This is a genomic window from Pseudochrobactrum sp. XF203 (genome assembly GCF_020341615.1).
Taxonomy (GTDB): Bacteria; Pseudomonadota; Alphaproteobacteria; order Rhizobiales; family Rhizobiaceae; genus Pseudochrobactrum; species Pseudochrobactrum saccharolyticum.
Genome location: NZ_CP084392.1, coordinates 1211102 through 1267950 on the forward strand (window position 1 = coordinate 1211102; position 56849 = coordinate 1267950).

The window sequence follows — 56849 nt, forward strand, 5'->3', positions numbered from 1 at the left end:
ATACATATTGACCATACGATGCGACCAGTCGAGCAGTTGCGGGGCATTATCTGTTGGTACACCCAGCATTTCGGCAATCACAACAACCGGAATAGGGGTGGCGAAAGCCGGCATCAGGTCGACATGACCCTGATGCTCAAAGCCGTCAATCAGCTCATTGGCGAGCTTTTCAATACGCGGGCGCAGGCGCTCGACCTGACGGGAGACAAAAGCGCGATTAACAAGAGTGCGCAGGCGGGTATGTACCGGCGGCTCAATCTCGAGCATGGAGTGACGCTCAACACCGTCGAAATCTTTGAGATGTTCGCGATTGATTGCATTGGCACGATAACCGCCCGGCTCTTCACGCCCAAAACGGCGGTCGCGGAACAGCTTGTTGATATCGTCATAGCCGGCAAAGCACCAGAAACCGTAATCTTCCCAGAAAAATACCCGCGCATTGTGATGCAACCATGCGTAAGCCGCATAGGGATTCTGTACAAATTCCGGTTGATGCGGATCAATACGCACATGACGGGTAGCAGGATCAAAATGGAGATAATCGGGTTTTACAGGGGCGCTCGGGAAATGACTCATCAGGCTTTCATCGCATTGGCATTAAAAGAGAATTTGCTATGCGACTATAAAGGCAGATGGCGAGAAAATGCAGCGTGACAAAGCGCGGCATGGGGGCGGATTTGATTAAATACGCTATTCGTTAAGGTTGTGGTGTTGCAGGTAAAATTTTTGCAGCAGTATCAAATAATGTATATAGTTCAGAACCCAAAAAATAAAGTGAGCCAACAATCGCCAAGGCTACAAAACAGGCAATAAGACTATATTCAACTGCAGATGCGCCATTTTGTGATTTCCAGAATTTTTGTTTTTGCATAGTTTTCACCTGATACGATGGTTAATCGAATAGGCCACTAGAGAAATCCGCCCGGCTGTTGCCGGACGGTTTCGAAACTTTAAACTTAATAAGCTAGCCACTTATTGTTAGTTGCTAGCAGGAGGGGTAGTTGCAGTTTGAAGAGCACTACCAACGGTATTGAATGTTGCCTGGATACGAGTGCCGAGGAAGGTTACAGCACCGATAATTACAACAGCGATCAGAGCGGCAATCAGGCCGTATTCGATTGCAGTTGCACCGTCTTCATTTTTGCGGAAGCGCTTAAAAATTGCTTTCATTGCCTTAACTCCAGATAGTTCTTTTCGTTATGGTCTTGCTGACCTGTTACGACTTATAGCCCGAAGAGTGTTTTTCAAGACTTAAATTACATAGTAAATGAAGTTTAAGCATTGAACTTGCTTAATGAATTATTTTTATTGTGCCTGTCGTGAATTGTTTTTTATATTCATAAATTAAAATGTGATTGTGTTTTCAATACCTTAAATGATGTTTTCAAAAAGAAATGCCCCTGAGACGTTGCTTGGTCTCAGGGGCATAAATATTCGGATCATCGGAAAGCAGACGGAATATCAATGAAAAACCGTTTATTTCCTGACGGAAGAATTAAAAATCCCAGTCATCATCTTCTGTAGCAACGGCTTTACCGATCACATAGCTGGAGCCGGAACCGGAGAAGAAGTCGTGATTCTCATCAGCATTCGGTGAAAGCGATGACAGGATCGCCGGATTAACATTGGTCACAGTGCTCGGGAACAGTGGCTCATAGCCGAGATTCATCAGCGCTTTATTCGCATTATAGTGCAGGAATTTTTTGACATCTTCGGTCAGACCGGTGCCGTCATAAAGCGCTTCTGTATATTTGGTTTCAACTTCATAGAGATCGAGCAGCATCGCGAAGGCGAAATCTTTCAGCTCTTCCTTGCGGGCTTCGCTCTCTTTTTCCAGAGCCACTTGATATTTGTAGCCGATATAGTAACCGTGCACGGCCTCGTCACGGATAATCAGGCGGATAAGATCGGCAGTATTGGTCAGCTTGGCGCGGCTCGACCAGTACATTGGCAGATAGAAGCCGGAATAGAACAGGAAGCTTTCCAGATATACGCTGGCAATTTTGCGCTTCATCGGATCATCAGATTTATATTCATTGATGATCAGAGCCGCTTTGCGCTGCAGATGCGGGTTTTCCTCACTCCAGCGATAGGCATCATCCACATCCGGTGTCGAGCACAGAGTGGAGAAGATCGAGGAATAGGAGCGGGCATGAACCGCTTCCATGAAGCTGATATTCGACAATACAGCTTCTTCATGCGGGGTCACAGCATCCGGCATCAGGCTGATTGAGCCGATAGTGTTCTGGATAGTGTCCAGCAGGGTCAGGCCGGTGAAAACACGGATGGTCAGTGTTTTCTCTGCCGGTGTCAGCGTGCCCCAGGACGGAATATCATTGGACAACGGAACTTTTTCCGGCAGCCAGAAATTACCGGTCAGACGGTTCCATACTTCGAGATCTTTATCATCCTCAATACGGTTCCAGTTAACAGCCTTGGTGGCGCAGACGAGTTTAGGTTGGGCGTTCATAACGTGCTCTGATCTGTTCGGATGAACCGTCTGCACTGCGGCAGACGGTTTTATATAAAAGGATAGGGTTTACAGGGTGCAGGAAACGCAGCCTTCTACCTGTGTGCCTTCCAGAGCCATCTGGCGCAGGCGGATATAGTAGATTGTCTTGATTCCCTTGCGCCATGCATAGATCTGCGCCTTGTTGATATCGCGTGTTGTTGCGGTATCGCGGAAGAACAGCGTGAGCGACAGGCCCTGATCCACATGCTGCGTTGCCGCTGCATAAGTGTCGATGATTTTTTCCGCGCCGATCTCATAGGCATCCTGATAATAATCGAGATTGTCATTGCTCATGAACGGGGCAGGGTAATAAACGCGGCCGATCTTGCCTTCCTTGCGGATTTCAATTTTGGACGCAATTGGATGAATTGAAGAGGTCGAATTGTTGATGTAGGAAATCGAACCTGTCGGCGGAACAGCCTGAAGGTTACGGTTATACATACCATGCGCCATAACTGATTTGCGCAGTTCTTCCCAGTCCGCCTGTGTCGGGATCGTAACACCTGCTGTTTCAAACAGTTCACGAACGCGGGCAGTTTCCGGTTCCCAGACCTTGTCAGTATATTTGTCGAAGAATGTGCCGTCGGCATATTTTGAATCTTCAAAGCCGACAAAGCTCGACTTGCGATCCATCGCAATGCGGTTGGACGCTTTAATCGCGTGATAGGTCACGGTGTAGAAATAGATATTGGTGAAATCCACACCTTCTTCAGAACCGTAGAAAATGCGTTCACGCGCCAGATAGCCGTGCAGATTCATCTGACCCAGACCAATCGCGTGTGATTCATCATTGCCGCGGGCAATCGATGGCACGGAATTGATCTTGCTCATATCCGACACCGCGGTCAGCGCACGGATCGATGTTTCAACAGTCTTGCCGAAATCCGGTGAGTCCATGGTCATCGCAATATTGAGCGAGCCGAGGTTACAGGAAATATCCTTGCCGATATGTTCGTAATTCAGATCATCTTTATAGGTGCTGGCTTCGCTGACCTGAAGAATTTCCGAGCAGAGATTGCTCATGGTGATGCGGCCGGCAATCGGATTGGCTGCATTCACGGTGTCTTCGAACATGATATACGGATAGCCGGATTCAAACTGAATTTCCGCCAGTGTCTGGAAGAAGGCGCGTGCCTTGATCTTCTGCTTGCGGATACGGCCGTCATCAACCATTTCGCGATATTTGTCGCTCACGGAAATTTCCGTGAAAGGTACACCGTAAACGCGTTCCACATCATATGGCGAGAACAGATACATATCCTCGTCGTTCTTCGCCAGTTCAAAGGTGATATCCGGAATCACAACACCGAGCGACAGGGTTTTAATGCGGATTTTTTCATCTGCATTTTCGCGCTTGGTGTCGAGGAAGCGCATAATGTCCGGATGGTGGGCATTCAGATAAACCGCACCGGCACCCTGACGCGCACCGAGCTGGTTCGCATAGGAGAATGCATCTTCGAGCAGTTTCATGATCGGAATAATACCGGAAGACTGATTCTCGATCATTTTGATCGGCGCGCCATGCTCACGGATATTGGTGAGCGAGAAGGCCACACCACCGCCGCGCTTGGAAAGCTGCAGCGCGGAATTGATCGAACGGCCGATCGATTCCATATTGTCTTCCATGCGCAGCAGGAAGCAGGAAACCAGCTCGCCGCGCTGTTTTTTACCGGCATTGAGGAAGGTCGGTGTCGCTGGCTGGAAACGGCCGGACAGCACTTCTTCCATAATGGAGATCGCCAGAGCCTCGTCACCGTCGGCAAGCGCCAATGCAACCATGCAAACGCGGTCTTCATAACGTTCCAGATAGCGCAGCCCGTCAAAAGTCTTCAGCGTATAGCTGGTGTAATATTTGAACGCGCCGAGGAAGGTCGGGAAGCGGAACTTCTTTTTATAAGCGAGATTGAAGAGATTCTGAACGAATTCAAAAGAATACAGATCCAGAACTTCTTTTTCGTAATAATTCTGAGTCACCAGATAATCGAGCTTCTCTTCCAGATTATGGAAGAAAACCGTGTTCTGGTTCACATGCTGGAGAAAATACTGGCGAACGGCCTTGCGATCCATATCAAACTGGATCTCACCATTCGGACCGAACAGGTTCAGCATGGCATTCAGCGCATGATAGTCCATTGCCGGAGTGTCCTTTTTAGAACTCCCGTTGTTTGAACTGTTGGTGTTGTTCTTTTCTGTCCGTTCAAGCTCAAGAGTCGCCACAGTTTTTCCAATTCATTTTTCGGCCAATATGTGTCGGCCAATTTATTTGTCGGTATGTGCAAAACAAAGACCGGCTTCGCTTTCACATCTGTTCACAATACTGATCCGGATTTCGTTTGAGAAAGCGGACAGCAATTTAATTTCGTTGTTGAACCCTGTATGGGCTCAGAAGTCAGGCAGCGAGGTCTGCCTGCCAGAATTTTCGCAGACCATTCCGCACATTGATAACATCATCATCCGTTCCGGCCAGTTCATAGCGATACAGAAACGGCACCTGACATTTCTCGGATATGACATTGCCGGCAAGACAATAGGTTGAACCGAAGTTACGGTTGCCGCCTGCAATCACACCGCGAATGAAGGAACGGTTGGAACTGTCATTCAGAAAACGGATTACAGGCTTGGGAACAGCACCGCGTCCGTCCCCGCCGGCATAGGTTGCGACAACCAGCACAAAAGGTTGTGTCACCTGTAAAAGATCGGCCTTCATGCTGCACGGAATACGCAGAGCAGGCAGTCCGGTTTTTGTGACAAAGCGATGCGTATTTTGCGTGCCGCTTGAAAAATAGACGAGCATGCTCATAGCCACTTCCTCATGTTAAATCTCCAGTGAGACACTGAAGTCAAACAAAGACCCTCTATATATAGTGGCACCAGTCCGGCTTTGCAGCCAATGCTGTGCATTATACAGGAAGAGGGCATAGCTTTTGTGATTTGCCTGAAAGGCCGTTTCTGGTTCCGGCTTCTGCCCGTCTTGCAAAGTGAAAGACGGGCAGAGAATTACGGCCAGATTGAACAGTCAGGCGGATTGTCCGGATATGACAGTCAAACCGGAACGCTCAGGCCATTATAATTAAGCCAGCGCGCTGATCATGTCAGGGCGGAAGCCTGCCCAATGTGTGTCACCGGCAACAACAACCGGAACCTGCATATAACCGAGACGTTTAACTGTGTCGTAGCCTTCTGCATCTGCAGAAATATCAATGATGTTGAAATCGATTCCCTGACGTTCCAGAGCGCGATAGGTGGCGGTGCACTGAACGCAGGCTGGCTTGCTGTAAACAGTAATGGACATCGGATTCCTCGTTTCTTGATCGCCCTGATATTTTTCAGAGACTGATATGCGTTATATGCCTGTTGATTATTCCGGAGAGAATAGTCAGCGGACATTGTAGCGGGGGCTACAGTTTCCCTTGGCAGGGCCTCATTGGTCTGCACCTTGCGGTGCCTTCTTGTATCTGCACCTGACGGTGCTCTTCTCTTTTTGCACCTTGCGGTGCGGGATTCTTCGTTCTCCGGAGCGTTGTGCCCTCAAAGAACTTCTTGTTTACGCTTCCCTGTATTCCTCACCGGTATGGTTCATCCAGAGACGCACCGGCGGTGATAAATCCGAGCATTGTGGTTCCGCCGCTTTTGGAACGAGAGGGCGGAGGCCTTTCAGGTGCAAAGCGCACCTTTAAATCTGCTGCACAAACTGCGGCTATTCCGCAAAACGCATGCTGAACTTGCTTAAACTGATAAGAACGGAACGGACGGCGGGAGAGGCTGGAAGGAACAGCTCACAGAGGAGCCGGATGCGTCATCAGAGATGGTCGTATAAAGCCATCGGGCGAAGATTCGCTCTGACCGCTGACAAATCTGCTGAAACAGGTTTCTGAACGACAGATGCAGACATCTGTTTGTTTTCCGATTCCTGAAAAGCAGCTCTGACCTTGCGCATAACCTGATTCCTGTTGCCTTGCTGAACTGTGATCTGTGTGCCTGCGATACTGAAAACAACACCGGCGCAACGGATCACATTTCTTCCGTCTTCAACATTCCCGGAGCCTGTTGATAACAACAAGTCCCGATTCTCCGCCGGAAAGGAGTTGCCTCCTGAGAACCGGCAAAAATTTCGACGCAACTATCCCGGATCGCATTGCGTATCGCCGGTTTCATTGTGCCTGATAAAGCCGTTTTGAGCGTGGTTACGAAGCTGCGGTTTGCAGAATCGAAGAACCGCTCAAGACACTATATATGGTATATGTTATGAATTTTTCGTCAATACCTATGGTGTCTCTCTGATAATTTTACCCGCTATACACAGGGCTGAATTAATATGTGGAGATGTGCCAAAAGGGCATCAGCAGGGTCGGCAGGCGCGCTGCCACCGCTCAGCTTGATTCTTAACCGCAGCATATAAGATATGAGCGGTTTTGGGGCGGAATCTTTGCTGTTTCCGGGCAGATTCTTTTCTTTACAAAAGCGGCCGGAGCGGGCAGGCGATTCTTAAATGAGGCGGAGAAGAAGTGCAGAAAGGAAGATGTGAGGATAGAGCATTTCACAGTCAAGTTGGATCAACTTGATACCCGTGATAATGCGATCAAATAAAGAATCTAGAACGAGCACTGTGATTCAATCTGGACTTAAACCGCTCTAGTCAGCCACGAGACTGCGATTCTGCATGAAACAATTTCCGCCGAAAATCAGCGTAAGGTACAAAATGTCGATTTGCAGTAGAGGGGAGAAATGGTGGGCGATGAGAGACTCGAACTCCCGACATCTTCGGTGTAAACGAAGCGCTCTACCAACTGAGCTAATCGCCCGCTCGCTAAAAGCGGTATGTGCTGACTTAAGTCTTCAATTATAAATATGAGCACGGCATACTTATAATTGTCATTCACTGATCTGATTTCTCAGAAATGAATGGTGGGCGATGAGAGACTCGAACTCCCGACATCTTCGGTGTAAACGAAGCGCTCTACCAACTGAGCTAATCGCCCGCTCGCTTTGAAGCGGCTGTGAGGCTCGTTTAAGGAATTCTTTGACTAAGCGCAAGAGCAAAAATCAAAAATAAAACAGAAATTTGAATTAATTTTTGTTTCTTCACATTCCTGATGCCATCCCGTCATGCGTTTCGGATGATTCTTTGAATTCAGATGCTTATAGGGAGTGAGTGGGTGCCTCTTTTTATCGCGTGCTGTGCATAAAATCGGTCATTTGTGGACTGCCTATATATATAAAGTGCTCTGTTCGGGCTTTGCGCATTTTTATCCTCTTTTCGGTGAAAAACTTTCAAAAGCTCGCTTGACAGTTCATAGTGAACACATTAGACAGCGCCCATACCGAACGGAAACGTCACGGTGCCTGAAGCGAATAGCTTAAGGCTTTCAGATAATCTCTGAAAATACTGCGCGGGTGTAGCTCAGTTGGTTAGAGTGCCGGCCTGTCACGCCGGAGGTCGCGGGTTCGAGCCCCGTCACTCGCGCCACTTTCTCTTCTTACAAAATACAGTTTATGAGAAAGTGGCGCACCCCGCCTGCTTTATATTTCCCTTTGATGTCCCGATTTAAGCATTTGTTTTTAAATGCAAATTTTCTTCATTTATTTGTAAAATTTGTAAGAAAACCCTTTGATTTTAAAAATGAATCAGGGTACATACCAAATCACTTCAGCACATGAAGTACTGCGCGGGTGTAGCTCAGTTGGTTAGAGTGCCGGCCTGTCACGCCGGAGGTCGCGGGTTCGAGCCCCGTCACTCGCGCCACTTTCTCTTCTTTAAAATATGGTTCAGAGAAAGTGGCGCACCCCGCCAATTATCCTTTTCTATGATCTCTATATTATAATGCTATATCCGCAGGGGCGGGGATTGCTGCCTGTTTTTCAATTTTGGCAACAGGGCTGCTGAAGTGGTTTCGTCGGTTTCCGTGGGATGGTGGCGAATGCGATCAGGCTGATGAGCAGGGAGCTGACAGCGACGATTTCGATAATTGTCGGTGTTCCGCTGCCGTCCAGCAGGATGTAAGCGAATATCCCGGTGGTTGCGGATAGGATGCGGCGGTCAGGGGGATTAATCCTGTAATGGCGCCAAGTGGTGTGTGCATTGGCATTTCCCATAAAAATAAATCAAAAAAATATCAGGTTTTAAAATACATTGATTCATCTGCAGGCTGATTGTGCATTTTGCATGATGTGTCGCATGAGGTGAGGGGCGACTCGCCTTGCGGCGTGAAACAGATTCTTTTTAGCCTGCAAATCAGAGCTGAATGATTTTTACGGAAATTTGTGTAATATAGTGATGTAATGACTGCTGGTGTCTGCGCAAAACGCGGGCGGCACGGAGTTGTTAACAGGATGGCTTTTATTAATCATATCCGTGTGAGCGCAGGGCAGTCATGTGCTTTAAAGGCTTGCGCAAACGGGTTGACTGCGGTAACCGTCCCCACACAAAGCACTGTATTCGCACGGCACGCCATTTGAAGCTGTTTGGGCGAGATTGATTGTAAGGTGCAATGTGTCACATGGCTGTAGCCGTCAAATGGCTTATGTAGTGCACAACTTTACATCTTGAAGCCGGAAATAGGGTAATGAACGAGCTTTTAAGTTCCTATCTGCCGATCGTCATTTTTATTGGCGTGGCAATGGTGATCGGAATTGCGTTGCTGGTAGCGCCGTTCCTGGTCGCGTACAGACAGCCGGATCCAGAAAAACTGTCCGCCTATGAGTGCGGATTTAACGCATTTGACGATGCGCGCATGAAATTCGACGTGCGTTTCTATCTGGTATCCATTCTTTTCATCATCTTCGACCTTGAAGTTGCATTCCTGTTCCCGTGGGCTGTGTCCTTCGGTGAAATTGGCATGTTCGGTTTCTGGTCCATGATGGTCTTCCTTGGTGTGCTCACCATCGGCTTCATTTATGAATGGAAGAAGGGAGCCCTCGAATGGGATTGACCTCTGGCCAAAACACTATGTCTTCTAATGCCAATATGGGTGGCGGGACGCTGATAGCTCCCCGCCCTAAGGGTATTATTGATCCGAATACCGGTAAGCTGATCGGTCAGGACGATGCGTTTTTCGGTGAGCTGAATAATGAACTGTCCGATAAGGGCTTCATTGTTACCTCTGCTGATGCATTGATTACATGGGCGCGCACCGGCTCGCTGATGTGGATGACTTTCGGTCTGGCCTGCTGTGCTGTGGAAATGATGCATATTTCCATGCCGCGCTATGATGCTGAGCGTTTCGGTATTGCGCCGCGTGCGTCTCCGCGTCAGTCCGACGTGATGATTGTTGCAGGTACGCTGACCAATAAAATGGCTCCTGCGCTGCGCAAGGTTTACGACCAGATGCCGGAGCCGCGCTATGTGATCTCCATGGGCTCCTGCGCGAATGGCGGCGGTTATTACCATTACTCCTATTCTGTTGTGCGTGGTTGTGACCGTGTTGTTCCGGTTGATATCTATGTGCCGGGCTGCCCTCCGACCGCTGAAGCGCTGCTCTACGGCATTCTGATGCTGCAGAAGAAGATTCGCCGCACCGGTACGATTGAGCGTTGATTGGGGGATATGATGATTCAAGAAGCTCTCAATGAACTCTCGGCCTATCTGTCCGAACGCCTCGAAGGCAAAATCGATGAAACATCACTGCGTTACGGTGAGCTGAGCATCACTGTGCCGGGCAGCCAGATTATTTCTGTGCTGACATTCCTGCGCGATGATGTGCAGTGCCAGTTCGTGAATTTCACCGATCTGAGCGGTGTGGACTATCCGGGCCGCGTCAATCGTTTTGATGTGGTCTATCAGCTGATGTCGCCGCGTCATAACCTGCGTATCCGCATTCGCGTCATCACCGATGAAGATACACCTGTGCCGTCAATCACCGGCGTTTATCCGGGTGCATTGTGGTATGAGCGTGAAGCTTACGACATGTACGGCATTCTGTTCTCCGGTCATCCGGATCTGCGCCGTCTGCTGACAGATTACGGTTTTGAAGGTCATCCGCTGCGTAAGGATTTCCCGCTGACCGGTTTTGTCGAAGTCCGTTATGATGATCAGGTCAAACGCGTTGTTTACGAGCCGGTTGAGCTGCGTCAGGAATTCCGTAATTTTGATTTCTTGTCCCCGTGGGAAGCAACAGATTATGTGCTTCCGGGTGATGAGAAAGCGAAGTCAAATTAATCTGTCACGTTAGCTGAAGGATTTAAAAATGTCTGATGGTGCTAAGTTGGAAGGTCGCTGCCTCTGTGGTTCAGTGCAGTTTTCGGCGAAGCCTGTAAATGACGAAATGGGCGCCTGCCACTGTTCAATGTGCCGCCGTTGGTCCGGCGGTGTGTTTCTCTGTGTGGATTGCGGAGACAGTCTTGAAATCACCAAAGGTGATGATCTCGGCTTTTACGGTTCATCCGCATGGGGTGAACGCGGTTTCTGCAAAGTCTGCGGCTCCACTCTGATGTGGCGCATGCAGGATGGTTCCCATAATGTTGTTTCCGTTCAGGCGTTTGAAGATCCTTCGCAATTCAGGTTTACAACAGAGATTTATATCGACTGTAAGCCTGATAGTTACGCTTTTGCCAATGATACGAGCAAAATGACGGAAGCAGAGTTTCTGGCAGCTTTTGCCTCTACACAGGATGCCGAGAATGGCTGAGACACAAGTAAGAAATTTTAATATCAACTTCGGCCCGCAGCATCCGGCGGCGCACGGCGTTCTGCGTCTGGTGCTTGAGCTCGATGGTGAAGTTGTGGCGCGTGTTGATCCGCATATCGGTCTGCTGCATCGCGGTACCGAAAAGCTGATGGAAGCCAAAACCTATCTGCAGGCTGTGCCTTATCTCGACCGCCTCGATTACGTGGCGCCGATGAATCAGGAACACGCTTATGCGCTGGCGGTTGAACGCCTGCTCGGTATTGATGTGCCGAAGCGCGGTCAGCTGATCCGTGTACTTTACTCGGAAATCGGCCGTATTCTCAATCACCTGCTGAACGTAACCACACAGGCTATGGACGTTGGTGCACTGACACCGCCGCTCTGGGGCTTTGAAGAGCGTGAAAAGCTGATGGTGTTCTATGAGCGCGCTTGCGGCGCCCGTATGCACGCAGCCTATTTCCGTCCGGGCGGTGTTCATCAGGATCTGCCTGAGCAGCTGGTTCAGGATATTGCTAACTGGATTGATCCGTTCTTCAAGACGCTGAATAATCTGGACAATCTGATTACCGGCAACCGTATTTTCAAACAGCGTAACGTTGATATCGGCGTTGTGTCGCTGGATGATGCATGGGCATGGGGTTTCTCCGGTGTCATGGTGCGCGGTTCGGGTGCAGCATGGGATCTGCGTAAATCGCAGCCTTATGAATGCTATAATGAAATGGAATTCGACATTCCGATCGGTAAGAACGGCGACTGCTATGACCGCTATCTGATCCGTATGGAAGAAATGCGCCAGTCCGCTTCCATCATGCGCCAGTGCTGTGAACTGCTGCTCGGTAAAGAGCGCGTCGGCCCTGTGTCGAACATGGACAATAAGATTGTTCCGCCGAAACGTGGCGAAATGAAACGCTCGATGGAAGCTCTCATCCATCATTTCAAGCTTTACACTGAAGGTTACCATGTGCCGGAAGGCGAGGTATATGCCGCAGTGGAAGCACCGAAGGGTGAATTCGGTGTTTATCTGGTGTCTGACGGCACTAATAAACCGTATCGTTGCAAATTGCGTGCACCGGGTTTTGCTCATCTTCAGGCCATGGATTTCCTGTGTCGCGGTCATATGCTGGCCGACGTCTCCGCGATCCTTGGCTCGCTCGATATTGTGTTTGGTGAGGTAGACCGCTGATGTCCGTCCGTCGTCTCGCAGATGATTCCGTTCAGCCGGCCAGTTTTTCGTTTAATGCGGAAAATCAGGCCTGGGCTGAAAAGACAATTAAGAAATTCCCTGAAGGTCGCCAGCAGTCTGCGGTTATTCCGCTGCTGATGCGTGCGCAGGAACAGGACGGCTGGGTTACCAAGGCGTCGATTGAGCATGTTGCAGCTATGCTGGAAATGCCGCTGATCCGCGTTCTGGAAGTGGCAACATTCTATACCCAGTTCCAGCTCAAGCCGGTTGGTACACGCGCCCATATTCAGGTTTGCGGCACAACACCATGCGCATTGCGCGGTGCTGAAGAGCTGATGAAAGTGTGCAAGCACAAAATTCATCATGATCCGCTGACACCAAATGCTTCGGGCACACTGTCTTGGGAAGAAGTTGAATGTCAGGGTGCTTGCGTCAATGCGCCGATGGTCATGATCTTCAAAGACGCTTATGAAGACCTGACACCTGAACGCCTTGAAGAAATCATTGATGCTTTTGAGGCAGGTAAAGGCGACACCATCAAGCCGGGTCCGCAGATCGACCGTGATTTCTCTGCGCCGATTGGTGGTTTGACATCTTTGACTGATGGCAATCCGAAAGCGGAGGGCTGATTGATGCTGGCTGATAAAGATCGCATCTTTACAAATATTTATGGCCTGAAAGACAAGTCGCTTAAAGGCGCTATGTCCCGTGGCCACTGGGACAATACCAAAGGTTTTGTCGAAAAAGGCCGTGACTGGATCATCAATGAGATGAAGGCTTCCGGCCTTCGCGGTCGTGGCGGCGCGGGCTTCCCGACCGGCATGAAATGGTCCTTCATGCCGAAGGAAAGCGACGGTCGTCCGCATTACCTCGTCGTCAATGCCGACGAATCGGAACCGGGCACCTGTAAAGACCGTGATATCATGCGCCATGATCCGCATACGCTGATCGAAGGCTGCGTGATTGCCGGTTGCGCAATGGGCGCACATACAGCTTACATCTATATCCGCGGTGAATTCATGCGTGAGCGTGAAGCCCTGCAGGCAGCAATTGATGAATGCTACGCAGCCGGTCTGCTTGGCAAAAACAACAAGTGCGGCTGGGATATGGACGTGTTCGTTTCCCATGGTGCGGGCGCGTATATCTGCGGTGAAGAAACTGCGCTGCTGGAAAGCCTTGAGGGCAAAAAAGGCCAGCCACGCCTTAAACCTCCGTTCCCTGCGAATATGGGTCTTTATGGCTGCCCGACCACTGTGAACAACGTGGAATCCATTGCAGTTGCTCCGACAATCTTACGTCGCGGCGGTGCATGGTTCTCTTCTATCGGCCGTCCGAACAATGTCGGTACCAAGCTGTTCCAGATTTCCGGTCATGTGAACACACCATGCACTGTTGAAGAAGCACTTGGTATTCCGTTCCGCGAACTGATTGAAAAACATGCCGGCGGTATCCGCGGCGGCTGGGACAATCTGCTTGCAGTTATTCCGGGTGGTGCATCCTGTCCTGTGGTTACCGCAGAAAACATGATGGACGCCATCATGGACTTCGACGGTATGCGCGATGTTAAGTCGTCTTTCGGTACCGGCGGTCTTATCGTTATGGATAAGTCAACCGACATCATCAAAGCGATTGCCCGTCTGTCGGCCTTCTTCAAGCACGAAAGCTGCGGCCAGTGCACGCCTTGCCGTGAAGGTACAGGCTGGATGTGGCGCGTGATGGAGCGCATGGTCACCGGTAACGCGCAGAAGCGCGAAATCGACATGCTGTTCGACGTGACCAAGCAGATTGAAGGTCATACGATTTGTGCGCTTGGTGATGCGGCTGCATGGCCAATTCAGGGTCTGATCCGCAATTTCCGTCCGGAAATTGAAAAGCGTATTGATGATTATACCCGCAATGCTGTTCAGAGCCGTAATATCCGGCTCGAAGCTGCGGAATAAGCTTCAGGGCAGGCCGGTTGCGGTCTGCCCGTTCAGTCATGAAGCGGCATTGCCGCAGAATTAATATGATGCGGCTGATGCCGCGGGTTTAAAAGAATGCGGCAAGTGCCGCAGGTTTGGACAAGCGATGGCAAAGATCAAAGTTGACGGTAACGAGATCGAAGTACCCGATCACTACACGCTTCTTCAGGCAGCCGAAGAGGCTGGCGCTACCGTGCCGCGTTTCTGTTTCCACGAACGCCTCTCCATTGCCGGCAATTGCCGCATGTGCCTGGTTGAAGTTAAAGGCGGACCGCCGAAGCCGGCTGCATCCTGCGCCATGGGCGTACGTGATCTGCGTCCGGGCCCGAACGGCGAAACACCTGAAATCTTCACCAACACACCTATGGTCAAAAAGGCCCGTGAAGGTGTGATGGAATTCCTGCTCATCAACCACCCGCTGGATTGCCCGATTTGTGATCAGGCCGGTGAGTGCGATCTGCAGGATCAGGCAATGGCTTTCGGTACCGATGGTTCGCGTTACCGCGAAAACAAACGTGCTGTTGAAAATAAATATATCGGCCCTCTGGTCAAAACGATCATGACACGCTGCATTCACTGCACGCGCTGCGTTCGTTTCACCACGGAAGTTGCCGGTATTTCCGAGCTCGGCCTCACAGGTCGCGGTGAGGATGCTGAAATCACCACCTATCTCGAACGCGCAATGACCTCTGAACTGCAGGGCAATGTGATTGATCTGTGCCCGGTCGGCGCGCTGACATCCAAGCCTTACGAGTTTCAGGCACGTCCTTGGGAGCTGAACAAGACCGAATCTATCGACGTGATGGATGCTCTTGGTTCAAATATCCGCGTTGATACCCGTGGTCGTGAAGTGATGCGTATTATGCCGCGTCTGAACGAACAGGTGAACGAAGAGTGGATTTCCGACAAGACCCGTTTCATCTGGGATGGTCTGCGCACCCAGCGCCTTGACCGCCCTTATGTTCGCGTTAATGGTCGTCTGCAGGCTGCAAGCTGGAGCGAGGCATTTGCTGCGGTTAAAGCTGCTGTTGCCAAGACTTCAGCTGCCAAAATCGGCGCAATTGCCGGTGATCTGGCCAATGTGGAAGAGCTCTACGCACTGAAGAGCCTGATGACCAAACTCGGTTCCGTCAATATTGACGCCCGTCAGGATGGTGTTGCGCTTGATCCTAAATTCGGCCGTGCTTCTTATATCTTCAATCCGACGATTGAAGGTATTGAACAGGCTGATGCGATTCTGATCGTGGGTTCCAACCCGCGTTTTGAAGCTTCGGTGCTCAATGCACGTATTCTGAAGCGTCAGCGTCAGGGTGGACTGCAGATTGGTCTGATCGGTGAACAGGCAGACCTGCGTTATGCTTACAACTATCTCGGCGCCGGTTCTGATACGCTGACTCAGGTAGCAAGCGGCAAAGACAAGTTCTTTGATGTTCTGAAAAATGCACAGCGCCCGCTGATCCTGATCGGTCAGGGTGCACTGACCGGTGAAAGCGGTGAGGCTGTACTGGCTCAGGCTGCTGCTTTGGCAAATGCCGTTGGCGCAGTGAGCGAAGAGTGGAACGGTTTTGCAGTTCTGCACACTGCTGCTGCCCGCGTCGGCGCACTTGATCTCGGTTTTGTGCCGGGTGAGGGCGGCGTTAAAGCTGCCGACATGGTCGGCCAGATGGATGTGCTGTTCCTTGCCGGTGCAGATGAACTTGATCTGTCCAACAAAGGTTCGAGCTTCGTTGTCTATATCGGCACGCATGGTGATGCCGGTGCCCACGCTGCTGATGTGATCCTGCCAGGTTCCACCTATACAGAAAAATCCGGTACCTATGTAAACACGGAAGGCCGCGTACAGCTGGCAAACCGTGCCGGTTTTGCTCCGGGTGAAGCCAAGGAAGACTGGGCAATCCTGCGTGCATTGTCAGATATTCTGGGCGCGAAACTGCCGTTTGACAGTCTGGCTCAGCTGCGTGCAGCGCTTTATGCGGACTATCCGCATATGGCTCAGATTGACGCAGTGGCTGCCGGTCAGGTTGCGGATATCGCAGCTCTCGGTGCAAAAGCAGCTGCAGTTAAAGGCGTTGCGTTTGCTTCGCCTGTCACAGATTTCTATCTGACAAACCCGATTGCCCGTGCTTCAGCTGTGATGGCTGAATGTTCCGCGCTGGCAAAGGGTGGCTTCCAGCAGGCAGCCGAATAAGCATTGATGCATACAGCTCCTTAAGCTTTCGGGTTTAAGGAGCTGATATTGCTAAATAATAAGGTTTACAGCTTGCCCTTGCGTGGGACTTAAAACCACGCAGTGCTGTAAGAGAGAGACGGGAAAATGGACGGTATTTTTGCAGCTTACGTCTTACCGGCGCTGATCATAGCGCTGAAGTCAGTCGTTCTGCTCGTCGTATTGCTGATTGTTGTAGCCTATCTGCTTTATGCGGATCGTAAGATCTGGGCTGCGGTACAGTTGCGTCGGGGACCAAACGTTGTCGGCCCTTGGGGACTGTTTCAGGCTTTTGCGGATCTTTTGAAATTCGTATTCAAAGAGCCGATCATCCCATCGGGTGCCAACAAAGCCGTGTTCCTGCTGGCGCCGTTTATTTCGGCACTGCTGGCACTGGCAACATGGGCAGTTATTCCGGTCAGTGAAGGCTGGGCAATTGCCAATATCAATGTCGGTATCCTTTACATTCTCGCTATATCTTCACTTGAAGTTTATGGCGTGATTATGGGCGGCTGGGCTTCAAACTCGAAATATCCGTTTCTCGGTGCACTGCGCTCCGCAGCGCAGATGGTTTCTTATGAAGTTTCGATCGGCTTTGTGATTGTAACAGTGTTGCTGGTTGCCGGTTCCCTGAACCTGACCGACATCGTGCTGTCTCAGTCCACAGGTCTTGGTACTTCGCTGGGGCTGCCGAACTCGTTCCTCGACTGGAACTGGCTCGTGCTGTTCCCGATGTTCGTGATCTTCTTCATCTCGGCACTGGCGGAAACCAACCGTCCTCCGTTCGATCTGGTTGAAGCGGAATCCGAACTTGTTGCCGGTCATATGATCGAATACTCGTCGACACCGTTCCTGCTGTTCTTCCTCGGTGAATATGTTGCCATCACTCTGATGTGCGCATTGATGACTATTCTGTTCCTTGGCGGCTGGCTGCCAATCGTGGATGTATGGTTCCTCGCATGGGTGCCGGGCATTGTCTGGTTCATGCTGAAGCTCTGCATGTGCTTCTTCATGTTTGCGATGGTGAAGGCATTCGTACCGCGTTACCGTTATGACCAGCTGATGCGTCTGGGCTGGAAAGTATTCCTGCCGATCTCGCTGTTCATGGTTGTGGCGACCGCTGCATTCCTCAAATTTACCGGCCTCGTAGGTTAAGGAGACATCACATGGCTTCTATCGCTCAAGCCGCTAAATCACTGCTTCTGAAAGAATTCGTCGGAGCATTCTTTCTCTCCATGCGTCAGTTCTTTGCGCCTAAGGCAACATTGAACTACCCGCATGAAAAAGGTCCTGTTTCACCGCGCTTCCGCGGTGAACATGCCCTGCGCCGTTATCCGAATGGTGAAGAACGCTGCATTGCCTGTAAGCTTTGCGAAGCGATCTGCCCGGCACAGGCAATTACAATTGAAGCCGGTCCGCGCCGCAATGACGGAACCCGCCGCACCGTGCGTTATGACATTGATATGGTCAAATGCATCTATTGCGGTTTCTGTCAGGAAGCCTGTCCGGTTGATGCGATTGTTGAAGGGCCGAATTTCGAATTCGCCACGGAAACCCGCGAAGAGCTTTACTATGATAAAGAAAAGCTGCTCGCCAATGGTGATCGTTGGGAACGTGAAATTGCGCGCAATATCGCGATGGACTCACCTTATCGCTAAGATGGGCTAAGCCCATCGGATCGCTAAGATGAGTTCCTCTGTCCGGAAAGGGCAGGGCTGAAGCGCATCCCGAAAAGTGCGAAGCGGTTTTCGGATAAGATGCGCATCGGAAAACAAAAAGATAGAGCATTTCCGGTTTAAATTGAACCGCAGGAAATGCTCTGAATATTTAAGTTGGTGCAATAGCCGGAGCTTTTGGTGCTCATGGCTGTTGTGCTTGAAGTTTTGCCTCATGTCGCGGTTTTTGGCTGTGGGATATGAGGTGGTAGGACAGGCAAGTTGCCTTGCCAAGTTAAAGGATATTGGGGAACCCCATGCTGACAGGTATAGCGGCGGCGTTTTTCTATTTATTCGCCTTCATCATGATTGCGAGTGCGCTGATGGTTATCACCGCACGCAATCCCGTTCACTCGGTCTTGTTTCTGATTTTGGCTTTCTTCAATGCAGCGGCTTTGTTCCTGCTGACGGGCGCTGAATTCCTGGCAATGATCCTTGTGGTTGTTTATGTCGGTGCTGTGGCGGTTCTCTTCCTCTTCGTCGTCATGATGCTGGATGTGGATTTTGCTGAGCTCAAACAAGGCGCGCTTAAACATGCGCCGGTTGGTGCTCTGGTCGGTGTGGTTCTGCTGGCAGAATTGATTTTGGCATTCTCCGCCTCGATCTTCTCGCCGAAAATTGCAGCAAATGCCGCTTATCCGATCCCTGATGTGGCGACACGCCAGAATACACAGGCGCTTGGCGACATTCTCTATACGGATTTCGTTTTCTACTTCCAGATTGCCGGCCTGATCCTGCTGGTGGCGATGATCGGCGCGATTGTGCTGACCCTGCGTCATAAAGAAGGCGTCAAACGTCAGTCGATCCCTGCGCAGGTTGCCCGTACACCGGAAACTGCGATCGAGATCAAAAAAGTCGAAACAGGCAAGGGTATTTAACAGGAGCCTCATGATGGTAGTCGGTATCGAACATTATCTGACCGTGTCGGCGATCCTGTTTACGCTTGGCGTTTTCGGGGTTTTCCTCAACCGTAAGAATGTGATCGTCATTTTGATGTCGGTCGAACTTATTCTTCTCTCGGTCAATCTGAACTTCATTGCGTTTTCCGCAACGCTCGGCGATCTGGTCGGGCAGGTTTTCGCACTCTTCGTCCTGACTGTTGCAGCTGCTGAAGCGGCAATCGGTCTTGCTATTCTTGTCGTGTTCTTCCGTAACCGTGGTTCTATCGCGGTGGAAGATGTCAATGTCATGAAAGGTTGACGGGCAGATGCTCTACTACGCGATCGTCTTCCTTCCGCTGCTGGGCTTTCTTATTGCCGGACTTTTCGGCAATAAGATCGGAGCCAAAGCCAGCGAATATATCACTTCCGGCTTCCTCGTGATTGCGGCTGCGCTGTCATGGGTTGCGTTCTTTACTGTTGCAATGGGCTCCTCCGAGCCTGTCCGTGTGCCGGTTCTGCACTGGCTGACTTCCGGTACCCTGTCTTTTGACTGGGCGATCCGTGTGGATACACTGACCGCGATTATGCTTGTTGTTATCAACAGCGTGTCGGCGCTCGTACACATCTACTCGATCGGCTATATGCATCACGATCCGCATCGTCCGCGTTTCTTTGCTTACCTGTCGCTGTTTACCTTTGCGATGCTGATGCTGGTAACCTCTGACAATCTGGTTCAGATGTTCTTCGGCTGGGAAGGCGTGGGTCTTGCGTCCTACTTGCTGATCGGCTTCTGGTATAAGAAACCTTCGGCCAATGCGGCTGCGATGAAAGCTTTCGTGGTCAACCGCGTTGGTGACTTCGGCTTCCTGCTTGGTATTTTCGGTATCTTCGTTCTGTTTGGTGCCGTGGATTATGCCACGATCTTCTCGACAGCCCAGAATTATGCTGCCGGTGAAAATGCATCGCAGGTTGTGCTGAGCTTCCTCGGTTTTGAACTCGACAAACAAGGCGCTCTGACCGTTGTTGCATTGCTGCTCTTCATGGGCGCGATGGGTAAATCGGCGCAGTTCCTGCTGCACACATGGTTGCCTGATGCGATGGAAGGCCCGACACCTGTGTCGGCTCTGATCCACGCGGCGACGATGGTGACCGCAGGTGTGTTCATGGTTGCGCGCATGTCGCCGATCTTTGAACAGTCTGAAACTGCTCTGCTGGTTGTAACCATTATCGGTGCGATCACTGCTTTCTTTGCCGCGACCGTTGGTCTGGTACAGAACGACATCAAGCGCGTGATTGCTTATTCGACCTGTTCGCAGCTCGGTTACATGTTCGTGGCACTCGGCGTCGGCGCTTACGGCGCTGCCGTATTCCACCTGTTCACACACGCATTCTTTAAAGCTCTGCTGTTCCTGGGTGCCGGTTCGGTGATCCATGCGGTATCAGACGAGCAGGATATGCGTCGTATGGGTGGTCTGCGTAAGCTGATCCCGACCACTTACTGGATGATGATCATCGGTACCGTGGCGCTGACAGGTCTTGGTATTCCGGGCACTGTTATCGGTACTGCCGGCTTCTTCTCCAAAGATGCGATTATTGAATCTGCATTTGCTTCGCACTCAGCTGCATCGGGCTTTGCCTTCACGCTGCTGGTGATCGCTGCTGCATTCACATCTTTCTACTCATGGCGTCTGATTTTCATGACTTTCCACGGCAAGCCACGCGCTACCGCTGAAGTTATGCATCACGTTCATGATTCACCTCCGGTGATGCTGGTTCCGCTGTTCGTTCTTGCCGTTGGTGCACTTTTCGCAGGCTTCTTCTTCGTCGGTTACTTCTTCGGCGATCATTATGATGCCTTCTGGAAGGGCGCTCTGTTCACCGGTGCGGATAACCACATTCTGCATGACTTCCACGGTGTGCCGACCTGGGTTAAATTCTCGCCGTTCATTGCAATGGTGCTGGGTTTCATTTTTGCATGGGCTTTCTATATCCGCTCGCCGGAAACACCGAAGGCAATTGCAGCCCGTCATCCTGGCCTGTACCAGTTCCTGCTGAACAAATGGTACTTCGACGAACTCTATGATTTCCTGTTCGTTCGCCCGAGCATGGCTCTTGGCCGCTTCCTTTGGAAAACCGGTGATACCAAGATCATTGACGGCATGGGTCCGAATGGTGTGGCGGCTCGTGTGGTCGGCATTACCAACCGCGTTGTTAAGCTGCAGAGCGGTTACCTTTATCACTACGCATTCGCGATGCTTATCGGTGTCGCCGCGCTCGTCACCTGGATGATGATCGGGAGCTCTTTCTGATGACCGACTGGCCAATTCTCTCAACGGTCACGTTTCTGCCGCTCGTAGGTGCGTTCTTGATCCTCTTGATCAAGGACGACAGCGAGGCAGCGCGCCGCAATATCCGTAATGTTGCATTTCTGACCACAATCTTTGTGTTTGCATTGTCTCTGGTGATCTGGGCAGGCTTTGATAATTCAAATGCCGGTTTCCAGATGGTTGAGAAACATGCATGGTTCGGTGAAGGCATCAGCTATCACATGGGCGTGGACGGTATTTCCATGCTGTTTGTGGTTCTGACCGCATTCCTGATGCCGTTCTGTATTCTGGCGAGCTGGAAGTCCGTGGACTTCCGCGTCAAGGAATATATGGTTGCGTTTCTGATCCTTGAAACGCTCGTTATCGGTGTGTTCTGCGCACTGGATATGTTCCTGTTCTACGTCTTCTTTGAAGCAAGCCTTATTCCGATGTTCATTATCATCGGTGTATGGGGTGGTCAGCGCCGCGTTTACGCCAGCCTGAAATTCTTCCTCTATACGCTGCTGGGCTCGGTGCTGATGCTCATTGCTATGATGGCAATGTATTTCACTGCCGGTACAATGGATATTCCGACCCTTCTGGCATACGACTTCCCTGCATCAATGCAGACATGGTTGTGGCTGGCCTTCTTCGCTTCTTTCGCAGTGAAGATGCCGATGTGGCCGGTTCATACATGGTTGCCTGATGCGCACGTTGAAGCGCCGACAGCCGGTTCGGTTATTCTGGCCGGTATCCTGCTGAAACTCGGTGGCTACGGCTTCCTGCGTTTCTCGCTGCCAATGTTCCCGCTGGCTTCCGCAGACTTTGCACCATTCGTATTCTGGCTCTCGGTTATCGCCATTGTTTACACCTCTTTGGTGGCTCTGGTTCAGACCGATATCAAAAAGCTGATCGCCTATTCGTCCGTTGCCCATATGGGTTATGTGACCATGGGTATCTTTGCTGCCAATGCGCAGGGTGTGCAGGGTGCATTGTTCCAGATGCTGTCGCACGGTATCATTTCCGGCGGTCTGTTCCTTTGCGTTGGCGTGGTTTACGATCGTATGCACACACGTGATATCTCGGCCTATGGTGGTCTGGTCAACAACATGCCGAAATATGCGGTTGTGTTCCTGATCCTCACCATGGCCAATGTTGGTCTGCCAGGGACTTCCGGCTTTATCGGTGAATTCCTGACACTGTTCGGTGTGTTCCAGGCCAATACATGGATTGCTGTGATTGCAACAACCGGTGTTATCCTGTCGGCTGCCTATGCGCTCTACCTCTATCGCCGCGTCATTTTCGGTGCGCTTGATAAGGAAAGCCTGAAAGCGCTGCTGGATTTGTCTCCGCGTGAGAAAGCAATCCTGTATCCGCTCGTCATTCTGACGATCTTCTTCGGTGTCTATCCGGTTCCGGTCTTTGATGCGACTGCGAGTGCCGTTGACGCTCTGGTCACCAACTACAATGCGGCTGTGGCAAGTGTTGCCATGCCTGTTGCAAATTAAGACGAAGGCATCGAGCGATGTACACCGATCTGATTGCCCACCTTACTCTCGCTGCACCGGAGGTGCTGCTCGCAGTTGGCGCCTTGGTGCTGCTGATGGTGGGTGTATTTTCCGGCGACCGTGCCAACACCATTGTTACGGGTCTTTCTGTAGCATTGCTGCTTGGTGCGCTCGCACTCGTGCTGGTTTTCCCTGCTGACGGCGCTGCTTTCGGCTCGGCATTTATCAGCGACAGCTTCACCCGTTTCATGAAAGTGCTGACGCTGATCGGTTCGGTCGTCACGCTGATCATGTCGGTCGGCTTTGCCAAAGACCAGAAATTCAACAAGTTTGAGTTTCCGGTTCTGGTTGTACTGTCGACTGTCGGTATGCTGTTGATGGTATCCGCCAACAATATGCTGGCTCTCTATCTCGGCCTTGAAATGTCGTCGCTGGCGCTTTATGTGCTGGCCGCTTTCAACCGCGACAGCGTGCGTTCCACAGAAGCCGGTCTGAAATATTTCGTTCTCGGCGCTCTGTCTTCGGGTATGCTGCTTTACGGTATTTCTCTGGTCTATGGTTACACCGGCACAATCAACTTTGCTGATATTGCTGCTGCTGTTACCGGCGGCGAGCGTCAGCTGGGTCTGGTCTTCGGTCTGGTCTTCATCATGGCCGGTCTGGCATTCAAAATCTCCGCTGTTCCGTTCCATATGTGGACACCGGATGTTTATGAAGGTGCGCCAACCCCTGTAACCGCTTTCTTTGCTGCGGCTCCGAAAATGGCTGCTATTGCATTGCTGGTACGCGTGACCATGGGTGCCTTTGCACCGCTGACCGCTGACTGGCAGCAGATCATCGTTTTCGTGGCTCTGGCCTCGATGATCCTCGGTGCTTTCGCGGCGATCGGTCAGAAAAACATCAAACGCCTGATGGCTTATTCTTCCATCAGCCATGTTGGTTATGCTCTGGTTGGTCTTGCTGCCGGTACTGTAGACGGTGTGCGCGGCGTTGCTATTTACATGCTGATCTATCTGGTGATGACACTGGGTACATTCGCATTCATTCTGGCAATGCGTAACAAGAGCGGCACTGTTGAAGAGATCAATGATCTGGCAGGTCTGTCCCGCACCAATCCGGTGATGGCGACAATCATGACCATCTTCATGTTCTCGCTTGCAGGTATTCCTCCGCTGGCCGGTTTCTTCGGTAAGTGGTACACATTCCTTGCAGCTGTTCAGGCTGGTCTGGTGCCGCTGGCGGTTATCGGTATCGTGGCTTCCGTTGTTGGTGCTTTCTACTATCTGCGCGTTATCAAAATCATGTGGTTTGATGAGCCTGCAGGCGGTCTTGAAGCACCCGCCGGTGAGCTGAAACTGGTGATGGGCGTATCTGCAGCTTTCGTTCTGCTCTATGCGCTGATCGCTTCGCCGATCATGATCTGGGCGACAAATGCTGCCAAAGCATTTTTCTGATATGATCTGAATAAGCATGTTATAAACGCCCGGTTTATGCCGGGCGTTTCTTTTTGTAAGGTGCATGATGAGTTTTGTTCTGAGTGAGAAAGCAATTGCTGCCGGTTACGGGCTAAAGGAATTTGAATATATCGGCTCAACCAATGCCGAAGCTTTGACAGAAGCACAGACAGGGGCGGAAAGCGCTGTCTGGTATGTGACCAAGGATCAGCGCTCCGGCCGTGGTCGTCGTGGTCGTGAATGGTCAACACAGACCGGTAATCTCGCTGCAACCTTGCTGCTTATTCATGATTATCCGTTGGAACTGGCTGCCACACTGAGCTTCGTCGCCGGTCTTTCACTGGTTGAAGCCGTTGAGCAATTGCTGCCGGAGACAGAGACACGGTTTCAGCTGAAATGGCCGAATGATGTGCTGGCTGATGGTGCGAAACTGTCGGGTATCCTGCTGGAATCTGCTTTGCTGAAAGACGGGCGCAAGGCTCTGGTTATCGGTATTGGTGTGAATGTGCTGCATATTCCGGAAGGCGTGCCCTATGCGGTGAGCAGTCTGAAAGCCAATGGCTATACACAGGGTGCAGAACAGCTTTTGCAGGCGCTGGCAGAGCGCTTTGCTGTGAACTTTGCTTTGTGGAATAACGGTCAGGGACTGGAAACTATCCGCACCCATTGGCTGCGCCATGCGGCAAGGCTGGGCGAAGTCATTCGGGTGCAAAGCGGCGGCGAGACATTGGAAGGTATCTTCTCCTCGATCGATCCGCAGGGACATCTGGTTCTGAGCCTGCCACAGGGACGTAAACAGACGATCTCCGCCGGTGAGGTTTTCTTTGGTGCTGAAACACGCTAAAGCATCCTGTAATGAAGTGCAGGCTGTGAACTGATAAAAGGCCGGTATTGCTATAATTGTTAAGTTGAAGTGCAAAACTTCAGTTTTCTTTTTGTAAGTTGAGAATTTTTGAGAACTATTCTTGCTTCAAATCACTTTAGCGGTCATGAAATTAGAGCGCTTCCAGTTATGACTGAATCGTTGGAACCGCTCTAATTCTTTGTTTTACGCATTATCCGGCGCAAAACCGGTACCCACTTTTGCTGGAAATGCTTTAATATGTTGAATTTGCATTGTCATGCCTGTGTGTATCCGGCTCTGTCTTTAAAAGAGCATGGAAAATGCCACATGATAATGTGTCGGAAGTAATATTTATTGAGGAGGGGGAATGCCCCAGTCCCGTTTGGATGATGTGCAAAACGATAACGCTGTAAATGGCAAAGCGGAACTGGTGTTCCTGCCATTGGGCGGCGTAGGCGAAATCGGTATGAACCTCGCAATGTATGGCTACGGGCCGGAGCATGCGCGTGAATGGATCATTATCGATATGGGCGTGAGTTTTGCAGGTCCTGAATTGCCGGGGGCTGACCTGATCCTGCCGGATATCCGCTATCTGGAAGCCGAGCGTAATAATATCCGCGGGATTATTATTACCCACGCGCACGAAGATCATTATGGCTCGCTGCTGGATCTCTGGCCGCGTCTGCGCCTGCCGGTTTATGCGACCCCGTTTACCGCCGGATTGCTCGAAGCCAAACGTCAGGCTGAATATAACGCGCCTGAAATTCCGGTAACTGTGTTCCGCGCCGGTGAAAGTTTTGAAGTAGGCAGCTTCAAGATTGAAGCGCTGGCCGTTACGCACTCCATTCCTGAGCCGGTATCGCTGGCGATTACTACGCCGCTTGGCCGTGTGATCCATACGGGTGACTGGAAAATCGATCCGGAGCCGTCGCTCGGCCCCGTGCTCGACGAAACCCGTTTTGAACAGCTGGGTAATGAAGGTGTGCTGGCACTGGTCTGCGACAGTACCAATGCGATGCGCGAGGGTGAATCGCCGTCCGAGCGTCAGGTATCGGAAAGCCTGCGTGAGCTGATCGAAAATGCCAAAGGCCGTGTGGCAATCACCACATTCTCTTCCAATGTCGGGCGTATCCGCTCGATTGCCGAAGCGGCGCGTGATGCCGGTCGTCAGGTGCTGGTGGTTGGCCGTTCGATGAAGCGCTGTATCTCGGTGGCAACCGAGCTCGGCTATATGGAAGGCCTGCCGGAATTCCTTTCCGAGGAAGATTACGGCTATGTCCCGCGTGAAAATGTGGTGATGGTACTGACCGGCAGTCAGGGTGAGCCACGCGCTGCGCTTGCCAAGCTGGCGCGCGATGAAATGCGCTCACTGGCTTTGACCGCCGGTGATACGGTGATTTTCTCGTCCCGTACTATTCCGGGCAATGAAAAATCGATCATTGAAATCAAAAACATGCTTATCGAGCAGGGCATCAAGATCATTTCGGATGATGATGCGCTTGTGCATGTTTCCGGTCATCCGCGCCGCAATGAGCTGAAGCGCATGTATGCGTGGGTGCGCCCGCAAATTCTGGTGCCGGTGCATGGTGAAGCCGCGCATCTGGTTGCGCAGGGCACATTGGGCATACAGGCCGGTATTCCGGATGTGGCACAGGTGCGTAACGGTGATGTGCTGCGGTTGGCTCCGGGGCCTGCAAAGATTATTGATGAAGCACCTTATGGCCGCATCTATAAAGATGGTCGCCTGATCGGTGATGAAGATGAAATGGGCATCACCGAGCGCCGCAAGCTGGCCTATGTCGGTCATGTGGCGGTGTCCATTCTTCTCGATAATCAGCATAAAATCTATGATGAGCCGGAAGTTGTGGCCTTTGGTTTGCCGGAAGAAGACAGTCAGCGCAATCTGATTGAAGACCTGCTCTATGATGCAGTCGTCAGCGCTGTTGACAGCATTCCGCGCGCGCGTCGCAAGGATATCGAGCTGGTGCGTGAAGCCGCGCGGCGTGCAGTGCGTGCTGCGGCCAATGATGTCTGGGGCAAAAAGCCGGTGACCACAGTTTTTGTCACCCGTATTCCGGAAGCCTGATCGTTTCTGTTCAGGATAAATAATTCGCCGCCGGTGAGCCATTCACCGGCGGTTTTTATTTGGGAAACAGAAATGTGGCTGTAAAACGAGCGCCCCAGTCAGGGCCGTTATCCGGTTTGCTTGCGTAATATTGGCCGGTAACACCAAGGCTGACATGTTGCTTGCCGAAGGTGAAAACTTTGGAAATGCCGAGATCAACCGGTATTGTCCATTGCTCATTCGTCCAGTCATAGGTCATTTCGCTGTTGAGCGACAAGCCGACCGTATTGGGAAAAGTATAGCTGATAAAAGGCTGGATCAGTGTGGCGCTGACATTCTGCCGGTCGTTTTCTCCGGCAAAAGACCAGATATGATTGGTCAGCATGCCCATCGTCCAGCCGTGCATTTGTTTGAGCGCAACGGCTGTCGGGCCTGCACCCCATTTTTGATTGCCAAGCATGGCATTGGTGGCGGTTGGCCACAGAAAGGCCGGTCCCACACCCCAGATGATGCCATCTGTTTTCTGAACCGGAGACAGGAAAAAGCTCTGTACCGTGTCGCCCAGTCCGAATTTCGCTCCGATATCCGGCGCAGGGGAGCTTTGATGAATGATTGGCACAATGGTGCGCACGATCAAATTCCAGTCGGCATTGAGGGAAAAGGGAATAACCGGCTGAATATTGGTGGTAAAACGACCGGCATTATTTGCGCCGGTGCAACAGGTGTAAGTGTTTTGAATAGGCACGCTTATAAGACTGGAAACCGGATTGGCCAGTTTCTTTGCCAGTTGTTGTGCGTCGGATTCTTGCGCTTTGGCAGCAGGAATGAAACTGACAATGCTGCATAATATGAATGTTATAATGTAGAGAAATATATAGCGCATCATCGGCTAATGACCTGATATTATTCGAAATAATAAGCAGGTTAAGCGCATTGTCTGAAATTTGAAGCTGGCATTTTTATGCGTATCATTGTGGGAAACAGCGTGATGCTGTCTCTTGCCCGTGTTCTTTCGCTGCTCTATGCTGCGGTCAATAATGATGCATAATCCTTTAAGAGAATTATGCGGGGAGGAAACATATGTCTGTTATGTCCGGAATGGCGATCTATTTTATCATCTGGTGGACAAGTCTGTTTGCCATGCTGCCTTTCGGTCTGCGTACACAGGCAGAAGAGAATAATATTGTGCGCGGCACAGTCGCGAGCGCACCGGCGCGCCCGCGGATCTGGCTGGCTTTTCTGCGTACGACCATCCTTGCGACAGTGATTTTCGGCCTGTTCTGGTTTGTGACGCAGAAACTCGGTTTCGGTCTGGATGATATTCCGCACTTCTTCCCTGAGCTGTGAATCTCATTCTGAAATATTTTATATAAAGCACTGTAATTATAGCGTTATTCGATAGTTTCTATCGGATTTCTGTACGCGCATAATCGCCTGAAATCACGATTTCCGGCTTTGCTCCCTGTGTATTCGGCAGCTTGGTATCGAGCAGCGAGGCTTTGGAATGGATACGATAATTGACCGAAGTGCCTTTCGGGAAAATCAGACTCGTATCCAGCGCACGCCCTGCAATATCAATCTGTTGTGGCTCTGTTGTACCGTCAAATTGCAGTCTGGTGCGGAAAGCATCGCCGCGAATTCTGACTGATGTGGCGGCACCTTGCAGGCTGATATCTCCGGCACGGGTCTCTATATTCAGATCGGCAAATTGTCCCTGTAAGTCCCCTTTGAAGGCAGGCTGATTAATCGTCACGCCTGCATTGCGCGGCAGATTGATTTGCAGATAAGTGCTGCATTCGGACAGGTCATACCAGCCGCTGTTTTGCGCTTTAATCAGCAATGTCTGGCCGCTGACAATCATTTCGCCTTGGGATTTACAGTCATTATAGAACCAGCCGGAAAGCCAGCCCGATGGCTTGGCACTCATGACAGCCAGTTGTTTCTGATCGTCTTTCGCGATCAAGCGGATAAGGCTGGCATCACCGCTGATCGTTACGCTCTTTATGCCATCGGTTGCCACGGATTTTTCTGATACGCTTGTTTCATTGCTGCAACCGCTGAGCGTGAGAATGGCGGAAAGTAAAATTGAGAGAAGCATATAGTCCATTATTTTGATCCTGACTGCGTTGATAATGCAGGGATCATTTGCCGGACTGTGTATTTCTGCGACCTGAAACAGGATCAAGGTCGACGCATAACGCGTTTTGCTTCATGTTCCTGATCGCAAGATGAGACATGACCGAGATATTTGCCGATGATTTTTATTCCGTTGCCATTTGTGCTGACAATATTGCTGGTGATTATACTGGTGCAGCTGTTGCGTAATCGCGAGGCGGGAAGTCGTGCGGATATGTTTTTCATCGCGCTGATCGGGACTTATATGCTGCAATCGGTTCTGCTCGGCTTGCGCTGGGGCTATGATATCCTTGCTGTTCTGCCGGTGCAGATTTTACTGGCGTCGATAATTGCCGGATTGTCTTATTTAAGTTTTCGCAGCCTCACGGTGCAGAATAGTGATGATGCTTTGCGGGCGCATAAAATCTGGCCGCATTTGCTGCCGGTATTGGCGGTGTTTGTGTTGCTGCTTATACGCCGTGATCTGGCGGCGCTGGCAATTATCGTGATATTTTTGGCCTATGGTCTGGCTCTGCTGCGCTTGAGCTTTGCGGGGCCGGATGTGCTGATTGCTGCGCGGCTGGACGGGGTCATGCGCTCTTATCGGGCGATGCAGATAACCGCCGTTATGCTGATCGGCTCTGTGATCGTCGATATATTGATTAATTTCGATTTTCTCTGGAACAGTGGCCGCTATTCCCCCTCGATCATTCTGGTAACCAATATTCTGTCGCTGCTGGTATTGGGCGCGGCGGCCGGTGTGGCACTGAATAATCGCACCAATGCTGATGAAGATGAGCGGGATGAGGGGAAGGCACCTGCACTTACATCTGAGACTGCCCTGACAACAGATGAGCATCTGGCAATCGTGACTGAGCTGGATGCGCTGATGCGGGATAAACAGCTTTATAAGGATATGGAGCTCAACCTGAAGCGCATTGCTCACCGGCTACGCAGGCCACCACGCCATGTCTCTGAGGCGGTTAACCGGTGTCGCGGGATCAGCGTATCGGTTTATGTGAATAATTTTCGTGTCGAAGAAGCGTGTCGTCTGTTGCAGGAGACGGATGAGCCGGTGACGCAGATCACATTTGCCAGCGGCTTTCTCACCAAATCGAATTTCAATCGCGAATTTTTACGGGTGACGGGGATTGCACCTAAAACATATCGTAATCAAATAATTATGTCCGGCACCAGCATCACTGAATAGCACGGCTTTGCATGACATGAGTTTTGAGGAGAATTGCTTTATTATCGTGATGAAGCAAAACCGGAGTTTATAATCACACTATATTTGTATTATTAAGATGTAAAAAAAAGCAAGGCGTTAGCCTTGCTGATAAAATACGCGTCCAACTCGTTTCCTTGTTACAGGCGGCTGCGAAATACCGCGCCTGAGTTGCATCCTCCCAAGACTTTGACCGCGTGAGAGAGTAGTTAAGCCTGCTCTCTGTTGTCGTTGCTTGGAAAATAGAATGAGAAATATCAGTTGTCACGCGTTTTTTTAAGCGGGGACACAAAAATGCCATAAGAATTGAAGCCGAAAAGCAAAATTCAATGTTTTTAATTCGATTTAAAATGAAATTTTCACAGGAATTGCAGTTTTTAGAGTGCTTTTTGGATGAAAATCAAAAATGTAAAAAAATTGTCACAAATAAATAAAACTGAAGCTGAACCTGTCTTTTGCCGTTCAGGCAGCGGGAAATGCTGTAAAGCTCACATTATTTTTATCCCGATCTCCTGAAATATAAGGAATCATCGGGCGCTGCCATAATTTGGCAGGCTTTATCCGTCAGGTCTGCATGCCTTCGTGACTGAAGATTTGCTGGCTCCGCACTGCGTGAGACGGGTTTTCATTGCCATGATAAGTGGTTAATAAACACGAGAGATTTTATGTGTTTTTTCCTGATTCTAACGGGATCGGGAGCAATTTCCGGTGGTTCCTCCATGCGTATGTCGCGATTCTTTTTGCCGATCCTGAAAGAAAATCCAAAAGAGGCAGAAATTGTCTCCCATCGTCTGATGCTGCGTGCGGGGATGATCCGCCAGCAGTCAGCCGGTATTTACACATGGCTGCCGCTGGGTCTGAAGGTTCTGAACAAGGTCAATACGATCATTCGTGAAGAGCAGAACCGCGCTGGCGGTAATGAAATTCTGATGCCGACAATCCAGTCTGCTGATCTGTGGCGCGAAAGCGGCCGCTATGATGCTTACGGCAAGGAAATGCTGCGCATTAAAGACCGCTCCGAGCGTGAAATGCTGTTCGGCCCGACCAATGAAGAAATGGTCACCGATATTTTCCGTTCCTATGTGCGTTCATATAAAGACCTGCCGCTGAATCTCTATCACATTCAGTGGAAATTCCGTGACGAAGTGCGTCCGCGTTTCGGCGTGATGCGTTCACGCGAATTCCTGATGAAAGATGCTTATTCTTTCGACCTGAATTATGAAGGCGCGAAAGCTGCTTACTATCGCATGTTCGTTTCTTATCTGCGCACATTCTCCCGTATTGGCGTGCAGGTGGTTCCGATGCGTGCGGATACCGGCCCGATCGGCGGCGATCTGTCCCATGAATTTATTATTCTGGCGGATACTGGTGAAAGTCAGGTTTTCTGTGACCGCGCTTATCTCGATCTGAAAGTGCCGGGTGCGGATATCGACTTCTTCGATGATGCGGCAATGGCATCTATCGTTGACCAGTGGACAACGCCTTACGCTGCAACGGAAGAAATGCACGATGAAGCCGTATGGGCAAAAGTCGATGCAGGTAATCAGGTTGCTGCACGCGGTATTGAAGTTGGTCACATCTTCCATTTCGGCACCAAATATTCCGAGCCAATGGGCGCGAAAGTGCAGGGACCTGATGGTAAAGAACATCTGGTTTCCATGGGCTCTTACGGTATCGGCCCTTCACGCGTGGTTGCTGCAACGATTGAAGCATCCCATGATGAAAACGGTATCATCTGGCCGAAAGCCATTGCGCCGTTTGGTGCAGGTATCGTCAATATGAAGCCTGGCGATGCGGCTTGTGATGCTGTATCGGAAAAGCTCTATGAAGCCCTGACCAATGCCGGTCTTGATCCTCTGCTCGATGACAGCGACGACCGTCCGGGTTCGAAATTCGCAACCATGGATCTGATCGGTGTGCCGGTACAGGTCATTGCCGGTCCGCGCAGCGTTGCCAATGGCGAAGTTGAAGTCAAAGATCGTAAAACCGGTGAACGTCAGACTATGACTGTTGAAGCCGCAATCAATCTTCTGACTGCGGGGCAGTAATGTTCAAAAAGCCTGCGACAGGTGGAAATCAAGGCAACGGGGGAGCGCAATTGCTCGATAAATTGCCAAAGAAACAACAGGAAAAGAAACCGGCAGCTCAGGCACAGCGTCAGGGCACCGGACCATTCTCCTCACTGGAACGTATGATTGCATGGCGCTATCTGCGTTCCCGCCGTCGCGAGGCTTTTATTTCTGTGATTGCCGGTTTTTCATTCACCGGCATCATGCTCGGCGTGGCCACACTCATCATCGTTATGGCGGTGATGAACGGCTTCCGCACGGAGCTCCTCAACCGTATTCTCGGTATCAACGGCCACCTGATTGTTGCGCCGATCGACAGTCCGCTGGAAGATTACGATCATCTGGTGAAGCGTATGGATGCGCTGCAAGGCGTGAAATTCGCTATTCCGGTCGTTGAAGGTCAGGCTCTGGTGCAGGGCAGTATCGGTGCAGGCACTGGTGCGCTGGTGCGTGGTCTGCGCGAGCAGGATGTGAATAAGCTTGAGCTGATCGCCAAGAATGTGAAATCCGGTACTTTCGCGAGTTTTGATACGTCTGACGGTGTGGCCATTGGTACCCGTATGGCGCAGAATCTCGGTCTGGGCGTGGGCGATGATCTGAAAATCATTTCGCCGGATGGTGACGTAACGCCGTTTGGTGTGAATGCCCGTACAAAGGCCTATCCGATCAAGGCGATCTTCGAGATCGGCATGTCGGAATATGATGCGTCTATTGTGCTGATGCCTTTGGGCGAAGCGCAATTGTTCTTCAATCAGGAAGACCGTGTCCAGTCGATTGAGGTCTTTGCCGATAATCCGGACAAGGTTGATGATCTGCGTGCCGGTGTGGAAGAGGCGGCAGAACGCCCTGTGATGCTGACTGACTGGCGCCAGCGTAATGCCACATTCTTCTCAGCCCTACAGGTTGAGCGTAACGTGATGTTCATGATCCTCACGCTGATCGTTCTGGTGGCGGCACTAAATATTATTTCCGGTCTGATAATGCTGGTGAAAGATAAGGGGCGTGACATCGCGATCCTGCGCACAATGGGCGCAACCCGCGGTGCAATCATGCGTATTTTCCTGATGACCGGTGCGGCGATCGGTGTCACGGGAACGCTGGCAGGCGTGGTGCTCGGCGTTGTCGTGTGCCTCAATGTGGAGCGTATCCGTGCGTTCTTCTCATGGTTGTCGGGCACAACTTTGTTTAATCCGGAGCTTTATTTCCTGAGTCAGCTTCCGGCTGAAATGAATCTCAGTGAAACGCTTTCTGTTATTGGTATGGCGCTGTTCTTGTCATTTATTGCAACGATTTTTCCGGCTTGGCGTGCGGCCAAACTCGATCCTGTTGAAGCGCTGAGGTACGAATAATGGCTGCAATGTCCGGAGAGCCGATCCTCCAGCTGAAAAATGTCTGCCGCAGCTATCATGAAGCAGACCGTGAGCTGACTATTCTTAAAGATGCGAATTTCACGCTGATGCGCGGTGAAATGGTGGCGCTGGTTGCACCATCCGGTGCCGGTAAATCCACCCTGCTGCATACGGCAGGACTGCTGGAAAAGCCGGATTCCGGTGATGTGATATTAGGCAAAACTTCCTGCGCACAGCTGGATGACGATGAACGTACAGCCATGCGCCGCAATGATCTGGGCTTCGTCTATCAGTTCCATCATTTGCTGCCGGAATTTACCGCGCTTGAAAATGTGATGGTGCCGCAAATGTTGCGTGGCCTGTCATCCAAAGTTGCATCACAGCGTGCGCAAAATTTGCTGGATTATATGCGTATCGGGCCCCGCTCTTCGCACCGCCCGTCGGAGTTGTCCGGTGGTGAACAGCAGCGTGTGGCCATTGCCCGTGCAGTTGCTAATGCACCGCTGGTGCTGTTTGCGGATGAACCGACAGGCAATCTCGATCCGTCAACATCATCCTATGTGTTTCAGGCACTGGAGGCGCTGGTGCGTCAGTCCGGCCTGTCTGCGCTGATCGCAACGCATAATCATGATCTGGCACGACGGATGGATCGTTGCGTTACACTGAAAGACGGCAAGATTGTTAATCTCGATTTGAGAAAACCTGCCGCCTGATTGCAAGACAAGCTGAATTATTGAATGCCGTATGCTGAAATATGCATGCGGCATTTTTATTTGTTCTGTAGATACGGAAAAAAGAGCTGCGGCTTAAATAGCTGAAACTACAATCAAAAATAAAACAGGTGCTGTCTGCATAACAAGGTGGCAGATCAGCGGTTCATATTTCACTAACTATAGATGTTTTTACGTGAACAAAGAGGGGTTGACTGCGGAACAATAATGGAACAAATTGCATACATACAGGAACAAATGGAGTTCATATCATGTCTGATCTGGTTCGTGATGTTATGTCATTCATTTCCATCGGTTTGTTTGTAGCAACTTTTGCTATGTGGCTGGCAGCGTTCTGAGGCTGCTCAAAGCCTGATTTAACCAGAGCATGTCGCGGAAAAGTGGGCACCGGTTTTCCTATGCGACATGCGTAAAACAAGAAGATAGAGCGAGCAGAGCGGATAGAATTAAACGCGGCACGCTCTGTGTAAAGATGTAGCTGGCTGAAGATATAGCCAGCTAGAGATATAGCCGACTAGAGATATAGAATGTGTAATGATTGACGGAATGCACTTATGCATCTGGACATCATGACGGCATTGCGGGAAAAAGGATCTGATGAATGGGCGGAGTCTGACAGGCTTCAGTTCATTATCCGGTTTGATTTTCCCGTCTTACAGAACTGTTATTTTTGGAATGCAGTTTCTATGTAAGGCTTTGTACTGCGATACATCACTGCACAAACGGGCAGGCGATGGTTGCAATGACGGAGTATATGCCTTTGCCTTCTGATGTTTCTGCCGTAGCTGCTTCTGAATTACCTGCCGGTGCGCCGGTATTTATTCATTTGCGTACGCATTCGGCTTATTCATTGCTGGAAGGGGCATTGCAAATCGGCAAAATTATCGGCCATGCCAAGGATGATAATGCGCCTGCAATTGCCGTAACAGACACGAATAATCTCTTCGGCGCATTGGAATTTGCGCAGAAGGCGTCGAAAGATGGTGTGCAGCCGATTATCGGCTGTGTTGTTGATATTGCCTTTGGCGACCATCAGCCGGAAGGCCGTGCGATCAACCGCCGCGATGCGCTGGACTTGTCGCCGGTGGTACTGCTGGCTTCCAGTGAGGAAGGCTATGCCAATATGGTGCGGCTGGTCAGCCGTTCCTATCTGGAAACAGAAGCCGGTGATCCGGTGCATATTCGCGCCGACTGGTTACCGGATTTGTCAGAGGATGTGATTTTTCTGACCGGCGGGGCAGAGGGGCCGATTGGCAAACCGCTCAGCAATGAACGGGAAGAGCGTGCGCGCAGCCGCCTTGAGTTTTTAAAAAACATCTTTGGCGACCGTCTTTATGTCGAGTTGCACCGCCAGCGCGGTTATGACCGTGTGCTTGAATCCAAACTGGTTGATCTGGCTTATGAATATGAGCTGCCATTGGTTGCAACCAATGAGGCATTCTTTAAGCAGAGCGGAGATTATGAGGCGCATGATGCTTTGCTGGCGATTGCAGATGGTCAGGTCATTGCATCGGATGACCGCCGCCGTCTGACACCGGATCATTATCTGAAATCCCAGAGCGAAATGGCGGCTTTGTTTGCCGATTTACCGGAGGCTCTGGAAAATACCGTCGAGATTGCACGTCGCTGCCATTGGTACACGCAAACCCGTGCGCCGATCCTGCCACGCTTTACCGGTGAATCCGATGATCCGGAAGCCGCTTTGCAGGCAGAAGCGGATGAAATGGCGCGTCAGGCACGTGAAGGTCTTGAAGAGCGGTTGAAGCTGTTCGGCCTTGCTGAAGGCCATACACATGAAGACTATATTAAACGGCTGGATTATGAGATTTCGATCATCGTCCGCATGAAATTTCCGGGTTACTTCCTGATCGTTTCGGACTTTATTAAATGGGCGAAACTGCAGGATATTCCGGTAGGGCCGGGGCGTGGTTCCGGTGCGGGCTCGTTGGTTGCTTATGCGCTGACAATTACGGACGTGGACCCGCTGCGTTTCTCTCTGCTGTTTGAGCGCTTCCTTAATCCGGATCGTGTGTCGATGCCGGACTTTGATATCGACTTTTGTCAGGATCGCCGTGAAGAGGTGATCCGCTATGTGCAGCAGAAATACGGCCGTGATCAGGTAGCGCAGATTATCACTTTCGGTACGTTGCAGGCGCGTGCGGTTCTTCGCGACGTTGGTCGCGTGCTGCAAATGCCTTACGGGCAGGTCGACAGGCTGTGTAAATTGGTGCCGTCGAACCCTGCCAATCCGGTATCACTCGGACAGGCGATTAATGAAGAGCCGCGCATTAATGAGGAGCGTGAAAAGGAGCCGGTTGTCGGTCGTCTTCTCGATATGTCGCTGAAGCTGGAAGGGCTTTATCGTCACGCTTCCACGCACGCTGCAGGTATTGTTATCGGTGACCGGCCATTGTCTGAACTGGTGCCGATGTATCGCGATCCGCGCTCCGATATGCCTGTCACCCAGTTCAATATGAAATGGGTTGAGCAGGCCGGTCTAGTAAAGTTCGACTTTCTTGGTCTGAAAACGCTGACGGTTCTGAATACGGCTGTGAAGCTGATTGCCCGTAAAGGCGTCGATATCGATCTGCAAACGCTGCCGTTTGACGATAAGCTGACTTATGAAATGCTGTCGCGCGGTGAAACGGTCGGCGTGTTTCAGGTGGAATCGGTGGGTATGCGTAAAGCGCTCATCGGGATGAAACCTGACCGTATTGAGGATATTATTGCGCTTGTGGCGCTCTATCGTCCGGGTCCGATGGAGAATATTCCAACCTATAATGCGCGCAAGCATGGTGAGGAGGAGATTGCCTCTATTCACCCGAAAATCGACCATCTGGTGAAGGAAACGCAGGGCGTTATCGTTTATCAGGAGCAGGTGATGCAGATCGCGCAGGAGCTTTCCGGCTATTCGCTTGGTGAAGCGGATTTGCTGCGCCGCGCGATGGGTAAGAAAATCCGCGAGGAAATGGACAAGCAGCGCGTCCGTTTCGTTGACGGCGCGATTGAAGGCGGTGTCGGCAAGGCGCAGGCCAATACGATTTTCGATCTGCTTGCCAAATTTGCTGACTATGGTTTCAACAAATCCCACGCTGCGGCTTATGCGATTGTTTCTTATCATACTGCCTATCTGAAGGCGCATTATCCGGCAGAGTTTCTCGCCGCGTCGATGACCTATGATATGAACAACACGGAAAAGCTCAATGATTTCCGTCGTGATGCCTTGCGTCTTGGTATTGAGGTGGTGCTGCCGTCGGTCATGACATCCTACCGCCCGTTTGAGGTAGGCGAAGGTAAGATTTTCTATTCGCTGGCCGCGATCAAAGGCGTTGGTGATGCTGCCGTTGAGCATATTGTTGAAAAGCGGAAAGAAAAACCGTTTGAAAGCCTTGAGGATTTCTGTGAGCGCGTTGATCCGCGCATGGTCAACCGCCGTGTGTTTGAAAGCCTGATTAATGCCGGTGCGCTGGATTGTTTCGGTGTAGATCGTTCAGCTTTGAGTTCCGGTATGGATAGCCTAATGGCCTATACTCAGCGCACGCAGGAAAATGCCAATAGCGGGCAGTCGGATATTTTTGGCACCGGTCTGGTGCCGAAAGAAAAGCTGCAATTGCCAGTGGTAACACCTTGGACATCATCAGAGAAACTGCATCGCGAATTGCAGGCCGCAGGCTTCTATCTCTCCGCGCATCCGCTGGATGATTATAATGAAGCACTGCAGAAAATGCGCGTTCAGAGCTGGGCTGATTTCTCCAATGCGGTGAAGAAAGGCGCAACCAACGGTCGTCTTGCCGGTACGGTTATCAGCAAGCAGGAGCGCAAGACCAAGACCGGCAATAAGATGGGCATCATCGCCTTTTCTGATGCGACAGGTCAGTTTGAATCGGTGCTGTTTTCAGAGGCGCTTCAGCAATTCCGCGATCTGCTGGAACCCGGTCGCTCGGTAGTAATTACTGTTTCCGCTGAGAACCGGCCGGAAGGTGTGAGCCTGCGCATTGCCACGGTCGTGTCGCTTGAGGATGAGGCCAGCCGACTGCAAAAGGCACTGCGTCTGTTTCTGCGCAATAGCGATGCGCTCGATCAGATCGTGCCTTACTTCAAAACCCGTGGTGACGGCGAGGTCAGCTTTATCGTGATCAAGGATAATGGTCAGCGTGAGGTGGAGGTTGCTTTGCCGGATCGCTACCGCATCAGCCCGCAGATAGCCAGCGCGATGAAGGCCATCAGCGGTGTGGTCGATGTGGAACTCATCAGCTGATCGCTGACTATTATTCATCTTGAGACTCAATATATGTTTCGTATATAGTATGTATATGAAGCATATGTGAGGCCTTATGGGTATTGTGAATATTGAAGACGAGTTGCATGAGCAGCTGCGTCTTGCGAGCAAGGTGACCTGCCGTTCTATTAATGCGCAGGCTGCTTTCTGGATTAAGATCGGCATGCTGTGCGAGACCAATCCGACGCTCAGTTTTTCAGAGATTATGCGTCGTGAGCTGAATGCTGCCGGTGTTGCTGTTTCATCGCTGGGCATGAGTGAAGCATGATTAAGCAACCACAGGAACTGGCGCTGATGGCTGAGGCGGGGCGTTTGCTGGCCTCTGTCTTTGATATGCTGGATAAAACGCCGCTTGAAGGTGTCTCAACGCTTGAGATCAACGACAAAGTCGAGCGCTTTATCATTGAGGATTTACAATCCCGTCCGGCGAGTAAAGGCCAGTATGGCTACGGTTTTGTGTTGAATTCTTCTGTCAATCATGTGGTTTGTCACGGTGTGCCGTCACAAACGGATGTGCTGAAAAGCGGTGATATTGTCAATTTTGACATTACACTGGAGAAGAACGGCTATATCGCGGATTCCAGCAAAACCTATTGTGTCGGCGAGGTGAATGCTGCCGCTAAAAGGCTGGTGCGCACAGCCTATGAAGCGATGTGGATGGGTATTGCTGCTGTGCGTCCGGGTGCGCGGATCGGCGATATCGGCTGGGCAATCGAGCATCACGCCAAGCGCAACGGCTATTCGGTTGTGCATGATTATTGCGGTCACGGTATCGGACGAGAAATGCATGAGGAACCGCAAATTCTCAATTTTGGCAAACCCGGAACCGGCCTGTTTCTGCAGCAAGGAATGGTTTTCACCATTGAGCCAATGCTCAATCAGGGGCGGCGCAATGTAAAGACCGAAGCGGATGAGTGGACTGTCACCACAAAGGACGGGTTACTCTCGGCTCAGTTCGAGCATACGGTTGCAGTGACCGCAACAGGCGTGTCGGTGCTGACCCTGCGTGCAGATGAAAAGAACTCACCGCAGGCTAAGCGTCTCGGCTTGATTCCTGCCTGATATAAAAAGCCCGCTTTTAGCGGGCTTTTTCATTTTATGTTTTAATATGCTGCTGTGAAGCGCTGACGGATATGTTTGCCCTGTGCTGCTTCATCAAGAATGGCGACAGCCAGATCGCCGACGGTGATTTTACTTTCACCTTTGTCGTCAAAAACCGGAGAATCTGTGCCAAGACGGAATGTGCCGGTGGCTTCACCCGGCACCAGCAGAATTGCCGGTGAGACAAAAGACCAGTCCAGTTCATTCTCGGTTTTCAGATCATTGAGTGCCTGACGGGCACCCAGCGCACCTTCTTTATATTCCGCCGGAAATTCAGGGGAATCCACCAGCTGAGCGCCGTTGATTTCAAGGCTGCCTGCGCCGCCAACGGCGATCAGGCGTTTGATGCCGGCTTTTTTCACAGCTTCAGTGATAGATTTGCTGCCTTTGATGTGAATATTGCGGATGTCGGCTTCCTGCCAACCCGGATTATAGGCGGAGATCACCAGATCATGGCCTTTCAACAGTGCAGCCAGTCCGTCTGTGTCCAGAACATCGGCTTTCCCGGCGGTGACATTGGCATTGGCAGCGATTTTTTCCGGATGGCGCACAAGTGCGCTCACCTGATGGCCGCGTTTCACGGCTTCATTAAGCAGGGCTGTACCGACATAACCGCTGGCGCCGATGATTGCGATTTTTGACATAGGACTTACCTCATATTATAAGATTGATAAGAATTATTTTTAATCAGGTTACGATAAGTAACTATGTAATATGATTTGAAATGACTGTGAAGAATGCACTTTAAAGTCAGTAAGTCACTTCAAAGTAACCACCTGCAAATGCGCGCTTTACCGTTCAATTTTACGGTTGCGTGCAATGAAGGAGAAGGCAATGACCTCTCAGATGAATGCCGTTCTGAAGAAAAATTCAGCAGAGTCACCGCATGATGATGGAAAAAATACCCCGCCGATTCTGGCTGATACCGCAGGATTCGCCGAGGACGAAAACGGCACCTGTCCGATCCGTGAAGTGCTGGATCGGGTGGGGGATACATGGAGCCTGCTGGTTATTCTCAATCTTCAGCAGGGTACAATCCGCTTCAATGCGCTGCGCCGTCTGATCGAGGGCATTTCGCAGCGCATGCTCACAGTGACTTTGCGCTCATTGGAGCGTGACGGTTTGGTGTTGCGCACTGTACGTCCGACTTCACCGCCGGAAGTGGAATATTCGCTGACTGCATTGGGAATGTCGCTGGCAAAACCGATTGACAGTCTGGGACAATGGGCGGTCGATAACCGTCATGTCATGCGTGAGGAGCGGGCACGTTTCGATGCGCAACAATAAATCAAAGGCGCATTGTCAGAGCGTATCCCGAAAACTGAGAACCGGTTTTTGGATAAGATACGCGTAAAACCAAGAGATAGAACGAGCGCCGTGATCCGGTTTGAATGCAGGTCGCTTTAGCAATGCGCCTTCCTTTCTTATCGTGTTATTTTTTCACGGTAACGGATACAGAGCGGACTTTGTTTTTGCTGACACTGCAGTCGACTGTAATTACATCCCATGCAGCACTGCCGTTGCGCTGACGGGCTTCGCCGTTGAGCCTGACGGTTACATTGCCGTTGTTGCGGTTCAGTTGCGCAGCATCATAATCGGCTTGCGTAAAGCCGAAGCGGTCATATTTATATTTCTTGTTTTTGGTCAGATCATGCGCTGTTGCAGAGCATAAAGCGGTTTCCGGCTTTGCCTTGCTGTCATTGATGGCCAGATTGTAATTGGCTTTAAAGTCAGAGCTCTGTTTTGGCACAGCTTCCGCCTGAACAAGGGAGGATGAGCCGATAAGAGAAATTATTACAACAGAGGCTTTAAAAGGAAGAGTTAACATAGCAAATCCTGCCGGTTATTGATTGAATGTAATATACCTGTTGATCGTGATGATCTGATTAATATTGGTTCTTAAAATATCGCTGAAAACTATGATCTATTTTGGTGTAAATGAGGGTTAAAAGCTGCCTTCTATATCGTTTTACAGTAATATGTATCGAGAATTCTCTGTTCCTCACTTCAAAAACATTTCCAATGATGTGGGGTGTTAAGAATAAACAAGTAAAAGAAATGAAGCCACCATCAGCGGAGGAATGAATAAGGCCGCAGCAGTGAGAATATTTGAAACAGGCCGGTGAATTGAAATCTTCTTTTTATAAAACTCAAAATTTCTCACGGATTTTATAGTTTGATAGAGTAGCAGATAGGTGCATATGGCGATAAACCCGATGTTCCAGCCTGATAATTGAGCCGGTGTCGGCCGCCCGGGAACGCCGAGTATCCACGGGATAATGAGAAGGCCGCACAAAACAGCGATTACATCAGGATATATGCGTATTATAAATTTTATCATGCCGATCTCTGTTCTTGGAATGCCGCATATTTAAGTTGAGGCAAGATTCAAGGAATGGCAATGTTGCAACGCAAGAAACCGGCATGTGTTTTGAAACATAAGTGGCCGGTTTCGGATCAAGATACGGAAACAAGCCGCTGTCTGCGCCGCAGGCCTTGACAAGACAGGCTTTCACTCCTTAAAAGCCGCTCAGGATTTCAGGGCGTCTTTACAGATTCCCCGTATCTGTTGACGTGTCCCGTGAATAATTGCCACATTCGCTGTCGCAATATTCTGTCAGTCTTCACAACAAGAAGGCAGAGGAGGGCGCGTTTCCTTCGAGCGAGGCAGACAAGCTGCCGCGCCGGTAAAACTTTTAAAGGGAAATGCGATGAGTAAGCGCGAATCTTCCAAATATAAAATTGATCGTCGTCTTGGTGAAAACATCTGGGGTCGTCCTAAATCCCCTGTAAACCGTCGTGAATACGGCCCGGGCCAGCACGGTCAGCGCCGTAAGGGCAAGCTGTCCGACTTCGGTATTCAGCTGCGCGCAAAGCAGAAGCTGAAAGGCTTCTACGGCGATATCTCCGAAAAGCAGTTCCGTAAAACTTACGAAGAAGCTGCTCGTCGTAAAGGCGATACCGGTGAAAACCTGATCGGTCTGCTGGAAAGCCGTCTGGACGCAGTTGTATACCGCGCCAAATTCGTACCGACCATTTTTGCTGCCCGTCAGTTCATCAACCACGGTCACGTAAACGTAAACGGTCGTCGCGTTAACATTCAGTCCTACCGCCTGAAGGCTGGTGACGTTGTTGAAGTTCGCGAAAAGTCCAAGCAGCTGGTTATCGTTCTGGAAGCTGTTCAGCTCGCAGAACGCGATGTTCCTGACTACATCGTTGCTGACCACGGCAAGCTGACTGCAACATACAGCCGCGTTCCAGGCCTGTCCGACGTTCCATACGCCGTTCAGATGGAACCAAATCTGGTTGTTGAATATTACTCCCGTTAATCGTGAGTATGGCGGAATTATCCGCTGTGAAATCAGAGCCGCTGCGGATTTCCGCGGCGGCTTTTTTGTTTTGGATAAGCTATCTTTCCCTTTCTTCGGGGAGCTGCCTTATGTATTGTCACGCAAACTGTAAGAAAAAAATCTGGAGTGCAGGTCTATGGCAGGCTCAGTCAATAAAGTTATTCTCGTCGGTAATCTCGGAGCGGATCCTGAAATCCGCCGTCTGAACTCCGGTGAGCCGGTTGCAAACCTGCGTATCGCAACATCGGAAAGCTGGCGCGACCGCCAGTCCGGTGAGCGTAAGGACAAGACCGAATGGCACAGCGTTGTAATCTTCAACGAAAATCTGGCCAAAGTTGCAGAACAGTATCTGAAAAAAGGCGCCAAGGTTTACATTGAAGGTCAGTTGCAGACCCGCAAATGGACAGACCAGAACGGCAATGAACGCTACACAACTGAAATCGTGTTGCAGAAATTCCGCGGTGAGTTGCAGATGCTCGACAGCCGTGGCGAAGGCGGCGGCGGTGGCGGCGGCCGTTTTGAAGGCAGCGGCAGCGGCGGTGATCGCTTTGCCGGTGGCGGCGGTTCATCGCGCGGCGGTGACTATGGCAGCAGCGGCGGCGGTAATGATTTCGGCCGTTCCAGCCCGCAGCAGCAGTCCGGCGGTTTCAGCCATGATTTGGATGATGATATTCCGTTCTGAGATTTATTCTCTCAAAAAGAAAAGCCCGCGTTTGACGCGGGCTTTTTTTGTTTAGCTTCCTACAATCAATGACCTGATACCATCCGCCACAAATTGCACAGCCAGAGCCGCAAGGATAACGCCGAGCAGGCGGGTGAGGATGGAGCGGCCTGTCTCTCCCAGAAAGCGATCCACGCGCTCTGCGAGCAGGAATACGATGTAAGAAAGCACGATACAGGCGAGCAGAATGCCGAGCAAAGCAAGTCTGCTGCCAATGGTCGGAAATGTACCGCCGAGAAGGACTGTGGCGGAAATAGCGCCCGGGCCGGCAATCAGCGGAATGGCCAGCGGGAAGGCGGCAACATTGCGGATATGGTCTTTGGTGATGGCGACCGTCGCGCTTTTCTCATGGCGTTCCTGACGGCGCTCAAAGATCATTTCAAATGCGATCCAGAACAGCAAAAGACCACCGGCAACGCGGAACGCGCCGAGCGTGATGCCGAACAACATCAGAATTTGTGCGCCGGCAATGGCAAAGAGCGCGAGGATGATAAAGGCGATGATGCTGGCGCGTTTGGCAACCTGTGCCCGTTCGCGGCGATCCATGCCGGTGGTAACGGCAAGAAATAACGGTGCAAGCCCCGGCGGATCAATGGTTACGAGCAGTGTGACAAAGGCGCTGAAGAGACTGTCATAAAAGCTCATCCGTGTTCCTGTTCTTGTTCTTTATGAATGATTGTAAGAATTATGCCTGTCTTTGCCGTATAAGCGCAAGATGGTTCTTGTGCCGGTTCTGAAAGGCCGATTGATGAAGTATTCTGATGCATTTGCCCCCGTCCCGAACGGGAAACAAGAATATTCTCTGATTTATGCGTGACAGGGTGATAAATATGCCAAAAAAGCACAAAATCGGCTATATTTGGTGTGTATGAAGGCCGCCGCAAGGCAGTCGAAATTTCGTGATTTTGATGTTATGGGATAGAGTACAATCTATCAAAACTAATCGATTCTTTATGAAAGATATTTGAATAGTGACAGACCTTACTCCGCCGCCCGGTTCAGACGAATTTAACGGCATTGAACCGATTTCTATTGTGGAGGAGATGCAGCGGTCCTACCTCGATTACGCTATGAGCGTTATCGTCAGCCGCGCGCTTCCTGATGTTCGTGACGGGTTGAAGCCGGTCCACCGGCGTATTCTCCATGCCATGAATGAGATGGGGCTCGCCTGGAACCGCTCCTACCGTAAATCTGCCGGTGTCGTCGGTGAAGTGATGGGTAAATACCATCCGCATGGTGACGCCTCTATCTATGATGCGCTGGTGCGTATGGCGCAGGACTTCTCCATGCGCGAACCACTGGTTGACGGGCAGGGTAACTTCGGTTCCATCGACGGCGACAGTGCCGCTGCGATGCGTTATACCGAGTGCCGTCTGGAAAAAGTTTCCTCGGTTCTGCTCGAAGATATCGACAAGGACACTGTTGATTTTCAGGACAATTATGATGGCCGCGAACAGGAGCCTAAAGTGCTTCCGGCGCGCTATCCGAACCTGCTGGTCAATGGTTCCGGTGGTATCGCTGTTGGTATGGCCACCAATATTCCTCCGCATAATTTAGGTGAAGTGATCAATGGCTGTATTGCCCTGATCGATAATCCTGAAATGTCGCTGGAAGAAATGATCGAGATCATTCCGGGGCCCGATTTCCCGACCGGTGGTTTGATCCTCGGCCGTTCCGGCATTTATTCGGCTTACAGCACCGGTCGCGGTTCTGTGCTGATGCGTGGCCGTGTGACCATCGAGCCGATGCGCAATGACCGCGAATCCATCGTGATCACGGAAATTCCGTATCAGGTCAATAAAGCGAGCATGATCGAGAAAATGGCCGAACTGGTACGCGACAAGCGTATTGAAGGCATTTCCGATCTGCGCGACGAATCTGACCGTGACGGTTACCGCGTGGTTGTTGAACTGAAGCGCGATGCCAATGCTGATGTGGTGCTGAACCAGCTTTACCGCTACACCCCGCTGCAGACCTCTTTCGGCTGCAATATGGTGGCGCTGAATGGTGGTAAGCCGCAACTTCTGACCTTGATGGAAGTGCTGAATGCTTTTGTGCATTTCCGTGAGGAAGTTGTCAGCCGCCGCACCAAATTCCTGCTGAATAAAGCCCGCGAACGTGCGCATGTCTTGGTTGGTCTGGCGATTGCCGTTGCCAATATCGACGAAATTATTGCACTGATCCGCCGTGCGCCGGATCCTGCAACGGCGCGTGAGCAGTTGATGACACGCCGCTGGCCTGCAGCCGATATCGCACCGCTGATCCGTCTGATCGACGATCCGCGTCATGTGCTGAATGATGACAGCACCTATAATCTGTCGGAAGAGCAGGCACGCGCTATTCTTGAACTGCGCCTGCAGCGCCTGACAGCTCTCGGCCGTGATGAAATCGCTGATGAACTGAACAAGATCGGCGAAGAAATCAAAGACTACCTGTCTATTCTGGCATCACGTGAGCGCATTCTCGGCATTGTTAAGGATGAAATGGCTGCGGTTCGTGATGAATTTGCTACGCCACGCCGTACTGAGCTGACCCTTGGCGGCGCTGAAATGGATGATGAAGACCTCATCGCCCGTGAAGATATGGTCGTCACCGTCAGCCATGCCGGTTACATCAAGCGTGTGCCGCTGAATACCTATCGTGCGCAGCGTCGTGGTGGTAAAGGCCGTTCAGGTATGGCGACGAAGGACGAGGATTTTGTTACCCGTCTGTTTGTGGCCAATACCCATACGCCGGTACTGTTCTTCTCCTCACGCGGTATCGTCTATAAAGAAAAAGTCTGGCGTCTGCCGATCGGTACTCCGCAATCCCGCGGTAAGGCATTGATTAATATGCTGCCTTTGCAGCAGGGTGAACGTATCACCACGATCATGCCATTGCCTGAGGATGAGGCAAGCTGGGCAGAACTCGACGTGATGTTTGCCACAACGCGCGGTACTGTGCGCCGTAACAAGCTGTCCGATTTCGTTCAGGTTAACCGCAATGGTAAGATTGCGATGAAGCTGGAAGAAGAGGGCGATGAAATCCTCTCGGTCGATACTTGTACGGTTAATGACGACGTGCTGCTCACCGCTGCCGGCGGCCAGTGTATCCGTTTCCGTGTGGATGATGTGCGCGTCTTTGCCGGTCGTAATTCGATTGGTGTACGCGGTATCAATCTGGCTGACGGCGATAAAGTTATCTCCATGGCCATTCTTGAGCATGTGGAAGCGACACCGGCTGAGCGTACAGCCTATCTGAAGCGCGCTGTTGCAGAGCGCCGCAGCCTTGGTTCAGATGATGTGGAAGATATCGCAGTTGTCGGCGAAGACGTAACCGAAGATGCGGAACTCAATGATGAGCGCTATGAAGAGCTGAAAGCCCATGAGCAGACTGTTCTGACAGTCAGCGAGTTCGGTTACGGCAAGCGTTCTTCGTCCTATGAATTCCGTATTTCCGGCCGTGGCGGTAAAGGTATCCGCGCTACAGATACATCGAAGACAGATGAAATCGGTGCGCTGGTTGCGCTGTTCCCTGTGGAAGCAAGCGACCAGATTCTGCTGGTGTCGGATGGCGGTCAGCTGATCCGTGTGCCGGTTGGCGGCATCCGCATTGCCGGTCGCTCCACCAAGGGCGTTACCATCTTTAACACCGCTGATGGTGAAAAGGTTGTGTCTGTAGAACGGATTTCTGAAACCGATGATGAAGAGGATGAAACCTCGGAAACCGCCGGTGATCAGACACCGGTTCAGGAAACGCCCCAAACGGGCGGTGATGAACCTGCCGCAGAATAAGTTCTGAAACAAAAAACGCCCCGTCATTTTGACGGGGCGTTTTTTATTGTGCTCACATAAAGAAAAAGGCGGTGTCTTCTCACACCGCCTTGAAATAAAAGCCTGGACTGGAGGTTCCGGCTGCAACTGCCCTCTGATTAAAGAGGTATTTTGTATCTATTTAGGCCTGATTTAGGCGAAACCAAGATATTATCACTTCACTTATGCGTGTGTAATGCGCTTTGATCTGGTGCCGCGGGCGACACGCCGTACAGAGCGCAGGTCGAAGACGGATTTCTGATTGCTCAGACGCCTGGAGGCACTTTCTTCGATCATCAGGATAATGGCTGCAAACATCATCGCGACGATCATTGAGATTGCGAGAATAAATAGCATCATCATTTTATCCTTTCGCTTATATTACGCGCAAGCGACACAAAGGTTGCATAAAATCTTTCATTTTGTGGCATGTGAGATCTGTGCGGTTACTGTGTTGCCGGTAATATAGGCGTTTTCACTTGAATTATTTCTGACCGGTCTATTCATGCTAGGTTCACTTTGGGAGCGCGTAAACCTATGCTTTTGATGTAAGACTGAGGCTTAGAGCGGTTCTTGCGCCGCTCTTTGCTGAACCCGTTATGTACTTCGCTTTAGAGATTGAAATTGGTCGGTATAATGATTAATTCATAGGGTATGAAAACAGCTCTCTATGCAGGATCATTTGATCCGGTCACCAATGGTCATCTTGATGTTCTGCGCGGGGCTCTCGGGCTGGCTGACAAGGTGATTGTTGCTATCGGCGTCCATCCGGGCAAAGCCCCGATGTTCAGCTTTGAAGAGCGGGTTGAGCTGCTGCGCGAAGCCGGAGAGCAGGCTTTCGGCAAAGATAATAGCCGTATTGATTATACCAGTTTCAGCGGTCTGGTGGTGGACACTGCCAGAAGTTTCAATGCAACACTGATGGTGCGCGGTTTACGCGATGCCACTGATTTTGATTATGAAATGCAGATGGCCGGTATGAATGCGGGGCTGGCAGCGGATGTGCAGACTGTGTTTTTGCCCGCTTCCCCCGATGTGCGTTTTATTACTGCCACACTGGTGCGCCAGATTGCGGCAATGGGGGGCGATGTCAGCCGCTTCGTGCCGCCTGTTATCGAAAAAGCCCTAAAGCATAAGCTTAAAAAATAAGAATTTAGCTTCACACAGGAAAAATCATGTCCTTTTTGCGTAAATTACTGGCCGTCACAGCCTTTCTCGCATTTTCAGCAACTGCCGCTTTGCAGCCGGTCAATGCGCAGGCCGCAGACCCTGAAAATACAGTGGTTCTGACTCTGAAAGACGGTGATGTCGTTATTGAACTGCGTCCTGATCTGGCTCCGAAACATGCGGAGCAGATCAAGAAACTGGTGCGCGATGGTGCTTATAACGGCGTTGTGTTCCACCGCGTGATTGACGGTTTTATGGCGCAGACCGGTGATGTAGAGTTCGGTAATGCGGATAAGGACTATAATCCGGGTCGCGCAGGCACCGGCGGTTCTTCCTATGGTAATATTCCGGCAGAATTCTCCAAGCAGCCATTTGTGCGCGGCACCGTCGGCATGGCACGCAGCTCATCGCCGGATTCTGCCAATTCGCAGTTTTTCATCATGTTTGATGAAGGCTCGTTCCTGAACGGCCAGTATACTGTTGTCGGTGAGGTCGTCAGCGGCATGGAAACCGTCGATAAAATCAAAAAAGGCAGCAAATCTGCCAATGGCGCGGTTGATAATCCTGACCGTATCGTTAAAGCCATTGTTCTGGCCGATCGTAAGTAATTCTACTTTAAACGCGGCTGTCTGAGTTGCAGCCTGAAAAATCTACAGGAGAAGCCCCATGGCTTATAAAGATCCGGAAAATACACTGGTACTGGAAACCACTAAAGGTACAGTTGCAATCGAACTCTATCCAGATCTGGCACCAGGTCATGTTGCCCGTATTAAAGAGCTGGCACGTGAAGGCGCTTATGACGGCGTTGTATTTCACCGCGTGATCGATGGTTTCATGGCGCAGACCGGCGACGTGAAGTTCGGTAAACAGGGCGGTTCCAGCTTCAACCCATCCCGCGCCGGTATGGGCGGTTCAGACAAGCCTGACCTGAAAGCAGAATTCACCAATACCAAGCACGTACGCGGTACCTGCTCGATGGCACGCAGCCAGAACCCGAACTCGGCTAACTCCCAGTTCTATATCTGCTTTGCTGATGCACCTTGGCTGGATCGCCAGTACTCCGTATGGGGTCAGGTTATTGAAGGCATGGACAATGTTGACAAGATCAAGCGCGGTGAGCCGGTAACTGATCCGGATTCAATTACTACTGCAAAAATCGCTGCTGATCTGTAATTTCTGATCTGTCAGCTTGCTGATTTGAGGGGCGCGTTATGGTTCAAGCCGTAACGCGCCCTTTATTTTTTGCCCGCTGTTCTGTATGGCAGGGCAATGCGAATTTTAGAAAAATTTGAACTCCCCGAAATTGAGGCCAGTGATGCGCGTCGATCTGTTTGATTTTGACCTGCCGGAAGAGCGCATTGCGCTGCGTCCGGTTATCCCGCGCGATCATGCAAAACTGTTGCGCGTCATTCCGGATCAGCCTTTGCAGGATCTGCATGTCGGCGATCTGCCGGATTTGCTGCGCGAAGGTGATGCGCTGGTTTTCAATGATACCAAAGTTATTCCGGCGCAGCTTGAGGGTACGCGTGAGCGTGACGGCACAGTCGCAACCGTGAGTGCGACCTTGCATATGCGCACCGGCGCTGACCGCTGGAAAGCATTTTTGCGCCCTGCAAAGCGCGTGAAGGAAGGCGAGCGCATTCGTTTCGGCCATTCGGGTTCCAGCTGTTTTTTAGGCACGCTGGATGCTCTGGTTGCAGAAAAGCACGACAGCGGTGAAGTGCTGCTGGTGTTTGATGTCTCCGGTGCCGTGCTGGATGAAGCGATTGCTTCGGTCGGTCATATTCCGCTGCCGCCTTATATCGCGTCCAAACGGGCGGAAGATGCGCAGGACAGACAGGATTATCAAACTGTCTATGCGCGTGAAGAGGGGGCTGTCGCAGCACCAACTGCCGGTCTGCATTTCACACCGGAGCTGCTGGAGCGTATCCGCGCCAAGGGCGTGGAAGAGCATTTTGTGACCCTGCATGTAGGTGCAGGCACCTTCCTGCCGGTGAAAGCGGATGATACTGCCGATCACAAAATGCATGCGGAAATCGGCTATGTCTCAGAGGAAACCGCAGCAGCACTCAATCATGTGCATGAGCGGGGCGGGCGGATTATCTCTGTCGGCACGACGTCGCTGCGCCTGATTGAGAGCGCAACCGGTGAGGACGGCATTATCCGTCCTTGGTCAGGCGCGACCGATATCTTCATCACACCCGGCTATAAGTTCCGTGCGATTGATATGCTGATGACCAATTTCCATCTGCCGCGCTCGACATTGTTCATGCTGGTCTCGGCTTTCAGCGGTTTCGAGACAATGCAGGCGGCCTATGCCCATGCCATCAACAATGAATACCGGTTTTATTCCTATGGCGATGCCAGCCTTCTGACGCGTCGCGACGCCTGAGCAGTTTCAGGAAAAGTGGAAGCCGGTTTTCCGTCCGAAACTGCGAAAAATAATACTAAGAGATTTTGATATGACTAGTGAAAATTTTGAATTTAAAGTGCTGGCAACAGACGGCAAAGCACGGCGCGGTGAAATTACTATGCCGCGCGGCACTATCCGCACACCGGCCTTTATGCCGGTTGGCACCGCAGGCACCGTCAAAGCCATGTATATGGATCAGGTCAAAGACCTTGGCGCGGATATCATCCTCGGCAATACCTATCACCTGATGCTGCGTCCGGGTGCCGAGCGCGTGGCACGCCTTGGCGGTTTGCATGAGTTTGGCGGCTGGCAGGGGCCAATCCTGACCGATTCCGGCGGTTTTCAGGTGATGTCACTGGCACAGTTGCGCAAGCTGACAGAGCAGGGCGTTACCTTCCGCTCGCATATTGACGGCCGCGCTTATGAAATGTCGCCGGAGCGTTCCATTGAAATTCAGGGGCTGCTCGATAGCGATATTCAGATGCAGCTCGACGAATGTACCGCACTGCCTGCATCCTTCAATGTGATGCAGAAGGCAATGGAGCTGTCACTGCGTTGGGCTGAGCGTTGTAAAGTGGCCTTCGGCGATCAGCCGGGCAAGGCGATGTTCGGTATTGTGCAGGGCGGCGATAATGTGCAGCTGCGCGAGCAATCCGCACAGGCGCTGAAGGATATGGATCTCAAAGGCTATGCCGTTGGTGGTCTGGCTGTTGGTGAGCCGCAGCAGGTAATGCTGGATATGCTGGATGTGACCTGTCCGATCCTGCCGCACGAAAAACCACGCTATCTGATGGGCGTTGGTACACCGGATGATATGCTGAAATCGGTTGCGCGCGGCATTGATATGTTCGACTGCGTTATGCCAACCCGTGCAGGCCGCCACGGTCTGGCCTTTACCCGTCGCGGTAAGGTGAACCTGCGTAATGCGCGTCATGCGGAAGATCATCGCCCGCTGGATGAAATGTCTACCTGTCCGGCATCAAGCCAATATAGCCGCGCTTATCTGCATCATCTGGTGAAATCGAATGAGGCGCTGGGCGGTATGCTGCTGACATGGAACAATCTGCATTATTATCAGTATCTGATGCAGGGTATCCGTGATGCGATTGAAGCGGGTCGCTTCAATGACTTCTTCGAAGAGACGACAGCGGAATGGGCCAAAGGCGATATTTCGCCTCTGTAACAGGCAATAAAAAAGCGGGAGAAATCCCGCTTTTTTATTTTGTGTTGCGCGCTGTGACAGCCCAGACCCGATGGGGAATTGCCAGAGGGTCTTCAGGAAAACCTTTCAGTAAAACTTGAGAGAGTTCACTGTCAAAACGAACCGTTTCTTCAGCTGACAGGCTGGCTTTTACACCCGCGCTTGCACGAATACGCCCGCGCCATGCTTCATGGCTGTAATAAACCGGCAGATCAAATGAGAAGGTTTCAATCGTAGAGAAACCAGCTTCTGCCAGATCCTGTAATCATTGCGGATAAATTCCGCTGCCACCGCCCATTGTCCATTTCGGATTGTATTTCAGAATAAGCTGTTCTGTTGCTTCAACAACATTCCCTGCAAAGGGCAACCAGTCGAAATGAGCGATAATGATACGGCCATGAGGTTTCAGAACCCGTTTTGCTTCTTGAGCCGCTTTCGGACGATCAAACCAGTGCCAGCATTGTCCGGCTGTCAAAAGATCAAAACTATCATTCGCTTCGGTAAGGCTCTCGGCTGAGCCTGTCCGGTAATGGGTGTTAACTCCTGTGTCTCTGTCCAGTTCTGTAGCTTCATCAAGCAAGGCCTGCGCCGGATCAACACCGGTAACAATCAGCCCTTTTTGTGCAAGGCCGCGGGCGACGGTGCCGGTTCCTGTGCCAATATCAAGCGCTGTTTGTGCAGGGCTGATATAGTTTTTCGCGCTTAAAGCATCGAAAAACTTCGGCGGAAAACCGGCACGAAAATTCCGGTAATCAGAGGCAGTTTTGCCAAAATCAATGGTTTTGCCAAAGGATTGAGTAGCTTGAATATTCTGCTTACCGGTCATAGTGCTCCACAGGTCGTATAAAATTATTCCGCTGCTTCTTTTGCTGCCTCCAGCAAGTCGCTGATCATATCCAGTGTCATCTCGTCAAAATGCGAGATGATGCGGCTTGGCTCAAAATGCGAGACATGCAGATCGGTATAGCCGAAATCAACGGCAATCACCGGAATACCGGCAGCTTTGGCCGCGTCAATATCGGCGCGGCTGTCGCCAACCATAACCGCCTGATAACGGTCGCCTTTGGCCTGCGCAATTGTATCCGTCAGATGGCGCGGATCAGGCTTGCGGTAAGGGAAGGTATCCTGTCCGCAGATCGCGGCAAAGCGATGCGCTTCACTCATGCGCTCCAGCAATGCCTTGGCACTGATTTCAAACTTGTTGGTGCAGACAGCAAGGACATAACCTGCGGCACTCAGCCGGTCGAGACTGTTCAGCACACCGGGGTAAAAGGCTGACTTGCCCGGCATATTGCCGTTATAATGCTCCATAAACAGGGCAAACAGCGTTTTCATATCCTCATCCGTCAGCTGACGGTTTTGTGCCTGATAAGCACGCTCAATCATCACTTTCGCACCGGAACCGACAAATTTACGCAGAGAGACCGGATCGGCAGGTGTCAGACCACCGGCAATCAGACAGTGATTGAGGCTGTCGAGCAAATCCGGAGCTGTATCTACCAGTGTGCCGTCGAGATCAAAGACGATAACTGGTTGCGCTGTGGTGGTTGCGGAGGAATGAGACATATCTGCCCTTTGGCTTATCGCTATTTTACAGAACACGGCACGGAAAGTGTGCGGCATTGGCAAAACCTACCTGAAATGCGGCTTATTGATAGTCTTTTTCGCTAAATAGATGAAATGGGAACAATAATATATTTGCCGCGCGTGATGCTCGTGCTACAGCAGTGCGGAAATAAGCAGCATTAACGGTGTTTTGCGCGACTACCGCGCGTGGCCTGTTAAGGCATAAAGCGTTTCGCAGCCAAAGCTGCAAATGGAAATACGGGAAGCAGATTTATGAGTTCAGTTGATCCGCGTCAGTTGAAAATTGCCGCCGCCGCTGAGGCTTTAACCCATGTGAAAAGCGGTATGAAGCTCGGTATCGGTACCGGCTCCACAGCTGAGGAATTCGTGCGTTTGCTGGCCGTTAAGGTGGCTGAAGGCTTCGAAATCATCGGCGTGCCGACCTCTGAACGCACCGCTGCTTTGTGCGCTGAACTGGGCGTTCCGCTGACTACGCTGGAAGAAACCCCGCATCTTGATCTCACTATCGACGGTGCAGATGAAGTGGATGGCGATCTGTCGCTGATTAAGGGCGGCGGCGGTGCTTTATTGCGCGAGAAAATTGTCGCTGCCGCATCTGATGCTATGATCGTTATTGCTGACGAATCAAAAGTTGTGGACACACTCGGCCGCTTCCCGCTGCCGGTTGAAGTGAACCGTTTTGGTCTGGCCGCAACAAAGCTGGCAATTGAAAAGGCTATTGCCGGCCTCGGATTGGAAGCGCCGTTGAATCTTCGCATGAAAGACGGCGAAATTTTCGTAACGGACGGCGGACATTATATTCTTGATGCATCTTTTGGCCGTATTCCGGATACAAAAGCATTATCAGACGCACTCTTCGCCATTCCGGGTGTTGTAGAGCATGGTTTGTTTATCGGGCTTGCGCGTGCTGCGATTATTGCAGGCACATCAGGCATCCGTACATTGTCGTAATTTTAAATACATATCTGTCGGCTATTGCCGGAACAAACAGATTTCACGCCGTACAGAACGGTGTAAAGTGAATAAAAAACGGAGTATTGACCATATGACCAAGGCAACTGGCTATCGCCGTCTTATTGCGCCGCTGGCGGCGCTTACAGTACTGGCTGGTGTCAATCTCGCGCAGGCTCAGGAGGCTTCGCAGTCTCATCTGGCAGCCGCGCGTGCTGCAATTGCTGCAATCGGCGCTACCGAACAGTTTGACGGCATTCTGCCACGTGCAGCACAGGCTCTGAAATCTGAGCTGATCCAGAAAGACCCGAATCTCGAAGCAATCATCACCAAAACAGTTGATGATAAGGCTCTGGCACTGGCTGCCCGCCGCTCCGATCTGGAAACCGAAGCTGCCCGTGCCTATGCAAATTCTTTCAGTGAAGATGAACTGAAAGCAATCAGCGGCTTCTATACATCCGAAGCCGGTAAGAAACTGATTTCTGAAGGCCCGATTGTAACCCGTGAAGTGCTGAAGGCTGCTGAAGTCTGGCAGAACGGCGTTGCCCGTGATCTGGCTATGCAGGTTGGTGAAGTGCTGGCGAAAGCTGCCGGCAGTGCAGCTCCGGCTGCTGCTGAATAATTCAGTCTCAATGACAGAAAAAGCCCGGTCCGAGTGCCGGGCTTTTTTATTGCATATTATTTGGCACGTTGAGCTTGTGACTTTACTGTATTTCCAGCAAAACTGTGTGGGATGATACGTAAAAACAATGAGTTACATCAGTTTCAATGATTCAGTCTTAAATTTGACTGTTGTAACGTTCTGTAACGGTTCCTCTTGTTAAGCCATTGTGCCGGTAACATATTCGGATAACGCGTAAAAAATTCGGAGACTAAAATGACCAGTTATGACTATGACCTGTTTGTGATCGGCGGCGGTTCCGGCGGTGTTCGGGCAGGGCGTCTTGCCGGAGCTATGGGAAAACGCGTCGGGCTGGCAGAAGAGTTTCGCATGGGCGGCACTTGTGTGATCCGCGGCTGCGTACCGAAAAAGCTTTATGTCTATGCATCCCAGTTTCCGGAACATTTCAGTGATGCTGCAGGTTATGGCTGGACTGTCGGCGAAACCAGTTTTGACTGGTCAAAGCTGGTTGCCAATAAAGAAGCTGAAATTACCCGTCTTGAAGGCCTTTATACCAAGGGGCTGAATAATGCGAAGACGGAGATTCTGCCTTATCGTGCCGTGCTGAAAGACGCCCATACAATTGAACTGGTCGGCAGCGGCAAAACTGTTACTGCGGAAACCATTTTGATCGCGACCGGTGGTCATCCGTTTATGGATGATGCCATGCCTGGGCACGAGCTTTGCATCAATTCCGATCAGGTTTTTGATCTGGCTAAGCTGCCAAAGTCGATTACTATTCAGGGCGGCGGTTATATTGCTGTTGAATTTGCCGGTATTTTCAACGGTCTGGGTGTTGAGACCACGCTGGTCTATCGTGGCAAGCAGATTTTGCACCGTTTTGACGGCGATCTGTTCCGGCTGGTTACTGAGGCG

The 56849-nt window shown here is 51.1% G+C and carries 53 protein-coding genes and 4 tRNA genes (2 of these 57 running past the window's edge); 39 read left to right on the top strand and 18 right to left on the bottom strand.

Going from position 1 to position 56849, the window contains the following annotated elements:
• The 10 genes from LDL70_RS05340 to LDL70_RS05385 form a co-directional block, all read right to left on the bottom strand.
• On the bottom strand, positions 1 to 576 hold the beginning of the coding sequence (locus tag LDL70_RS05340; RefSeq protein ID WP_225687631.1) for a cytochrome P450. The gene continues 681 nt to the left of window position 1, outside the view; the window shows 576 of its 1257 coding nt (coding positions 1-576); it begins with the start codon at positions 574 to 576; the stop codon falls past the left edge of the window.
• A gap of 121 nt (positions 577 to 697) precedes the next feature.
• Positions 698 to 871, bottom strand: a complete 174-nt coding sequence (locus LDL70_RS05345) for a Flp family type IVb pilin (protein ID WP_225687632.1) — start codon at positions 869 to 871, stop codon at positions 698 to 700.
• Positions 872 to 978: 107 nt separating this feature from the next.
• Positions 979 to 1170 (bottom strand): Flp family type IVb pilin, encoded by a 192-nt coding sequence (locus LDL70_RS05350; RefSeq protein ID WP_225687634.1) that lies wholly within the window; start codon positions 1168 to 1170, stop codon positions 979 to 981.
• 325 nt (positions 1171 to 1495) lie between these two features.
• Positions 1496 to 2470 (bottom strand): class 1b ribonucleoside-diphosphate reductase subunit beta, encoded by a 975-nt coding sequence (gene nrdF, locus LDL70_RS05355; RefSeq protein ID WP_225687635.1) that lies wholly within the window; start codon positions 2468 to 2470, stop codon positions 1496 to 1498.
• 69 nt (positions 2471 to 2539) lie between these two features.
• Entirely contained in the window at positions 2540 to 4645 is a 2106-nt protein-coding gene (nrdE, locus tag LDL70_RS05360; RefSeq protein WP_116088138.1) for a class 1b ribonucleoside-diphosphate reductase subunit alpha, read from the bottom strand.
• Between the two features lie 256 nt (positions 4646 to 4901).
• Entirely contained in the window at positions 4902 to 5312 is a 411-nt protein-coding gene (gene nrdI / locus LDL70_RS05365; protein ID WP_225687637.1) for a class Ib ribonucleoside-diphosphate reductase assembly flavoprotein NrdI, read from the bottom strand.
• Between the two features lie 270 nt (positions 5313 to 5582).
• Positions 5583 to 5804 carry a glutaredoxin-like protein NrdH gene (gene nrdH / locus LDL70_RS05370; protein WP_022710815.1) on the bottom strand — a complete coding sequence of 74 codons (222 nt, stop codon included), beginning with the start codon at positions 5802 to 5804 and terminating at the stop codon, positions 5583 to 5585.
• A gap of 507 nt (positions 5805 to 6311) precedes the next feature.
• Complete coding sequence (locus tag LDL70_RS05375) at positions 6312 to 6572, bottom strand: hypothetical protein (protein ID WP_225687639.1); 261 nt, start codon at positions 6570 to 6572, stop codon at positions 6312 to 6314.
• A 666-nt stretch (positions 6573 to 7238) separates the two neighbouring features.
• Positions 7239 to 7314, bottom strand: a tRNA-Val gene (locus LDL70_RS05380).
• A gap of 101 nt (positions 7315 to 7415) precedes the next feature.
• A tRNA-Val gene (locus tag LDL70_RS05385) sits at positions 7416 to 7491 on the bottom strand.
• Positions 7492 to 7902: 411 nt separating this feature from the next.
• Here LDL70_RS05385 and LDL70_RS05390 point away from each other — a divergent pair.
• The 19 genes from LDL70_RS05390 (at position 7903) to LDL70_RS05485 (ending at position 27280) form a co-directional block, all read left to right on the top strand.
• Positions 7903 to 7979, top strand: a tRNA-Asp gene (locus LDL70_RS05390).
• 199 nt (positions 7980 to 8178) lie between these two features.
• Positions 8179 to 8255: transfer RNA gene (locus tag LDL70_RS05395), tRNA-Asp, on the top strand.
• An 820-nt stretch (positions 8256 to 9075) separates the two neighbouring features.
• A complete protein-coding gene (locus LDL70_RS05400) occupies positions 9076 to 9441 on the top strand; it encodes an NADH-quinone oxidoreductase subunit A (protein ID WP_022711745.1) in 366 nt (121 codons plus the stop codon).
• A gap of 35 nt (positions 9442 to 9476) precedes the next feature.
• Positions 9477 to 10046 carry an NADH-quinone oxidoreductase subunit B family protein gene (locus LDL70_RS05405; protein WP_033316155.1) on the top strand — a complete coding sequence of 190 codons (570 nt, stop codon included), beginning with the start codon at positions 9477 to 9479 and terminating at the stop codon, positions 10044 to 10046.
• 12 nt (positions 10047 to 10058) lie between these two features.
• Complete coding sequence (locus tag LDL70_RS05410) at positions 10059 to 10667, top strand: NADH-quinone oxidoreductase subunit C (protein WP_028233835.1); 609 nt, start codon at positions 10059 to 10061, stop codon at positions 10665 to 10667.
• Between the two features lie 28 nt (positions 10668 to 10695).
• On the top strand, positions 10696 to 11136 hold the full coding sequence (locus LDL70_RS05415; RefSeq protein WP_022711742.1) for a GFA family protein: 441 nt from the start codon (positions 10696 to 10698) through the stop codon (positions 11134 to 11136).
• Positions 11129 to 12319, top strand: coding sequence for an NADH-quinone oxidoreductase subunit D (locus LDL70_RS05420; RefSeq protein WP_022711741.1), 1191 nt, complete (start codon positions 11129 to 11131; stop codon positions 12317 to 12319). Before LDL70_RS05415 ends, LDL70_RS05420 begins: the two co-directional genes overlap by 8 nt.
• On the top strand, positions 12319 to 12948 hold the full coding sequence (nuoE, locus tag LDL70_RS05425) for an NADH-quinone oxidoreductase subunit NuoE (RefSeq protein WP_022711740.1): 630 nt from the start codon (positions 12319 to 12321) through the stop codon (positions 12946 to 12948). The genes LDL70_RS05420 and nuoE overlap by 1 nt, the downstream gene beginning before the upstream one ends.
• Before the next feature lie 3 nt (positions 12949 to 12951).
• Entirely contained in the window at positions 12952 to 14259 is a 1308-nt protein-coding gene (nuoF, locus tag LDL70_RS05430; RefSeq protein ID WP_075655572.1) for an NADH-quinone oxidoreductase subunit NuoF, read from the top strand.
• A gap of 127 nt (positions 14260 to 14386) precedes the next feature.
• Positions 14387 to 16468 carry an NADH-quinone oxidoreductase subunit NuoG gene (nuoG, locus tag LDL70_RS05435; RefSeq protein WP_225687641.1) on the top strand — a complete coding sequence of 694 codons (2082 nt, stop codon included), beginning with the start codon at positions 14387 to 14389 and terminating at the stop codon, positions 16466 to 16468.
• A gap of 126 nt (positions 16469 to 16594) precedes the next feature.
• On the top strand, positions 16595 to 17641 hold the full coding sequence (nuoH, locus tag LDL70_RS05440) for an NADH-quinone oxidoreductase subunit NuoH (RefSeq protein ID WP_075655568.1): 1047 nt from the start codon (positions 16595 to 16597) through the stop codon (positions 17639 to 17641).
• A gap of 11 nt (positions 17642 to 17652) precedes the next feature.
• Positions 17653 to 18144 (top strand): NADH-quinone oxidoreductase subunit NuoI, encoded by a 492-nt coding sequence (gene nuoI / locus LDL70_RS05445; protein ID WP_022711736.1) that lies wholly within the window; start codon positions 17653 to 17655, stop codon positions 18142 to 18144.
• A 314-nt stretch (positions 18145 to 18458) separates the two neighbouring features.
• Complete coding sequence (locus LDL70_RS05450) at positions 18459 to 19079, top strand: NADH-quinone oxidoreductase subunit J (protein ID WP_022711735.1); 621 nt, start codon at positions 18459 to 18461, stop codon at positions 19077 to 19079.
• A 13-nt stretch (positions 19080 to 19092) separates the two neighbouring features.
• Positions 19093 to 19401, top strand: a complete 309-nt coding sequence (gene nuoK, locus LDL70_RS05455; protein ID WP_022711734.1) for an NADH-quinone oxidoreductase subunit NuoK — start codon at positions 19093 to 19095, stop codon at positions 19399 to 19401.
• Between the two features lie 7 nt (positions 19402 to 19408).
• Positions 19409 to 21391, top strand: coding sequence for an NADH-quinone oxidoreductase subunit L (gene nuoL, locus LDL70_RS05460; protein ID WP_075655566.1), 1983 nt, complete (start codon positions 19409 to 19411; stop codon positions 21389 to 21391).
• Positions 21391 to 22896 (top strand): NADH-quinone oxidoreductase subunit M, encoded by a 1506-nt coding sequence (locus LDL70_RS05465; protein WP_022711732.1) that lies wholly within the window; start codon positions 21391 to 21393, stop codon positions 22894 to 22896. Before nuoL ends, LDL70_RS05465 begins: the two co-directional genes overlap by 1 nt.
• Positions 22897 to 22913: 17 nt before the next feature.
• The gene (gene nuoN / locus LDL70_RS05470) at positions 22914 to 24350 is read left to right on the top strand and encodes an NADH-quinone oxidoreductase subunit NuoN (protein ID WP_151159306.1); all 1437 of its coding nucleotides are present in this window, start codon (positions 22914 to 22916) and stop codon (positions 24348 to 24350) included.
• Between the two features lie 64 nt (positions 24351 to 24414).
• Positions 24415 to 25194: a biotin--[acetyl-CoA-carboxylase] ligase gene (locus LDL70_RS05475; RefSeq protein WP_225687643.1), complete on the top strand. Its 780-nt coding sequence runs from the start codon at positions 24415 to 24417 to the stop codon at positions 25192 to 25194.
• Between the two features lie 367 nt (positions 25195 to 25561).
• A complete protein-coding gene (locus LDL70_RS05485) occupies positions 25562 to 27280 on the top strand; it encodes a ribonuclease J (RefSeq protein WP_370637774.1) in 1719 nt (572 codons plus the stop codon).
• A gap of 55 nt (positions 27281 to 27335) precedes the next feature.
• Here the strand turns inward: LDL70_RS05485 and LDL70_RS05490 are convergent, their stop codons facing one another.
• Positions 27336 to 28145, bottom strand: a complete 810-nt coding sequence (locus tag LDL70_RS05490) for a transporter (protein WP_225687645.1) — start codon at positions 28143 to 28145, stop codon at positions 27336 to 27338.
• 194 nt (positions 28146 to 28339) lie between these two features.
• Here LDL70_RS05490 and LDL70_RS05495 point away from each other — a divergent pair, with 194 nt between their 5' ends.
• Positions 28340 to 28606: a DUF1467 family protein gene (locus LDL70_RS05495; protein WP_022711727.1), complete on the top strand. Its 267-nt coding sequence runs from the start codon at positions 28340 to 28342 to the stop codon at positions 28604 to 28606.
• Positions 28607 to 28664: 58 nt separating this feature from the next.
• On the opposite strand, the gene LDL70_RS05500 is transcribed toward LDL70_RS05495, so the two are convergent.
• Entirely contained in the window at positions 28665 to 29366 is a 702-nt protein-coding gene (locus LDL70_RS05500) for a hypothetical protein (RefSeq protein ID WP_225687647.1), read from the bottom strand.
• Positions 29367 to 29513: 147 nt separating this feature from the next.
• Between LDL70_RS05500 and LDL70_RS05505 the strand changes: the two genes are divergently transcribed.
• From LDL70_RS05505 to map, 7 genes are all read left to right on the top strand, one after another.
• A complete protein-coding gene (locus LDL70_RS05505) occupies positions 29514 to 30584 on the top strand; it encodes an AraC family transcriptional regulator (RefSeq protein ID WP_225687649.1) in 1071 nt (356 codons plus the stop codon).
• Positions 30585 to 31321: 737 nt separating this feature from the next.
• Positions 31322 to 32650: a proline--tRNA ligase gene (gene proS / locus LDL70_RS05510; RefSeq protein WP_225687651.1), complete on the top strand. Its 1329-nt coding sequence runs from the start codon at positions 31322 to 31324 to the stop codon at positions 32648 to 32650.
• A 143-nt stretch (positions 32651 to 32793) separates the two neighbouring features.
• The gene (locus tag LDL70_RS05515; protein ID WP_225688404.1) at positions 32794 to 34020 is read left to right on the top strand and encodes a lipoprotein-releasing ABC transporter permease subunit; all 1227 of its coding nucleotides are present in this window, start codon (positions 32794 to 32796) and stop codon (positions 34018 to 34020) included.
• Between the two features lie 8 nt (positions 34021 to 34028).
• A complete protein-coding gene (locus LDL70_RS05520; protein ID WP_225688406.1) occupies positions 34029 to 34733 on the top strand; it encodes an ABC transporter ATP-binding protein in 705 nt (234 codons plus the stop codon).
• 772 nt (positions 34734 to 35505) lie between these two features.
• Complete coding sequence (gene dnaE, locus LDL70_RS05525; RefSeq protein ID WP_225687653.1) at positions 35506 to 39009, top strand: DNA polymerase III subunit alpha; 3504 nt, start codon at positions 35506 to 35508, stop codon at positions 39007 to 39009.
• Positions 39010 to 39085: 76 nt separating this feature from the next.
• Positions 39086 to 39298 (top strand): ParD-like family protein, encoded by a 213-nt coding sequence (locus tag LDL70_RS05530; RefSeq protein WP_121992721.1) that lies wholly within the window; start codon positions 39086 to 39088, stop codon positions 39296 to 39298.
• Positions 39295 to 40092, top strand: coding sequence for a type I methionyl aminopeptidase (gene map, locus LDL70_RS05535; RefSeq protein WP_225687655.1), 798 nt, complete (start codon positions 39295 to 39297; stop codon positions 40090 to 40092). Before LDL70_RS05530 ends, map begins: the two co-directional genes overlap by 4 nt.
• Positions 40093 to 40133: 41 nt before the next feature.
• Here the strand turns inward: map and LDL70_RS05540 are convergent, their stop codons facing one another.
• Positions 40134 to 40775, bottom strand: a complete 642-nt coding sequence (locus LDL70_RS05540) for an NAD(P)-dependent oxidoreductase (RefSeq protein WP_225687657.1) — start codon at positions 40773 to 40775, stop codon at positions 40134 to 40136.
• Positions 40776 to 40965: 190 nt separating this feature from the next.
• Between LDL70_RS05540 and LDL70_RS05545 the strand changes: the two genes are divergently transcribed.
• Entirely contained in the window at positions 40966 to 41418 is a 453-nt protein-coding gene (locus LDL70_RS05545) for a helix-turn-helix domain-containing protein (protein WP_225687659.1), read from the top strand.
• A gap of 145 nt (positions 41419 to 41563) precedes the next feature.
• On the opposite strand, the gene LDL70_RS05550 is transcribed toward LDL70_RS05545, so the two are convergent.
• The gene (locus LDL70_RS05550) at positions 41564 to 41959 is read right to left on the bottom strand and encodes a BspC domain-containing protein (protein WP_225687661.1); all 396 of its coding nucleotides are present in this window, start codon (positions 41957 to 41959) and stop codon (positions 41564 to 41566) included.
• 883 nt (positions 41960 to 42842) lie between these two features.
• Between LDL70_RS05550 and rpsD the strand changes: the two genes are divergently transcribed.
• Both rpsD and LDL70_RS05560 read left to right on the top strand, forming a co-directional pair.
• Positions 42843 to 43460, top strand: a complete 618-nt coding sequence (gene rpsD, locus LDL70_RS05555; protein ID WP_022711609.1) for a 30S ribosomal protein S4 — start codon at positions 42843 to 42845, stop codon at positions 43458 to 43460.
• A gap of 157 nt (positions 43461 to 43617) precedes the next feature.
• The gene (locus LDL70_RS05560) at positions 43618 to 44163 is read left to right on the top strand and encodes a single-stranded DNA-binding protein (RefSeq protein WP_151159299.1); all 546 of its coding nucleotides are present in this window, start codon (positions 43618 to 43620) and stop codon (positions 44161 to 44163) included.
• A gap of 51 nt (positions 44164 to 44214) precedes the next feature.
• On the opposite strand, the gene LDL70_RS05565 is transcribed toward LDL70_RS05560, so the two are convergent.
• Entirely contained in the window at positions 44215 to 44847 is a 633-nt protein-coding gene (locus tag LDL70_RS05565; RefSeq protein WP_022710390.1) for a MarC family protein, read from the bottom strand.
• 398 nt (positions 44848 to 45245) lie between these two features.
• Between LDL70_RS05565 and gyrA the strand changes: the two genes are divergently transcribed.
• On the top strand, positions 45246 to 47975 hold the full coding sequence (gyrA, locus tag LDL70_RS05570; RefSeq protein WP_370637808.1) for a DNA gyrase subunit A: 2730 nt from the start codon (positions 45246 to 45248) through the stop codon (positions 47973 to 47975).
• Between the two features lie 201 nt (positions 47976 to 48176).
• Here gyrA and LDL70_RS05575 read toward each other — a convergent pair whose 3' ends face one another.
• The gene (locus LDL70_RS05575; protein WP_022710388.1) at positions 48177 to 48356 is read right to left on the bottom strand and encodes a hypothetical protein; all 180 of its coding nucleotides are present in this window, start codon (positions 48354 to 48356) and stop codon (positions 48177 to 48179) included.
• A 291-nt stretch (positions 48357 to 48647) separates the two neighbouring features.
• Here LDL70_RS05575 and coaD point away from each other — a divergent pair, with 291 nt between their 5' ends.
• From coaD to tgt, 5 genes are all read left to right on the top strand, one after another.
• Positions 48648 to 49142 (top strand): pantetheine-phosphate adenylyltransferase, encoded by a 495-nt coding sequence (gene coaD / locus LDL70_RS05580; RefSeq protein ID WP_225687664.1) that lies wholly within the window; start codon positions 48648 to 48650, stop codon positions 49140 to 49142.
• A gap of 26 nt (positions 49143 to 49168) precedes the next feature.
• Positions 49169 to 49768 (top strand): peptidylprolyl isomerase, encoded by a 600-nt coding sequence (locus LDL70_RS05585; protein WP_116088116.1) that lies wholly within the window; start codon positions 49169 to 49171, stop codon positions 49766 to 49768.
• 58 nt (positions 49769 to 49826) lie between these two features.
• On the top strand, positions 49827 to 50333 hold the full coding sequence (locus LDL70_RS05590) for a peptidylprolyl isomerase (RefSeq protein ID WP_220159508.1): 507 nt from the start codon (positions 49827 to 49829) through the stop codon (positions 50331 to 50333).
• A gap of 142 nt (positions 50334 to 50475) precedes the next feature.
• On the top strand, positions 50476 to 51552 hold the full coding sequence (gene queA / locus LDL70_RS05595) for a tRNA preQ1(34) S-adenosylmethionine ribosyltransferase-isomerase QueA (protein ID WP_225687665.1): 1077 nt from the start codon (positions 50476 to 50478) through the stop codon (positions 51550 to 51552).
• Between the two features lie 70 nt (positions 51553 to 51622).
• Entirely contained in the window at positions 51623 to 52756 is a 1134-nt protein-coding gene (tgt, locus tag LDL70_RS05600) for a tRNA guanosine(34) transglycosylase Tgt (RefSeq protein WP_116088114.1), read from the top strand.
• A gap of 283 nt (positions 52757 to 53039) precedes the next feature.
• On the opposite strand, the gene LDL70_RS05605 is transcribed toward tgt, so the two are convergent.
• Both LDL70_RS05605 and LDL70_RS05610 read right to left on the bottom strand, forming a co-directional pair.
• A complete protein-coding gene (locus LDL70_RS05605; protein WP_225687666.1) occupies positions 53040 to 53600 on the bottom strand; it encodes a class I SAM-dependent methyltransferase in 561 nt (186 codons plus the stop codon).
• Positions 53601 to 53623: 23 nt separating this feature from the next.
• Complete coding sequence (locus LDL70_RS05610; protein ID WP_225687667.1) at positions 53624 to 54340, bottom strand: HAD family hydrolase; 717 nt, start codon at positions 54338 to 54340, stop codon at positions 53624 to 53626.
• Positions 54341 to 54613: 273 nt separating this feature from the next.
• Between LDL70_RS05610 and rpiA the strand changes: the two genes are divergently transcribed.
• The 3 genes from rpiA to gor all read left to right on the top strand — a co-directional run.
• Positions 54614 to 55312: a ribose-5-phosphate isomerase RpiA gene (gene rpiA, locus LDL70_RS05615; protein ID WP_022710380.1), complete on the top strand. Its 699-nt coding sequence runs from the start codon at positions 54614 to 54616 to the stop codon at positions 55310 to 55312.
• Positions 55313 to 55406: 94 nt separating this feature from the next.
• Positions 55407 to 55934 (top strand): DUF2059 domain-containing protein, encoded by a 528-nt coding sequence (locus LDL70_RS05620; RefSeq protein WP_022710379.1) that lies wholly within the window; start codon positions 55407 to 55409, stop codon positions 55932 to 55934.
• Between the two features lie 255 nt (positions 55935 to 56189).
• Positions 56190 to 56849 carry the 5' portion of a glutathione-disulfide reductase gene (gene gor, locus LDL70_RS05625; protein ID WP_225687668.1) on the top strand. Its footprint extends 735 nt past the window's final position, so the window shows 660 of its 1395 coding nt (coding positions 1-660); its start codon is at positions 56190 to 56192; its stop codon lies off the right edge, out of view.

What these genes read in the sequence shown, in the direction of transcription:
- LDL70_RS05345 (WP_225687632.1), bottom strand. Translation starts at nt 871, where the DNA reads ATGCAAAAACAAAAATTCTGGAAATCACAAAATGGCGCATCTGCAGTT.
- LDL70_RS05350 (WP_225687634.1), bottom strand. Translation starts at nt 1,170, where the DNA reads ATGAAAGCAATTTTTAAGCGCTTCCGCAAAAATGAAGACGGTGCAACT.
- nrdF (WP_225687635.1), bottom strand. Translation starts at nt 2,470, where the DNA reads ATGAACGCCCAACCTAAACTCGTCTGCGCCACCAAGGCTGTTAACTGG.
- nrdE (WP_116088138.1), bottom strand. Translation starts at nt 4,645, where the DNA reads ATGGACTATCATGCGCTGAATGCCATGCTGAACCTGTTCGGTCCGAAT.
- nrdI (WP_225687637.1), bottom strand. Translation starts at nt 5,312, where the DNA reads ATGAGCATGCTCGTCTATTTTTCAAGCGGCACGCAAAATACGCATCGC.
- nrdH (WP_022710815.1), bottom strand. Translation starts at nt 5,804, where the DNA reads ATGTCCATTACTGTTTACAGCAAGCCAGCCTGCGTTCAGTGCACCGCC.
- LDL70_RS05400 (WP_022711745.1), top strand. Translation starts at nt 9,076, where the DNA reads ATGAACGAGCTTTTAAGTTCCTATCTGCCGATCGTCATTTTTATTGGC.
- LDL70_RS05405 (WP_033316155.1), top strand. Translation starts at nt 9,477, where the DNA reads ATGGGTGGCGGGACGCTGATAGCTCCCCGCCCTAAGGGTATTATTGAT.
- LDL70_RS05410 (WP_028233835.1), top strand. Translation starts at nt 10,059, where the DNA reads ATGATTCAAGAAGCTCTCAATGAACTCTCGGCCTATCTGTCCGAACGC.
- LDL70_RS05415 (WP_022711742.1), top strand. Translation starts at nt 10,696, where the DNA reads ATGTCTGATGGTGCTAAGTTGGAAGGTCGCTGCCTCTGTGGTTCAGTG.
- LDL70_RS05420 (WP_022711741.1), top strand. Translation starts at nt 11,129, where the DNA reads ATGGCTGAGACACAAGTAAGAAATTTTAATATCAACTTCGGCCCGCAG.
- nuoE (WP_022711740.1), top strand. Translation starts at nt 12,319, where the DNA reads ATGTCCGTCCGTCGTCTCGCAGATGATTCCGTTCAGCCGGCCAGTTTT.
- nuoF (WP_075655572.1), top strand. Translation starts at nt 12,952, where the DNA reads ATGCTGGCTGATAAAGATCGCATCTTTACAAATATTTATGGCCTGAAA.
- nuoG (WP_225687641.1), top strand. Translation starts at nt 14,387, where the DNA reads ATGGCAAAGATCAAAGTTGACGGTAACGAGATCGAAGTACCCGATCAC.
- nuoH (WP_075655568.1), top strand. Translation starts at nt 16,595, where the DNA reads ATGGACGGTATTTTTGCAGCTTACGTCTTACCGGCGCTGATCATAGCG.
- nuoI (WP_022711736.1), top strand. Translation starts at nt 17,653, where the DNA reads ATGGCTTCTATCGCTCAAGCCGCTAAATCACTGCTTCTGAAAGAATTC.
- LDL70_RS05450 (WP_022711735.1), top strand. Translation starts at nt 18,459, where the DNA reads ATGCTGACAGGTATAGCGGCGGCGTTTTTCTATTTATTCGCCTTCATC.
- nuoK (WP_022711734.1), top strand. Translation starts at nt 19,093, where the DNA reads ATGGTAGTCGGTATCGAACATTATCTGACCGTGTCGGCGATCCTGTTT.
- nuoL (WP_075655566.1), top strand. Translation starts at nt 19,409, where the DNA reads ATGCTCTACTACGCGATCGTCTTCCTTCCGCTGCTGGGCTTTCTTATT.
- LDL70_RS05465 (WP_022711732.1), top strand. Translation starts at nt 21,391, where the DNA reads ATGACCGACTGGCCAATTCTCTCAACGGTCACGTTTCTGCCGCTCGTA.
- nuoN (WP_151159306.1), top strand. Translation starts at nt 22,914, where the DNA reads ATGTACACCGATCTGATTGCCCACCTTACTCTCGCTGCACCGGAGGTG.
- LDL70_RS05475 (WP_225687643.1), top strand. Translation starts at nt 24,415, where the DNA reads ATGATGAGTTTTGTTCTGAGTGAGAAAGCAATTGCTGCCGGTTACGGG.
- LDL70_RS05485 (WP_370637774.1), top strand. Translation starts at nt 25,562, where the DNA reads ATGCCCCAGTCCCGTTTGGATGATGTGCAAAACGATAACGCTGTAAAT.
- LDL70_RS05490 (WP_225687645.1), bottom strand. Translation starts at nt 28,145, where the DNA reads ATGATGCGCTATATATTTCTCTACATTATAACATTCATATTATGCAGC.
- LDL70_RS05495 (WP_022711727.1), top strand. Translation starts at nt 28,340, where the DNA reads ATGTCTGTTATGTCCGGAATGGCGATCTATTTTATCATCTGGTGGACA.
- LDL70_RS05500 (WP_225687647.1), bottom strand. Translation starts at nt 29,366, where the DNA reads ATGGACTATATGCTTCTCTCAATTTTACTTTCCGCCATTCTCACGCTC.
- LDL70_RS05505 (WP_225687649.1), top strand. Translation starts at nt 29,514, where the DNA reads ATGATTTTTATTCCGTTGCCATTTGTGCTGACAATATTGCTGGTGATT.
- proS (WP_225687651.1), top strand. Translation starts at nt 31,322, where the DNA reads ATGCGTATGTCGCGATTCTTTTTGCCGATCCTGAAAGAAAATCCAAAA.
- LDL70_RS05515 (WP_225688404.1), top strand. Translation starts at nt 32,794, where the DNA reads ATGATTGCATGGCGCTATCTGCGTTCCCGCCGTCGCGAGGCTTTTATT.
- LDL70_RS05520 (WP_225688406.1), top strand. Translation starts at nt 34,029, where the DNA reads ATGTCCGGAGAGCCGATCCTCCAGCTGAAAAATGTCTGCCGCAGCTAT.
- dnaE (WP_225687653.1), top strand. Translation starts at nt 35,506, where the DNA reads ATGCCTTTGCCTTCTGATGTTTCTGCCGTAGCTGCTTCTGAATTACCT.
- LDL70_RS05530 (WP_121992721.1), top strand. Translation starts at nt 39,086, where the DNA reads ATGGGTATTGTGAATATTGAAGACGAGTTGCATGAGCAGCTGCGTCTT.
- map (WP_225687655.1), top strand. Translation starts at nt 39,295, where the DNA reads ATGATTAAGCAACCACAGGAACTGGCGCTGATGGCTGAGGCGGGGCGT.
- LDL70_RS05540 (WP_225687657.1), bottom strand. Translation starts at nt 40,775, where the DNA reads ATGTCAAAAATCGCAATCATCGGCGCCAGCGGTTATGTCGGTACAGCC.
- LDL70_RS05545 (WP_225687659.1), top strand. Translation starts at nt 40,966, where the DNA reads ATGACCTCTCAGATGAATGCCGTTCTGAAGAAAAATTCAGCAGAGTCA.
- LDL70_RS05550 (WP_225687661.1), bottom strand. Translation starts at nt 41,959, where the DNA reads ATGTTAACTCTTCCTTTTAAAGCCTCTGTTGTAATAATTTCTCTTATC.
- rpsD (WP_022711609.1), top strand. Translation starts at nt 42,843, where the DNA reads ATGAGTAAGCGCGAATCTTCCAAATATAAAATTGATCGTCGTCTTGGT.
- LDL70_RS05560 (WP_151159299.1), top strand. Translation starts at nt 43,618, where the DNA reads ATGGCAGGCTCAGTCAATAAAGTTATTCTCGTCGGTAATCTCGGAGCG.
- LDL70_RS05565 (WP_022710390.1), bottom strand. Translation starts at nt 44,847, where the DNA reads ATGAGCTTTTATGACAGTCTCTTCAGCGCCTTTGTCACACTGCTCGTA.
- gyrA (WP_370637808.1), top strand. Translation starts at nt 45,246, where the DNA reads ATGCAGCGGTCCTACCTCGATTACGCTATGAGCGTTATCGTCAGCCGC.
- LDL70_RS05575 (WP_022710388.1), bottom strand. Translation starts at nt 48,356, where the DNA reads ATGATGATGCTATTTATTCTCGCAATCTCAATGATCGTCGCGATGATG.
- coaD (WP_225687664.1), top strand. Translation starts at nt 48,648, where the DNA reads ATGAAAACAGCTCTCTATGCAGGATCATTTGATCCGGTCACCAATGGT.
- LDL70_RS05585 (WP_116088116.1), top strand. Translation starts at nt 49,169, where the DNA reads ATGTCCTTTTTGCGTAAATTACTGGCCGTCACAGCCTTTCTCGCATTT.
- LDL70_RS05590 (WP_220159508.1), top strand. Translation starts at nt 49,827, where the DNA reads ATGGCTTATAAAGATCCGGAAAATACACTGGTACTGGAAACCACTAAA.
- queA (WP_225687665.1), top strand. Translation starts at nt 50,476, where the DNA reads ATGCGCGTCGATCTGTTTGATTTTGACCTGCCGGAAGAGCGCATTGCG.
- tgt (WP_116088114.1), top strand. Translation starts at nt 51,623, where the DNA reads ATGACTAGTGAAAATTTTGAATTTAAAGTGCTGGCAACAGACGGCAAA.
- LDL70_RS05605 (WP_225687666.1), bottom strand. Translation starts at nt 53,600, where the DNA reads ATGACCGGTAAGCAGAATATTCAAGCTACTCAATCCTTTGGCAAAACC.
- LDL70_RS05610 (WP_225687667.1), bottom strand. Translation starts at nt 54,340, where the DNA reads ATGTCTCATTCCTCCGCAACCACCACAGCGCAACCAGTTATCGTCTTT.
- rpiA (WP_022710380.1), top strand. Translation starts at nt 54,614, where the DNA reads ATGAGTTCAGTTGATCCGCGTCAGTTGAAAATTGCCGCCGCCGCTGAG.
- LDL70_RS05620 (WP_022710379.1), top strand. Translation starts at nt 55,407, where the DNA reads ATGACCAAGGCAACTGGCTATCGCCGTCTTATTGCGCCGCTGGCGGCG.